Annotated in this window: 54 protein-coding genes, 2 pseudogenes and 1 riboswitch (2 of these 57 running past the window's edge); of the genes and pseudogenes, 21 read left to right on the top strand and 35 right to left on the bottom strand. The window is 63.6% G+C overall.

Going from position 1 to position 55364, the window contains the following annotated elements; all coding sequences use genetic code 11:
• Positions 1-403, bottom strand: partial view of a 1-phosphofructokinase gene (pfkB, locus tag AC5O5I_RS03840; protein WP_494512097.1) — the beginning only. The gene continues 545 nt to the left of window position 1, outside the view; only the first 403 of its 948 coding nucleotides appear in the window; its start codon is at positions 401-403; its stop codon lies beyond the left edge, outside the window.
• Complete coding sequence (gene ptsP / locus AC5O5I_RS03835) at positions 404-3256, bottom strand: phosphoenolpyruvate--protein phosphotransferase (protein ID WP_494512096.1); 2853 nt, start codon at positions 3254-3256, stop codon at positions 404-406. It lies immediately after the preceding gene.
• A gap of 284 nt (positions 3257-3540) precedes the next feature.
• On the opposite strand from ptsP, the gene cra reads away from it, so the two are divergent.
• Together cra and AC5O5I_RS03825 are read left to right on the top strand one after the other, a co-directional pair.
• Positions 3541-4536 (top strand): catabolite repressor/activator, encoded by a 996-nt coding sequence (gene cra, locus AC5O5I_RS03830; RefSeq protein ID WP_172286651.1) that lies wholly within the window; start codon positions 3541-3543, stop codon positions 4534-4536.
• A gap of 2 nt (positions 4537-4538) precedes the next feature.
• On the top strand, positions 4539-5315 hold the full coding sequence (locus AC5O5I_RS03825; RefSeq protein ID WP_172286650.1) for a TatD family hydrolase: 777 nt from the start codon (positions 4539-4541) through the stop codon (positions 5313-5315).
• Positions 5316-5325: 10 nt separating this feature from the next.
• On the opposite strand, the gene ampE is transcribed toward AC5O5I_RS03825, so the two are convergent.
• The 3 genes from ampE to AC5O5I_RS03810 form a co-directional block, all read right to left on the bottom strand.
• Complete coding sequence (gene ampE, locus AC5O5I_RS03820; protein ID WP_172286649.1) at positions 5326-6156, bottom strand: regulatory signaling modulator protein AmpE; 831 nt, start codon at positions 6154-6156, stop codon at positions 5326-5328.
• Complete coding sequence (gene ampD / locus AC5O5I_RS03815) at positions 6153-6725, bottom strand: 1,6-anhydro-N-acetylmuramyl-L-alanine amidase AmpD (RefSeq protein ID WP_494512095.1); 573 nt, start codon at positions 6723-6725, stop codon at positions 6153-6155. The genes ampE and ampD overlap by 4 nt, the downstream gene beginning before the upstream one ends.
• An 88-nt stretch (positions 6726-6813) precedes the next feature.
• Entirely contained in the window at positions 6814-8976 is a 2163-nt protein-coding gene (locus AC5O5I_RS03810; RefSeq protein ID WP_494512094.1) for a DUF1631 domain-containing protein, read from the bottom strand.
• A gap of 241 nt (positions 8977-9217) precedes the next feature.
• On the opposite strand from AC5O5I_RS03810, the gene nadC reads away from it, so the two are divergent.
• Positions 9218-10066, top strand: coding sequence for a carboxylating nicotinate-nucleotide diphosphorylase (nadC, locus tag AC5O5I_RS03805; protein WP_494512093.1), 849 nt, complete (start codon positions 9218-9220; stop codon positions 10064-10066).
• Between the two features lie 87 nt (positions 10067-10153).
• Here nadC and trxB read toward each other — a convergent pair whose 3' ends face one another.
• Positions 10154-11116, bottom strand: a complete 963-nt coding sequence (trxB, locus tag AC5O5I_RS03800) for a thioredoxin-disulfide reductase (protein WP_172286645.1) — start codon at positions 11114-11116, stop codon at positions 10154-10156.
• A gap of 329 nt (positions 11117-11445) precedes the next feature.
• Here trxB and cysZ point away from each other — a divergent pair, with 329 nt between their 5' ends.
• Positions 11446-12174, top strand: a complete 729-nt coding sequence (gene cysZ, locus AC5O5I_RS03795; protein ID WP_172286644.1) for a sulfate transporter CysZ — start codon at positions 11446-11448, stop codon at positions 12172-12174.
• Between the two features lie 112 nt (positions 12175-12286).
• Here the strand turns inward: cysZ and AC5O5I_RS03790 are convergent.
• Both AC5O5I_RS03790 and AC5O5I_RS03785 read right to left on the bottom strand, forming a co-directional pair.
• Positions 12287-12646: pseudogene (locus AC5O5I_RS03790) on the bottom strand (methyl-accepting chemotaxis protein); the annotation flags it as partial.
• Between the two features lie 228 nt (positions 12647-12874).
• Positions 12875-13474 (bottom strand): annotated as a pseudogene (locus tag AC5O5I_RS03785) (PAS domain-containing protein); the annotation flags it as partial.
• 306 nt (positions 13475-13780) lie between these two features.
• On the opposite strand from AC5O5I_RS03785, the gene AC5O5I_RS03780 reads away from it, so the two are divergent.
• Positions 13781-14971 carry a glycosyltransferase family 4 protein gene (locus AC5O5I_RS03780; RefSeq protein ID WP_172286643.1) on the top strand — a complete coding sequence of 397 codons (1191 nt, stop codon included), beginning with the start codon at positions 13781-13783 and terminating at the stop codon, positions 14969-14971.
• 78 nt (positions 14972-15049) lie between these two features.
• Here AC5O5I_RS03780 and AC5O5I_RS03775 read toward each other — a convergent pair whose 3' ends face one another.
• Complete coding sequence (locus AC5O5I_RS03775) at positions 15050-15532, bottom strand: glutathione peroxidase (protein WP_172286642.1); 483 nt, start codon at positions 15530-15532, stop codon at positions 15050-15052.
• A gap of 145 nt (positions 15533-15677) precedes the next feature.
• Positions 15678-16163 carry an FKBP-type peptidyl-prolyl cis-trans isomerase gene (locus AC5O5I_RS03770; RefSeq protein ID WP_172220015.1) on the bottom strand — a complete coding sequence of 162 codons (486 nt, stop codon included), beginning with the start codon at positions 16161-16163 and terminating at the stop codon, positions 15678-15680.
• Between AC5O5I_RS03770 and AC5O5I_RS03765 the strand changes: the two genes are divergently transcribed.
• Positions 16162-16464 carry a DUF3565 domain-containing protein gene (locus AC5O5I_RS03765; RefSeq protein ID WP_172220036.1) on the top strand — a complete coding sequence of 101 codons (303 nt, stop codon included), beginning with the start codon at positions 16162-16164 and terminating at the stop codon, positions 16462-16464. The two genes, AC5O5I_RS03770 and AC5O5I_RS03765, sit on opposite strands and share 2 nt — an antisense overlap.
• A gap of 31 nt (positions 16465-16495) precedes the next feature.
• Positions 16496-18583: a phosphate acetyltransferase gene (gene pta / locus AC5O5I_RS03760; RefSeq protein ID WP_172220012.1), complete on the top strand. Its 2088-nt coding sequence runs from the start codon at positions 16496-16498 to the stop codon at positions 18581-18583.
• 34 nt (positions 18584-18617) lie between these two features.
• On the opposite strand, the gene AC5O5I_RS03755 is transcribed toward pta, so the two are convergent.
• The 10 genes from AC5O5I_RS03755 to AC5O5I_RS03710 form a co-directional block, all read right to left on the bottom strand.
• A complete protein-coding gene (locus tag AC5O5I_RS03755) occupies positions 18618-19340 on the bottom strand; it encodes a YiaD family glycine zipper/OmpA-like lipoprotein (RefSeq protein WP_172220009.1) in 723 nt (240 codons plus the stop codon).
• 109 nt (positions 19341-19449) lie between these two features.
• Positions 19450-20094 carry an MBL fold metallo-hydrolase gene (locus AC5O5I_RS03750; RefSeq protein WP_172220006.1) on the bottom strand — a complete coding sequence of 215 codons (645 nt, stop codon included), beginning with the start codon at positions 20092-20094 and terminating at the stop codon, positions 19450-19452.
• An 18-nt stretch (positions 20095-20112) separates the two neighbouring features.
• On the bottom strand, positions 20113-20460 hold the full coding sequence (locus AC5O5I_RS03745; protein WP_172220003.1) for a type II toxin-antitoxin system ChpB family toxin: 348 nt from the start codon (positions 20458-20460) through the stop codon (positions 20113-20115).
• Positions 20457-20735, bottom strand: a complete 279-nt coding sequence (locus tag AC5O5I_RS03740; RefSeq protein WP_172287334.1) for an AbrB/MazE/SpoVT family DNA-binding domain-containing protein — start codon at positions 20733-20735, stop codon at positions 20457-20459. The genes AC5O5I_RS03745 and AC5O5I_RS03740 overlap by 4 nt, the downstream gene beginning before the upstream one ends.
• A 168-nt stretch (positions 20736-20903) precedes the next feature.
• Positions 20904-21596 carry a sensor histidine kinase gene (locus AC5O5I_RS03735; protein ID WP_172287333.1) on the bottom strand — a complete coding sequence of 231 codons (693 nt, stop codon included), beginning with the start codon at positions 21594-21596 and terminating at the stop codon, positions 20904-20906.
• On the bottom strand, positions 21593-23200 hold the full coding sequence (locus AC5O5I_RS03730; protein WP_172219994.1) for a tetratricopeptide repeat-containing response regulator: 1608 nt from the start codon (positions 23198-23200) through the stop codon (positions 21593-21595). Before AC5O5I_RS03730 ends, AC5O5I_RS03735 begins: the two co-directional genes overlap by 4 nt.
• 159 nt (positions 23201-23359) lie before the next feature.
• On the bottom strand, positions 23360-26077 hold the full coding sequence (locus tag AC5O5I_RS03725; protein WP_494512092.1) for a winged helix-turn-helix domain-containing protein: 2718 nt from the start codon (positions 26075-26077) through the stop codon (positions 23360-23362).
• Positions 26078-26311: 234 nt separating this feature from the next.
• A complete protein-coding gene (locus AC5O5I_RS03720) occupies positions 26312-27676 on the bottom strand; it encodes a DUF1329 domain-containing protein (protein WP_172219988.1) in 1365 nt (454 codons plus the stop codon).
• Positions 27677-27701: 25 nt separating this feature from the next.
• On the bottom strand, positions 27702-29588 hold the full coding sequence (locus AC5O5I_RS03715; protein ID WP_172287331.1) for a DUF1302 domain-containing protein: 1887 nt from the start codon (positions 29586-29588) through the stop codon (positions 27702-27704).
• Between the two features lie 332 nt (positions 29589-29920).
• Complete coding sequence (locus AC5O5I_RS03710; RefSeq protein ID WP_172219983.1) at positions 29921-31603, bottom strand: fatty acid--CoA ligase; 1683 nt, start codon at positions 31601-31603, stop codon at positions 29921-29923.
• A gap of 241 nt (positions 31604-31844) precedes the next feature.
• On the opposite strand from AC5O5I_RS03710, the gene AC5O5I_RS03705 reads away from it, so the two are divergent.
• From AC5O5I_RS03705 to AC5O5I_RS03695, 3 genes are all read left to right on the top strand, one after another.
• Positions 31845-32810 (top strand): 2-hydroxyacid dehydrogenase, encoded by a 966-nt coding sequence (locus tag AC5O5I_RS03705; RefSeq protein ID WP_172219979.1) that lies wholly within the window; start codon positions 31845-31847, stop codon positions 32808-32810.
• Positions 32811-32863: 53 nt separating this feature from the next.
• Entirely contained in the window at positions 32864-33862 is a 999-nt protein-coding gene (locus AC5O5I_RS03700) for a methyltransferase (RefSeq protein ID WP_494512091.1), read from the top strand.
• A gap of 39 nt (positions 33863-33901) precedes the next feature.
• A riboswitch (yybP-ykoY riboswitch) is annotated at positions 33902-34041 on the top strand.
• 90 nt (positions 34042-34131) lie between these two features.
• Positions 34132-34713, top strand: a complete 582-nt coding sequence (locus AC5O5I_RS03695) for a TMEM165/GDT1 family protein (RefSeq protein ID WP_172220033.1) — start codon at positions 34132-34134, stop codon at positions 34711-34713.
• Between the two features lie 139 nt (positions 34714-34852).
• On the opposite strand, the gene AC5O5I_RS03690 is transcribed toward AC5O5I_RS03695, so the two are convergent.
• The 4 genes from AC5O5I_RS03690 to AC5O5I_RS03675 form a co-directional block, all read right to left on the bottom strand.
• Positions 34853-35671 (bottom strand): M48 family metallopeptidase, encoded by an 819-nt coding sequence (locus tag AC5O5I_RS03690; protein WP_172219970.1) that lies wholly within the window; start codon positions 35669-35671, stop codon positions 34853-34855.
• 118 nt (positions 35672-35789) lie between these two features.
• Positions 35790-36410, bottom strand: a complete 621-nt coding sequence (locus tag AC5O5I_RS03685) for an SOS response-associated peptidase (RefSeq protein ID WP_494512090.1) — start codon at positions 36408-36410, stop codon at positions 35790-35792.
• A gap of 15 nt (positions 36411-36425) precedes the next feature.
• Positions 36426-36686 (bottom strand): putative signal transducing protein, encoded by a 261-nt coding sequence (locus AC5O5I_RS03680; protein WP_172220030.1) that lies wholly within the window; start codon positions 36684-36686, stop codon positions 36426-36428.
• On the bottom strand, positions 36686-36868 hold the full coding sequence (locus AC5O5I_RS03675; RefSeq protein WP_172219964.1) for a CPXCG motif-containing cysteine-rich protein: 183 nt from the start codon (positions 36866-36868) through the stop codon (positions 36686-36688). Before AC5O5I_RS03675 ends, AC5O5I_RS03680 begins: the two co-directional genes overlap by 1 nt.
• A 124-nt stretch (positions 36869-36992) precedes the next feature.
• Between AC5O5I_RS03675 and AC5O5I_RS03670 the strand changes: the two genes are divergently transcribed.
• Positions 36993-38159, top strand: coding sequence for a 1-acyl-sn-glycerol-3-phosphate acyltransferase (locus AC5O5I_RS03670; RefSeq protein WP_494512089.1), 1167 nt, complete (start codon positions 36993-36995; stop codon positions 38157-38159).
• A gap of 34 nt (positions 38160-38193) precedes the next feature.
• Here the strand turns inward: AC5O5I_RS03670 and AC5O5I_RS03665 are convergent, their stop codons facing one another.
• Positions 38194-38454: a hypothetical protein gene (locus tag AC5O5I_RS03665; RefSeq protein ID WP_172219958.1), complete on the bottom strand. Its 261-nt coding sequence runs from the start codon at positions 38452-38454 to the stop codon at positions 38194-38196.
• 160 nt (positions 38455-38614) lie between these two features.
• Here AC5O5I_RS03665 and AC5O5I_RS03660 point away from each other — a divergent pair, with 160 nt between their 5' ends.
• Positions 38615-38821, top strand: coding sequence for a hypothetical protein (locus AC5O5I_RS03660; protein ID WP_172219955.1), 207 nt, complete (start codon positions 38615-38617; stop codon positions 38819-38821).
• Positions 38822-38892: 71 nt separating this feature from the next.
• Here AC5O5I_RS03660 and AC5O5I_RS03655 read toward each other — a convergent pair whose 3' ends face one another.
• Positions 38893-39477 (bottom strand): YajG family lipoprotein, encoded by a 585-nt coding sequence (locus AC5O5I_RS03655; protein WP_172219952.1) that lies wholly within the window; start codon positions 39475-39477, stop codon positions 38893-38895.
• Between the two features lie 145 nt (positions 39478-39622).
• Between AC5O5I_RS03655 and AC5O5I_RS03650 the strand changes: the two genes are divergently transcribed.
• Together AC5O5I_RS03650 and mqo are read left to right on the top strand one after the other, a co-directional pair.
• Positions 39623-39856 (top strand): hypothetical protein, encoded by a 234-nt coding sequence (locus tag AC5O5I_RS03650; protein WP_172219949.1) that lies wholly within the window; start codon positions 39623-39625, stop codon positions 39854-39856.
• A 599-nt stretch (positions 39857-40455) separates the two neighbouring features.
• On the top strand, positions 40456-41964 hold the full coding sequence (gene mqo, locus AC5O5I_RS03645; RefSeq protein WP_172219946.1) for a malate dehydrogenase (quinone): 1509 nt from the start codon (positions 40456-40458) through the stop codon (positions 41962-41964).
• Positions 41965-42060: 96 nt separating this feature from the next.
• On the opposite strand, the gene AC5O5I_RS03640 is transcribed toward mqo, so the two are convergent.
• The 4 genes from AC5O5I_RS03640 to AC5O5I_RS03625 all read right to left on the bottom strand — a co-directional run bounded on the left by AC5O5I_RS03640 (position 42061) and on the right by AC5O5I_RS03625 (position 43983).
• Complete coding sequence (locus tag AC5O5I_RS03640; RefSeq protein WP_172219943.1) at positions 42061-42351, bottom strand: PA4642 family protein; 291 nt, start codon at positions 42349-42351, stop codon at positions 42061-42063.
• Positions 42352-42419: 68 nt separating this feature from the next.
• A complete protein-coding gene (locus tag AC5O5I_RS03635) occupies positions 42420-42890 on the bottom strand; it encodes a hypothetical protein (protein WP_172219940.1) in 471 nt (156 codons plus the stop codon).
• A 59-nt stretch (positions 42891-42949) separates the two neighbouring features.
• Positions 42950-43423, bottom strand: coding sequence for a WbuC family cupin fold metalloprotein (locus AC5O5I_RS03630; RefSeq protein WP_494512088.1), 474 nt, complete (start codon positions 43421-43423; stop codon positions 42950-42952).
• A 2-nt stretch (positions 43424-43425) separates the two neighbouring features.
• Positions 43426-43983: a hypoxanthine-guanine phosphoribosyltransferase gene (locus AC5O5I_RS03625; protein WP_172219934.1), complete on the bottom strand. Its 558-nt coding sequence runs from the start codon at positions 43981-43983 to the stop codon at positions 43426-43428.
• 160 nt (positions 43984-44143) lie between these two features.
• Between AC5O5I_RS03625 and upp the strand changes: the two genes are divergently transcribed.
• Together upp and AC5O5I_RS03615 are read left to right on the top strand one after the other, a co-directional pair.
• Entirely contained in the window at positions 44144-44782 is a 639-nt protein-coding gene (gene upp, locus AC5O5I_RS03620) for a uracil phosphoribosyltransferase (RefSeq protein ID WP_172286338.1), read from the top strand.
• Positions 44783-44784: 2 nt separating this feature from the next.
• Positions 44785-46059 (top strand): uracil-xanthine permease family protein, encoded by a 1275-nt coding sequence (locus AC5O5I_RS03615; RefSeq protein WP_172229005.1) that lies wholly within the window; start codon positions 44785-44787, stop codon positions 46057-46059.
• A gap of 132 nt (positions 46060-46191) precedes the next feature.
• On the opposite strand, the gene hemH is transcribed toward AC5O5I_RS03615, so the two are convergent.
• Together hemH and AC5O5I_RS03605 are read right to left on the bottom strand one after the other, a co-directional pair.
• Positions 46192-47205, bottom strand: coding sequence for a ferrochelatase (gene hemH / locus AC5O5I_RS03610; protein ID WP_172229003.1), 1014 nt, complete (start codon positions 47203-47205; stop codon positions 46192-46194).
• A 13-nt stretch (positions 47206-47218) separates the two neighbouring features.
• A complete protein-coding gene (locus AC5O5I_RS03605) occupies positions 47219-48124 on the bottom strand; it encodes a TIGR01777 family oxidoreductase (protein WP_172229001.1) in 906 nt (301 codons plus the stop codon).
• Between the two features lie 186 nt (positions 48125-48310).
• Between AC5O5I_RS03605 and AC5O5I_RS03600 the strand changes: the two genes are divergently transcribed.
• The 5 genes from AC5O5I_RS03600 to AC5O5I_RS03580 all read left to right on the top strand — a co-directional run bounded on the left by AC5O5I_RS03600 (position 48311) and on the right by AC5O5I_RS03580 (position 53384).
• Entirely contained in the window at positions 48311-49297 is a 987-nt protein-coding gene (locus tag AC5O5I_RS03600) for an NAD(P)/FAD-dependent oxidoreductase (protein WP_172228999.1), read from the top strand.
• A gap of 97 nt (positions 49298-49394) precedes the next feature.
• Positions 49395-50363, top strand: coding sequence for a YbgA family protein (locus AC5O5I_RS03595; protein WP_172228998.1), 969 nt, complete (start codon positions 49395-49397; stop codon positions 50361-50363).
• On the top strand, positions 50353-51252 hold the full coding sequence (locus AC5O5I_RS03590; RefSeq protein WP_172228996.1) for a MerR family transcriptional regulator: 900 nt from the start codon (positions 50353-50355) through the stop codon (positions 51250-51252). Before AC5O5I_RS03595 ends, AC5O5I_RS03590 begins: the two co-directional genes overlap by 11 nt.
• Positions 51243-52670 (top strand): deoxyribodipyrimidine photo-lyase, encoded by a 1428-nt coding sequence (phrB, locus tag AC5O5I_RS03585; RefSeq protein WP_172228994.1) that lies wholly within the window; start codon positions 51243-51245, stop codon positions 52668-52670. The genes AC5O5I_RS03590 and phrB overlap by 10 nt, the downstream gene beginning before the upstream one ends.
• A 12-nt stretch (positions 52671-52682) precedes the next feature.
• Positions 52683-53384, top strand: a complete 702-nt coding sequence (locus AC5O5I_RS03580) for an SDR family oxidoreductase (protein WP_494512087.1) — start codon at positions 52683-52685, stop codon at positions 53382-53384.
• Between the two features lie 59 nt (positions 53385-53443).
• On the opposite strand, the gene AC5O5I_RS03575 is transcribed toward AC5O5I_RS03580, so the two are convergent.
• The 3 genes from AC5O5I_RS03575 to AC5O5I_RS03565 all read right to left on the bottom strand — a co-directional run.
• Positions 53444-53962, bottom strand: coding sequence for an acyloxyacyl hydrolase (locus tag AC5O5I_RS03575; protein WP_172232811.1), 519 nt, complete (start codon positions 53960-53962; stop codon positions 53444-53446).
• Positions 53963-54067: 105 nt separating this feature from the next.
• Positions 54068-54865 (bottom strand): glutamate racemase, encoded by a 798-nt coding sequence (murI, locus tag AC5O5I_RS03570; RefSeq protein WP_172232808.1) that lies wholly within the window; start codon positions 54863-54865, stop codon positions 54068-54070.
• A protein-coding gene (locus tag AC5O5I_RS03565; protein ID WP_172232805.1) for a molybdopterin-synthase adenylyltransferase MoeB crosses the window boundary here: on the bottom strand, positions 54858-55364 show its 3' portion. Its footprint extends 249 nt past the window's final position; only the last 507 of its 756 coding nucleotides appear in the window; its start codon lies beyond the right edge, outside the window; the stop codon is at positions 54858-54860. Before AC5O5I_RS03565 ends, murI begins: the two co-directional genes overlap by 8 nt.

Raw genomic sequence — 55364 nt, 5'->3', positions numbered from 1 at the left:
CCACGGCATCGTGCCCAGGGGCGACCTGTTCGAGCAGGCGCAGCAAGGCGCTGCGAGCAGCCTCGTCGACCTCCGGGCCCTGGCCGTTGATGTCGGTGACGCGCCCGTCAGCCTCGACCAGCTTGATATTGCTGCGGGTTTCGCCGGGCACGCGGACGAAGCAATCGGCAAAGCCGCGCCCGTCGATCAGTGCCTCGAACGGTTGCAGGTTGTCCTGCCCGAGGAAACCGCCAACGGTAACGCTGTGCCCCAGGTCGGCCAGTACCTGGGCAACGTTCAGCCCCTTGCCGGCGGCGTCAGTCTGCTGCGCCTGGCTGCGGTTGACCTGCCCCGCGCGCAAGGTATCCAGGCCGATGGTGATGTCCAGCGCCGGGTTCAGGGTGAGGGTGAGGATCTTGGCCATTCAGTAACGCTCCACCAGCGCGCGAACCGCTGCGGCGCTGTCCTGTTGCAGGGCCTCACGCGCCAGGGCGCGGGCCGTCTGGTGATCGGCCTGGCGGACCAGGGCCTTGACTTCGGCAATGCTGCGCGCGCTGACGCTGAGCTCATCTACATCGAGGCCGAGCAGCACGGCGACGGCCTGCGGGTCGGCCGCCAGCTCACCGCACACACCCACCCACTTGCCGTGCGCATGCGCAGCACGCACGGTCATGTCGATCAGGCTGAGCACTGCCGGGTGCAGGCCGTCGGCCTGGGCCGACAGGCTAGGGTGGCCACGGTCGATGGCCAGGGTGTACTGGGTAAGGTCGTTGGTGCCGATGCTGAAGAAGTCCACCTCGCGTGCCAGTTGCGGCGCCAGCAGCGCTGCCGAAGGGACCTCGACCATGATGCCCAGTTGCAAGTCCGCTACCGGGATCTCTGTCCGCAGACGCTCGACCATGGCCCGCGCCTCACGCCACTCATGCACCTGGCCAACCATCGGGAACATGATGCGCAGCGGGCGCTGGTCGGCAGCCCGCAGCAAGGCGCGCAACTGCGCTTCCATCACCTGCGGGCGTTGCAGGGTCAGGCGCACCCCACGCACACCGAGAAACGGATTTTCCTCGGCCGCAATCGGCCAGTACGGCAGCGGTTTGTCGCCACCGACATCCAGGGTGCGTACCACCAGCGGCCGGCCATCAAGGCCATCGAGCACGCGACGGTACTCGGCCTCCTGGGTTGCCACATCCGGGAGTTGTGGGTGGGCCATGAAAATCAGTTCGGTGCGCAGCAGGCCGACGCCTTCGGCGCCCTGCTCCACCACCTTGGCAATGCCGCTGCTGTCGCCGATGTTGGCGAACACTTCGACGGCGTGGCCATCACGGGTAACGGCGGGTTCGAAGCGGTCAGCCCAGGCGGCCTGCAGGCGTTGCTCGCGCAAATCCCGCTCGGCCAGGGCACGCTGCAGCTCATCTGCCGGCGGCGCCACGCTGACCGCGCCGCGCTGGCCATCGAGCAGCAGCGGCGTGCCACTGTGCAACAGCAGTATCGAAGCACCCGCGCCGACCACTGCCGGAATGCCCAGGGCACGGGCAACGATGGCGCTGTGGGCGGTGGCGCCACCTTGAGCGGTGACGATACCGGCAACCCGCGCCGGGTCCAGCCGGGCGACATCGGACGGGCCGACCTCGGTCATCACCAGCACATAGGGTTGTTCAGGTTCGACCTGGGGCTGCACACCGCACAACTGCGCCAGCACGCGCCGGCCGATGTCGCGCAGGTCGGCGGCGCGCTCGGCCAGCAAGGCATCGTGCAACGCCTCCTGCTGGCGGGCGGCCGCCTCGATCACGGCCATCCACGCCGCTGCGGCGCTTTCGCCCTGGCCAAGGCGCTGTTCGACATCGTCGGTCAACGCCGGGTCGGCGAGCATTTCCTGATGGGTGACGAATATCTCGCCAATGGCCTTGTCGCTGCGCTGGATCAATGCCTGCAATTCACTGGACACGTTCGCCAGGGCTTCGCGCAGTTTCTGCCGCTCCTGGGCACACGACTCGCCACGCAAGGGGTAGTCGAACTCACGCTCGACACATACATGCGCCGGGCCGCTGGCAATGCCAGGGGCAGCGCCAACGCCCTGGATACGGCTGCCAGCCTGGGGGGCCTGCAGCACTTCAGCGGCGGTTTCGGCGACGGCAGCGGTGCCTGCTGGTAGCGGCTCCACCTCTTCGCCCAGGCCCTGTTCGATGGCAGCCTGCAGCACCGGCAAGGCATCGGCGGCAATGCCTGGCTCGGCCACCAGTTCCAGCACCTGACCGCGACGGGCACCGAGGCTGAGCAGCTTGCTCAGGCTCTTCACCGACACCGCCGGCTGAGTGCTGTCGGCCAGGCGCACACGGATTTCCCCTTCGAAGCCTTTGGCCAGCTGCGCCAGCACTTTGGCCGGGCGCGCATGCAGGCCATGCGGGTTGGCCAGCACGATACGCGCGCTGGGCCAGTCGGCCGGCGCTTCGCCGCCCAGCACTTGCAGCACCGCGCGGCTGCTGGTGGCCTGGTACAGCATCTGCCCGCGGCCCTCTATCAGCACCTCGCACAGGCGCTCAAGCAGGGCCTGGTGGGCAGCGCCAAGGCTGGCCAGGCAGAACAGGCCGTTGAGTGGCTGGTCGCGGTAGCGCAGCGGTTGCTGCGGGGTAATGAAGGCCAGGCCCGGCTGGCGCACCTGGCGCTCGCTGTGCAGCCACCACAGGCCCTCGCCCAGCGGCAGCGGCTCGGCCTGTTGCAGCACGGCGGCAAAGCCGCTGTCGACACAATCGGCGCGCTGCAACAGCCGGGCACCGCGCCAGGCCAGCTCGTCGAAGTCCTCGGCCGGCAGGTTCAGGCCGACCAGTTGTGCATCCAGCGCCAGTTCCTGCGGCGCACCCTGCAGCAGTTTCAGCAACGCTTCGGCGGAACTCGCCCGGCGCAAGGCTTCGGCCAGGTCGGTCTCGCCCAGCGCACGGGTCAGCAGTTGCAGCAGGCGCAGGTGTTCGTCGGAGCGGGCTGCGATACCGATGGCCAGGTAGACCGTATGGCCATCGCCCCAGTCCACGCCCTCGGGAAACTGCAGCAGGCGCACGCCGGTGGCATGCACCAGGTCACGGGTCTGCGGCGTGCCATGGGGAATGGCAATGCCCTGCCCAAGGAAGGTCGAGCCTTGCGCCTCGCGGTCCTGCAACCCCTGCAGGTAGCCCTCGGCGACCAGGCCGTCAGCGACCAGCCGCCCGGCCAGCAGGCGTAATGCCTCGGCTTTGTCGGCGGCCGTCTGGCCCATGGCTATCTGCTCCTTGACGAGCTCGAGCATGACCTTCTCCTTTTGCAGTTCCCGGTCGGGTACTGGAGTATTGTTGTGAAATTCACGTAAACGGCCAGTTCAACAGCCTTGCACGAGTGCAAGCCGAGGCAGAAAGTTCGGCAGCTGAAACGTTTAATCTGACCAGACGGCCACGTTACTCGATAATCTGCCGATGAAAAAGCCCCATCCTGTCGGACAATTGCGACAATGGTCGTCTGCGCGTGCTGCCTGTAGCGGGTCAAACTACCCGGTCAGGCCTCACAGCCAGCCCCGGTAATAACAAGGAAAATTCGGTGAAACTCAGCGATATCGCCCGTCTGGCCGGTGTGTCCGTGACCACTGCCAGCTACGTCATCAATGGCAAGGCCGAACAGCAGCGCATCAGCAGCAGCACTGTCGAGCGGGTACGCGCGGTGGTCGAGGCCCATGGCTTCACGCCCAACCCGCAGGCCGCCGGTCTGCGCAGCCGGCATACCCGTACCCTGGGCTTCATTCTCCCGGATCTGGAGAACCCCAGCTACGCCCGCATTGCCAAGCAGCTGGAGCAAGGCGCCCGCGCCCGCGGCTACCAGCTGCTGATCGCCAGCAGCGATGACCAGCCCGACAGCGAACGCCAGTTGCAGCAGCTGTTCCGTGCCCGCCGTTGCGATGCGCTGTTCGTTGCCAGTTGCCTGCCGCCAGAAGATGACAGCTACCGCGAGCTGCAGGACAAAGGCCTGCCGGTGATTGCCATCGACCGCCGCCTGGACCCCGCTCACTTCTGCTCGGTGATCAGCGACGACCGCGACGCCAGCCGCCAACTGGCCGCCAGCCTGCTGAGCGCGGCCCCACGCAGCATCGCCCTGATCGGCGCACGCCCCGAGCTGTCGGTCAGTCAGGCGCGCGCCGGTGGCTTCGACGAAGCCCTGCATGGCTATGCCGGTGAAGTGCGCCGCTATCAGGGCGAAGCGTTCAGCCGTGAGTGCGGCCAGCGCCTGATGCAGCAACTGATCGATGAGCTCGGCGGCCTGCCCGATGCACTGGTAACCACCTCGTATGTGCTGCTGCAAGGAGTGTTCGACACCCTGCAGGCACGCCCTGCCGATTCGCGGCAGCTGCAGCTTGGCACCTTCGGCGACAATCAGTTGCTCGATTTCCTGCCGCTGCCGGTCAATGCCATGGCCCAGCAGCATGGCCTGATTGCCGCCACCGCGCTGGAGCTGGCGCTAGCCGCGATCGAAGAAAAGCGCTACGAGCCTGGCGTGCATGCCGTCGGTCGCACATTCAAGCAACGCATCACTGCGGCCTGAACATGCGCCTGATCGACACCCACACCCACCTGGACTTCCCCGACTTCGACGCCGACCGCCCGCAGTTGCTGGCCAACGCGGCGGCGCGCGGGGTGGAGCGGATGGTGGTGCTGGGGGTGTACCAGGCCAACTTCCAAAGGGTATGGGACCTGGCTTGCGCCGATCAACGGCTGTTCGCGGCGCTCGGCCTGCACCCGGTCTACCTTGACCAGCACCGCCCGGAGCATCTGGCGCAGCTGCGCGAGTGGCTGGAACGCCTGCGGGGTAACCCACGGCTGTGTGCGGTGGGCGAGTTCGGCCTGGACTACTACCTCGAAGACCTGGACAAGACCCGCCAGCAGGCACTGTTCGAAGCGCAACTGCAAATGGCTTGCGACCTTGATTTGCCCGCCCTGTTGCACGTGCGCCGCAGCCATGCGCAGGTGATCGCCACGCTCAAGCGCTACAAGCCGGCGCGCGCGGGGGTGATTCATGCCTTTGCCGGCAGTTATGAAGAGGCCCGCGAGTACATCAAGCTGGGCTTCCGGCTCGGCCTGGGCGGTGCCGGCACCTGGCCCCAGGCGTTGCGGCTGCGCAAGACACTGGCGCGGCTGCCGCTGGACAGCGTTGTGCTGGAGACAGATGCGCCAGACATGGCGCCGGTGATGTACCCCGGGGTGCGCAACAGCCCGGAGCATTTGCCGGAGATTGCCGAGGCGCTGTCGCAGGTGATGGGGGTGGAAGTCGCGGAGCTGGCCGAAGCCAGCAGCCGCAATGCTTGCGAGGTATTTGGCTGGTAGCGGCCTCGGTTCAGACCAGCACCGTCCACAGCGCAAACCCTGCATACCACAACACCGCACAGCGCAGCAGCAGTTCCCACAGGCTGTCCAACCGCCCGAGCCCGCGCTGGCTGTCTTCTTCCTCGGGAATGTCATCGGCGATACGCCCCACCCGGGCCACCAGGTGCGCAGCACTGATGTGCCAGTTGAGCACCTCGTGCAACATTACCCGGGTGACCGCCAGGAAGTTGCCCACCAGCGCGAAGCTCAGGGCCAGTACGCGCACCGGCAACCAGTCCATGATGTGCCGCAGCTGCCCGGCACGTTTCTGCAGCGCCGGCTGCCTGCTGTGTTCACCGCAAAGCGCCAGCAGGCGATAAGCCAGCGCAGCACCGGGCCCCAGCAAGAAGTACCAGAAAATCACCGCGAAAAAGCCCTGATACACCTGCCACAACAGGTTGCCCTGCACACGCACCAGCAGGCTGTGCGGTTCATCGGCGGACAGGCCCAGGTCGCGCTCGGCCACATGCAACGCCGCCTGGTCATCGCCCCGCCGCCAGGCATCACGGAACGGCCCCAGCGAAGCCTTGGCATCGCCACGGCCCAGGCTGTAGATCAGCACCAGCAGGTGCACTGGCAAGGCCAGCAAGCCATACGCCACCGGCTCCAGCACATGCAGCAGCAACACCAGCAGCGCAACCGGGGCCAGCACCAGAATGGCCAGCGTCCACCAGGGGTGCACCTTGCCGCTACGCTCCAGGCGCACCAGCTCGCCAAGGAAAAACCCGTCACGCTGGACCTGATGGCGCAAGGCCGAGAACTTCTCGACCCACAGCGCCAGCAACAACACCAGAAAACTCATGCCTTGTCCTCGTTGTGCTGCAGCGCTTTGCGGTAGCGCGACCAGTCGAAGGCCTGGCCGGGATCGGTCTTGCGCTGCGGGGCGATGTCGCTGTGACCCTGGATGCGAGACAGGTCGATGGCCGGCCAGGCGCCCCGGATGTGCTGGGTAAGCTGCTCCAGCGCCGCGTACTGGGCATCGGTATAGGGCAGATCGTCGGTGCCTTCCAGCTCGATGCCGATGGAGAAATCGTTGCAGCCTTCGCGCCCGTCGAAGCACGACACACCCGCGTGCCAGGCGCGGTCAAGCAACGACACGAATTGGGTCACAGCACCATCACGCTCGACGAACAGGTGCGCGGACACGGTCAGGTGGTTGATGCTGGCGAAATAGGGGTGTTCGTTGGGGTCCAGGCGGTTCTGGAAGAACTGCTGCACCTTGCCGGTACCGAAACAGGCTGGCGGCAGGCTGATGTTGTGGATCACCAGCAGGGAAATCGCTTCGCCTTCGGGGCGGGCATTGAAGTTCGGCGAAGGGCAGTGGGTGATTCCGATTCCGTGGAACCAGCCAGTGGCACGGTCCAATTGCATGGGGCAGATCCTGAAAACGCCATGAACAGAGCAACAGTATGCCCTGCGCTCAACGCCGTTTGCATGTGAATGATTGTAATGTTGCCAGCTACTGCACCTGCCGACGCCGCAAACCGTCGAGCACTGCCTCCAGCGCTCGCTCGAACAGCAGCCCGTCATCGAGCACGCGCAAATCGCCGCGCTGAAGGGCCTGGGCCAAGCTGGCGGCGCTCCATTCGTGCACTTTCATGCCGGTGCGGTTGGCGAACACCAGCCTGTCGCTGCTGTCGATGCGCGCCACCAGCTTGCAACGCTGCGGCTCGGCCTCGTCAAGCACCTCGAACCAGGTACCGATACGCAGCCGCTGTACCTGCTGCAGCGCCGCAGCCTGCGCGTCGGCAACCTGCAACGGAGCACAGGCTGGCTCCTCGGCTATCGCCAGCACGATATCTTCGGCCACCAGCACGTCGCTCAAGCGCTGGCGCTGGCCGCCAGGCGGTAGCTCGCTGCTTGTTGCGCAGGCACGCAGGTGCAATTGCTCCAGTTGCAAGAAGAACTCGCGGGTTGCCAGGGAATCCAGGGCCACGCTGGACAATCCATCACGCAATGCCTTGAGCAGGCTCGGCACTTGCTGCAGCAGGGCTTGAGGATCCTGTGGAGGGGTAACGCTGACCAGCAGCGTGTCCATGGTCTGCAATGCCTCGCGCCAGGCCCTGGAGGCCTCGCCTTGCTTCAACCACGCCAACAGCAATACCTGGCTCCAGGTTTGCACCAGCATCTGTACTACCACCTGCGGCAACAGCCGGCCCCGCAGACGCTGATTGAGTACTTGCTGCACCTGCTGCCTGGCCTGCAATGCGCGGGCACGCCCCAGTTCTGCGTCGCGGGTGCGTTGTTCAAGCAGCTCGTTGCGCCGCCGCTCGTCCTGATTGAAGGCGACGAAGTCGTCGAGCAACTCGGCAAACAGGCTGGCATCTTCAGCAAAATCGTTGAGCAGACGCTGGACGATACGCTCAACCTTCAGGTGCAGGCTGTCGCGCAGGCCTTTGCTACCGCACTCCCAACCCATCGCCGCGGTTGCGATCTCGTTGAGCAGCCGGCGTGCCGGATGACTGGCCCGGCTGAACAGCCCCTTGTCCAGCAAGGCCACCTTGAGCAGCGGAATATGCAGGCGTGCAAGCAGCGGGCGCAGGCTGGCGGGCAAGTTGTCATCGCGCTCGATAAAGGCGAACAGCCGACCGACGAGGTTGAGCATGTCTTCGTCGGCCGAGGCGATCCGCCGGTGCGTGCCGCTGCGCACGCTGACCCGCAACAGCAGTTGCTCAAGCTGCTGGCCAAGGTCGAAATCATCAGCCTGATGGGTAGCGGGCACATAGCGCTGCAGATGCGAAAGCAGGCGCAGCAGGTCGGCGGTGCTGACTGGCTGAACGCTGTTCGCGCTGTGCAAGCGCGGCGCGAACTGACCGCGCACCGGCGCCAGAAGCGTTTGCAAGGCGTTGAAACAGGCCTGGCCTGTGGCGTCTGCGTCTGGCGCTTGGCCCTTTGTTACAGGCCCACGGCGCGCGCGCATGCGCCGGTCTTCGGCACGCCGCCGCGGCGGCAGTGGCAACTCGGCAAGCACGCCGGCCGCACGCAACAATTGGTTGGCCTGGTTGTAGATGATGTCGGCATCACGCAGCACATAGCGCTCGAACAGCTTGAGCAGCACCAGCTTGACCCGCAGGCCTACCCCCAGGTTGCGACCGGCGTCGAGAAAATAGTCGCACAACGCGGCAGGCCCCAGCGGGTTATGTTGCTCGTACAACGGGCGGTCGAGCAGCACCTGCAAGCGCAAAACCAGTTGCTGCAGGGCAATGCCATCGCGTGACAGCACCCGCCCTACCATGCCTTCGACGGCAACGGCCCGCTCTACCTGGGCCTTGCTGCGCGGCTTGCCGGCATCGGCCAGGTGCGCCAGCAGGTCAACTTGGCCGATGCGGGCGAAGGTATCGTAGAAGATGTCGAGAAAACCACGCTCGATGCTTTTACGCTTCAGGCGCAGGTCGCGCATGGCCTCGAAATAAAGGTTCTGGTCACAGCGATCCAGGGCCTTGTCGGCCATTTCGAAGAGGGTGTCGTCAGCGTTGTCGAACAAGTCCTGCAAGCCTTGGCGCAACTGCAGGGCGGCCTTGTCGCGCACTTGCAGAAGCAACACCGGAAGGCAAGGCAGAGGCATACGCCCCCCTCGGTCGATGGCTGCCGCCAAGGGCACCACCTTGCCTTCTTTCTGCATCCCGGACTCCTTGCTGGGTGACTGGCCACACGGGCCAGAGGTCGTCAAACCCATGACGCCAAATACTGGTCACCATTATCGGTAAAATTTCGCACAGCTGCCAGCATCGTTTCACTGGCTGATCAAGGACCTTGATTCGCCGTGGATGCTCACGATGCCCGACCAAAGGTCGTGACTAATGCGGCTGTACACCTAGGTCCCCTGCCCTATAATCGCGGGCATCTAGCTTTTGGAGCCGACCATGCCGAACCTACGCCTCGCCGACCTGACCGCTGAAATCGAAGCCAATGTGCGCCGCGCACTGTTGGAGGACATCGGCAGTGGCGATATAACCGCGCAGTTGATCCCGGCCGAGCGCCTGGCAAAGGCCACCATCATCACCCGCGAAGACTGTGTGATCGCCGGCACGGCCTGGGTCGATGCGGTATTCCGCCAGCTCGACCCGCGCGTGGCAGTGCACTGGCAGGTGGCTGACGGCGAACGCGCCAAGGCCAACCAGCCACTGTTCCACCTCGAAGGGCCGGCCCGTTCGCTGCTGAGCGGTGAGCGCAGTGCGCTGAACTTCTTGCAGCTGCTGTCTGGGGTGGCCACCCGTGCGCGGTTCCTGGCGGAGCTGGTGGAGGGCACCCAGGTGCGCCTGCTGGATACCCGTAAAACCCTGCCGGGCCTGCGGCTGGCGCAAAAGTACGCAGTTACCTGTGGCGGTTGCGACAACCACCGCATCGGCCTGTACGACGCCTTCCTGATCAAGGAAAACCATATCGCCGCCAGCGGCGGTGTGCCTCAAGCCGTGGCGGCGGCCCACCGCATTGCGCCGGGCAAGCCGGTGGAAATCGAGGTGGAAAGCCTGGACGAACTGCGCCAGGCACTGGACGCAGGCGCCGACATCATCATGCTTGACGAACTGAACCTGGATGAAATGCGCGAAGCAGTGGGCATTACTGCTGGCAAAGCCAAGCTCGAGGCCAGTGGCGGGGTCAACGAGACAACCCTGCGGGAGATTGCCGAGACCGGCGTGGACTACATCTCGATTGGTGCGATGACCAAGGATGTGAAGGCGGTAGACCTGTCGATGCGGTTGAGCCTGTGAGCTGATTGCAAACAACAAAAAACCGGCCATCGAGCCGGTTTTTTGTTGTTTGCAAAGGGCCGCAAAGCGACCCCCGCCCCACTTGAATCAGAACGAAGCGTTGGCCAGCCCGTCCAGGTAACGCTCGACGTCCAGCGCCGCCATGCAGCCAGCACCGGCCGAGGTAATGGCCTGGCGGTAAACGTGGTCCGCCACGTCCCCAGCGGCAAACACGCCTTCGACATTGGTGGCGGTGGCATTGCCTTCACGGCCGCCGGCAACCACCAGGTAGCCGTCCTTCAGGGTCAGCTGGCCTTCGAACAGCGAGGTGTTCGGGGTGTGGCCAATGGCGATGAATACGCCGTCGACCTTGATTTCGTCGCTGCTGCCGTCGTTGTTCTTCAGGCGCGCACCGGTCACGCCCATGTTGTCACCCAGCACTTCGTCCAGGGTGGCATTGAGCTTGAGCTCGATCTTGCCTTCGGCGACACGGGCGTTCAGCTTGTCGACCAGGATCTTCTCGGCGCGGAAAGTCTCGCGACGGTGCACCAGGGTCACCTTGCTGGCGATGTTGGCCAGGTACAGCGCCTCTTCCACCGCAGTGTTGCCGCCGCCCACTACCGCCACCGGCTTGTTGCGGTAGAAGAAGCCGTCACAGGTGGCACAGGCCGAAACACCCTTGCCCATGAACGCCTCTTCCGAAGGCAGGCCAAGGTAGCGGGCGCTGGCGCCAGTGGCGATGATCAGCGCGTCGCAGGTGTACGTGCCGCTGTCACCTTGCAGGGTGAACGGCTTGTTGGCCAGGTCGACGGCGTTGATGTGGTCGAAGACGATTTCGGTTTCAAAGCGCTCGGCGTGCTCTTGCATACGCTGCATCAGGGCCGGGCCAGTCAGGCCGTGTGGGTCGCCCGGCCAGTTGTCGACTTCGGTTGTGGTGGTCAGCTGGCCACCCGCCTGCATGCCGGTGATCAGCAGCGGCTTGAGGTTGGCACGGGCGGCATACACCGCAGCGCTGTAACCGGCAGGGCCGGAACCCAGAATGATGACGCGCGAATGACGTACTTCAGACATGTCGAACTCCTGTCGAGCGGGCCGCAGGGCCGGCATCGGTGTACCGGCTGCGCCAGCTGGAAAATTAAAAGGGGCCCACGCAGCACTTGGGGAAGGCTACAACGCACAGGCCCGGAAAGCGGAAAGTTGAGCGCACTGTAGCGAGGTCGCAAAGATTAAGGAAATATCCTTCGACAATCCACCTCATAGGCATCCTCTATGCTGTGATTTCATCGACTGCCAATGCCTGGCGCTTTTGTTACAGCCGGTTTCCCCCTGGCTGCCCGCCTTTCGTCGGCGCGGCAAACTCGGTAAGGTCAGCGCGTTTTCCTTCTTTGCGGAGTACCTCGATGCAAGCCCCTGTCCTCTCTGGCCCCCAATACCTTCGCGAAGGCCTGAAACTGGTGCTGAGCCCCAACCTGCGGTTGTTCGTGCTGCTGCCGCTGGCGGTCAACCTGTTGCTGTTCGGTGGCATGGTCTACTTCGCCGGCCACCAGTTCAGCCTGTGGCTGGATGCCCTGATGCCGACGCTGCCAGACTGGTTGAGCTTCCTCAGCTACATACTCTGGCCGCTGTTCGTTGCCTTGCTGGTGCTGATGGTGTTCTTCACCTTCACGCTGGTGGCCAACATCATTGCCGCACCGTTCAATGGCTTCCTGGCGGAAAAGGTCGAGGTGGTGGTACGTGGCGAAGACACCTTCCCGGCGTTCAGCTGGGGTGAGCTGGCGGCCATGGTGCCACGCACCTTCAGCCGCGAAATGCGCAAGCTGGGCTACTTCCTGCCACGGGCCATCGGCCTGTTCATCCTCTCGTTCATCCCGGTAGTCAACGTAATCGCCGCGCCGCTGTGGCTGATGTTCGGGGTATGGATGATGGCCATCCAGTACATCGACTACCCGGCGGACAATAACAAGATGAGCTGGCAGGACATGCTCGCCTGGCTGCGGCAAAAACGCTGGCAGTCGCTGGGCTTTGGCGGCATCACGTACCTGGCGCTGATGATTCCGGGGGTGAACGTGCTGATGATGCCGGCGGCGGTGGCCGGGGCCACGTTGTTCTGGGTGCGCGAGCGCAACTGAGTACAGCGTCCAGGCTCCCACTTGGGCCATGCAGAACTTGAGGGCTATGCCGTAAGAGTGGGAGCCCGGCTTGCCGGCGATGGGCCGCAGTGCGGCCCCCGTTACTTGGCTGCTACTGCCCCAACCGGCTGGAAAACTGCCCGACCACATCCACCACCCGCTTCGCCCCGTCCTGAATCTCGACAATCACGCTGCCGGTCTCGTCGGCCAGCGCCAGCCCCTGCTCGGCCTGGCGTTTGCTGGTATCGATGATCGATACCGCCGCCTGGGCCAGTTGCTCGTTCTGTTGCACCACCCGGGCGATTTCCTCGGTCGCGGTGCTGGTGCGCGAAGCCAGCTGGCGCACTTCGTCGGCAACCACGGCAAACCCCCGGCCCTGCTCGCCCGCGCGGGCAGCTTCGATGGCTGCGTTCAGCGCCAGCAGATTGGTCTGCCCGGCGATGTCGCTGATGGTCTTGATGATCGAACCGATCACCCGGGACTGGGTGTCCAGCGCCTGGATCCCCTCGGCCGCCTCTTGCATCGAGGCTTCCAGGCCACGCATCACGCTGACGCTCTGGGTCACCACAGCAGTGGCCTTGCGCGCACTGGCATCGGTGCCCAGCGAGGTGTTGTAGGCCACGTCTGCCGCTTCGGCCACGGCCTGCTCCTGATTGACCTGGTCAGTGATCACGGTGGCGAACTTGACCACCTTGTACAGCACATCGTGGGCGTCGAAGAGCGGGTTGTACGATGCTTCCAGCCAGATCACCCGGCCATGGGCATCGATACGCTTGAAGCGGTCGGCAACGTATTCGCCACGGCGCAGCTTGTCCCAGAACGCCTGGTAGCCGACCGAGTTGGCCTCCTCCGGCTCGCAGAACATGCGGTGGTGCTTGCCGCGGATCTGCTCCAGGCGGTAGCCGACCGCAGCCAGGAAGCGCTCGTTGGCGGTGAGGATGGTGCCGTTGAGGTCGAATTCGATCACGCCGGTAGAGCGCATCAATGCCTTGATCAGGCTTTCGTGCTCGCGGGATGTCTCGATGGTGCGGGTAAGGTCGCTGGAGTGCATGGTGAAGTACTTGATGCGCCCTTCGCTGTTCTTGACCGGCTGCAGGATCGACCGCAGCCAGGCTTCATGGCCGTTGCCGCGCAGCAGGCGGAACGCGCCATTGAGGTGTTCGCCACGGCTGATCGCGCTTTTCATGCGCTGGTAGAAGTCCAGCGACTTCACATGGGCGGGGACGATGTCCTCGATGCTGCGTCCAAGCAATTGATCGGCGCGGTAGAGCATCTCGCTCTCGAAGTTGCCATTGACCATCTCGATCCGTCCCTGGGGGTCGAGCTGCAGCACCAGCATTTCGCTGTCAAGGCTACTCTTGACCTGTTCGATGGACATCAGGTCTTCGCGCAGCTGCCGGATTTCTTGCTTGAGCTTGTTGTTGAACATCACCGCACTCCTGGAGCGCATCGGTAGTCGAATGCATCTTCATCGGCTGCCAGGGACACCTTCTTGAGTGCCATGAAAGGAAATATTCATAAGGCGCAGCGTGTTGCTGGTCAGGCGTCATCAGTACGTCACATGGCAGTCACATTCACGCAACCCCGCAGGCGGAAACTTTTTGTCATGAATACACCCGCCCTGCGTATCACCTTGGTCAGCGAAACCTTCCCGCCCGAGATCAACGGCGTGGCCAATACCCTTGGCCGCCTAAGTGAAGGGTTGCGCCAGCGTGGCCATGAAGTCGAGGTGGTGCGGCCGCGTCAGGCCGGTGAAGGGCCCGTGCACAACGACCCGCAGCTGATGCTGTGCCGTGGCTGGGGCCTGCCTGGGTACCCGGGCTTGCAGTGGGGCGAGGTGTCCATGCACAAGCTGTTGCGCCGCTGGCGGCGACAGCGCCCGGATGTGCTGTACATCGCCACCGAAGGGCCGTTGGGGCTCAGCGCGCTGCGCGCGGCCCGGCGCCTGGGGATTGCCGTGGTCAGCGGCTTTCACACCAACTTCCCGCAGTACTCCGGCCAGTACGGCCTGGGGCTGCTGGCGCGCCTGCTCACGCACTACCTGCGCTGGTTCCATCGGCGCACGGCCAGCACGTTGGTCCCTAGCCTCAGCCAACGCCTGGAACTGGAGCGCCGTGGTTTCGAACGCCTGGAACTGCTGGCCCGAGGTGTGGATGCCTGCCTGTTCAACCCGGCCCGGCGCAATCTGGCGTTGCGTGAAAGCTGGGGCCTAGGCCCGCAAGACATCGCCGTGCTGCATGTCGGCCGGCTGGCGGTGGAAAAGAACCTGGGCCTGCTGCGCCCTTGCCTGGAGGCATTGCAGAAGACTTATCCACAGAAACGCCTGCGCCTGGTCGTGGTGGGTGACGGCCCGCAGCGCGCCGCGCTTGAGCAGCAGGTGCCGGATGCGATTTTCTGCGGCGCCCAGCGCGGGGAGGTACTGGCCGAGCACTATGCCAGCGGTGACCTGTTCCTGTTCCCGAGCCTGACCGAGACCTTCGGCAATGTGGTACTCGAGGCCATGGCCTCAGGGCTGGCAGTGGTGGCGTATGACGAGGCGGCGGCAGCGCAGCATATTCGCCACGGCCACAGCGGCGCGTTGGCCATGCCGGGGGATCAGGCGGCGTTCATCGATGCAGCTTGCTGGTTGCTGGAGGAAGAGGAAACGTTGCGCCGGGTGCGGTTGAATGCCCGGCAGCATGCCAGTCGTCAGGGCTGGCCGGGGATTGTCGAGCAGTTTGAGGGGTTTTTGTTCAGTGCTTGCCGTCGAAGCGGTGTTCAGGCTGGGGGTTCGACGCAGGGTTTTCAGCGCCAGTGAAATCGAGTGGCGCTCGATCTCACAGGCACTGAAGATCCCGTGCCAGGCACCTGGCAGCCTTGATACGGAGCAGGCTTATCAGCCCAGCGCCTTCTCGATCGCCTGCACCACTGCCGGATCATCCGGCGCCGTGCGTGGCGAAAAGCGTGCCAGCACCCGCCCGTCCTTGCCCACCAGAAACTTCTCGAAGTTCCAGGTGATGTCGCCTGGGAACTCGGCGCCTTCACCCGCCAGCAGGCGATACAGCGAATGGCGGCCCTGCCCGTTCACTTCCAGCTTGGCCCCCAACGGAAAACTCACCCCGTAGTTGAGGCTGCAGAATTCCTGAATTTCCTTTTCACTGCCCGGCTCCTGGCCGGCAAACTGGTTGCACGGCAGGCCAAGCACGTTGAAGCCTTTGTCCTTGTAATCCTGGTAGAGGTTCTCAAGCGCCTTGTATTGCGGCGTCAGGCCACACTTGGAGGCAACGTTGACCACCAGCACCACTTGGCCCTTGAACGGTGCAAGGGGCAGCTCGCTACCGTCCAGCCTGTCCAGTTTCAGGTCGTGAAATGCACTCATGATGAAATCCCCTCTCAGATTCCCGGTTGCCGCGCAGGCGAATTCCGCCCACTAAAAAGGCGCCCGTCCAAACCGTCTACCTCCCGAAGGAAGGCAAATCGGTTTGCCCGAGCGCCTGGCGACTTTCTGAGCTTAGCGCAGAAAATCAGTGGTGATGGCCACCTTCACCGTGGATGTGACGGTGAGCGATTTCTTCTTCGCTGGCATCACGCACGTCAACTACCTTGACCTGGAAGGTCAGGCGCTGGCCAGCCAGTGGGTGGTTGCCGTCAACGGTGACGTCGTCGCCGTCCAGGTCACGGATGGTGACGATCTGCATCTGGCCGTCCGGCGCGGAAGCGTGGAACTGCATGCCCACTTCCAGCTCGTCGACGCCTTCGAACATGCTGCGGTTCAGGGTGCTGACCAGTTCGGCCAGGTATTCGCCGTAGGCGTCTTCCGGCTCGATGGAAACGTTCAGCTCGTCACCGGCCTGCTTGCCTTCCAGGGCTTTTTCCAGGCCCGGGATGATGTTGCCGGCACCGTGCAGGTAAACCAGCGGCGCACCACCGGCGGAGCTGTCGATGGTCTCCCCGGCGTCGTTGGTCAGGGTATAGTCGATGGAGACAGCCTTGTTGGCGGCGATCAGCATGGGGCAAGACCTTTTGCAAAAGAATGTAGAGCGGACAAGTGTAACCAAGCCATCGCCCGATTGCGAACGCGCTGCGGACGAGCAACGGCCCATCAGTCGGATCACCGGCTTCCATCAGGACGATGAAGGCCATTGGGTGGCCGAACTGTCGTGCGGCCACACCCAGCACCTGCGGCATCAGCCGCCGTGGCAGGCCAGGCCGTGGGTACTCGACCCAGTACTGCGCGCGCAGCACATCGGCCAACCTTTCGCTTGCGGCTGGTGCGCACAAGGGGCCGATAGCGCTACCCTTGGCCGTTAATTTCTTGCACCGCTTATTTCGAGAAGCACGCATGCAGACTTTTTTCATTGCGCCGACCGACTTCGGTGTCGGCCTGACTTCGATCAGCCTGGGCCTGGTGCGCACCCTGGAGCGCGCCGGCCTGAAGGTCGGCTTCTTCAAGCCGATCGCCCAACCTCACCCGGGTGACACCGGCCCAGAACGCTCCACCGAACTGATGGCCCGTACCCACGGCATCAAGCCCCCCGTGCCGCTGAGCCTGGGCCAGGTCGAGCGCATGCTCGGCGACGGCCAGCTGGACGAGTTGCTGGAAGAAATCATCCGCCTGTACCAGCAAGCCTGCGTCGGCAATGACGTGGTGGTGGTCGAGGGCATGGTGCCCACGCGGCATGCCAGCTATGCGGCGCGGGTCAACCAGCACCTGGCCAAAAGCCTGGATGCCGAAGTTATCCTGGTGTCGGCACCGGAAAACGAAGTGCTGAGCGAGCTGTCTGGCCGGGTTGAACTGCAGGCACAGCTGTTCGGCGGCCCGCGCGACCCCAAGGTGCTCGGGGTGATCCTCAACAAAGTGCGCACCGATGAAACCATGGCAGACTTCGCCACGCGCCTGCGCGAGCACTCGCCCTTGCTGCGCGGCAACGACTTCCGCCTGCTCGGCTGCATCCCCTTTCAGCCGGAACTGAACGCCCCGCGTACCCGTGACGTGGCAGACCTGCTTGGCGCCCAGGTGCTCAATGCCGGCGACTACGAGCAACGGCGCATGAGCAAGATCATCATTTGCGCGCGCACGGTGGCCAACACGGTGCCGCTGCTGACCTCGGGCACCCTGGTGGTAACCCCGGGCGACCGCGACGACATCATCCTCGCCGTCAGCCTGGCAGCAATCAATGGCGTGCCGCTGGCCGGCCTGCTGCTGACCAGTGACAGCAAGCCCGACTCGCGCATCCTCGGCCTGTGCCGCGGTGCCCTACAGGCCGGGCTGCCGATCCTGTCGGTCAGCACCGGCTCGTACGACACCGCCAACCAGCTCAACTCGCTGAACCGTGAAATCCCGGTGGACGACCGCGAGCGCGCCGAGTTCATCACCGACTTCGTCGCCAGCCACCTCGACGCGGCGTGGCTGCACCAGCGCTGCGGCACCCCGCGGGAACTGCGCCTGTCACCGGCTGTGTTCCGCTACCAGCTGATCCAGCGTGCACAACAGGCCAACAAGCGCATCGTCCTGCCCGAAGGCGCCGAGCCACTGCTGGTTCAGGCTGCCGCCATCTGTCAGGCCCGTGGTATTGCCCGCTGCGTGCTGCTGGCCAAGCCCGAAGATGTCGACGCTGTGGCCCGTGCCCAGGGCATCACCCTGCCGCCCGGCCTGGAGATCCTCGACCCTGAGCTGATTCGCGGGCGTTACGTGGAGCCGATGGTCGAGCTGCGCAAGAGCAAGAACCTGAATGCGCCGATGGCGGAGCAGCAACTGGAAGATCCGGTGGTGATCGGCACCATGATGCTGGCCCTGGACGAAGTGGACGGCCTGGTTTCCGGCCTGGTGCATTCCACCGCCAATACCATCCGCCCTGCCCTGCAGCTGATCAAGACCGCGCCGGGTTCAAGCCTGGTGTCGTCGGTGTTCTTCATGCTGTTCCCCGAGCAGGTGCTGGTGTACGGCGACTGTGTGATGAACCCGCATCCGAGCGCTGCCGAACTGGCCGAGATTGCCCGACAGAGCGCCGAATCGGCGCAGGCTTTCGGCATCGCGCCGCGGGTGGCGATGATCAGTTATTCAAGCGATTCGGCCAGCGACGAAGAGGTCGAGAAAGTGCGCGAAGCGACACGCCTGGCACAGGGCGCGACGCAAGCGCTGCTGATCGACGGGCCGTTGCAGTATGACGCGGCAGCGAACCCGGCCATTGCACGGGAAATTGCGCCGGGTAGCCCGGTGGCCGGGCGGGCCACGGTGTTCGTGTTCCCCGACCTGAATACGGGCAATACCACGCACAAGGCTGTGCAGCGCAGTGCTGACGGGGTCAGCCTGGGGCCGATGTTGCAGGGGTTGCGCAAGCCGGTGAACGACTTGCCGCGCGGGGCTCAGGTGGACGACATCGTGCACACCATTGCCCTGACGGCCATCCAGGCCAGCGTGGTGCGCTAACAAGCCGGGGCTGCGTTGCAGCCCCGCGGATCAATCAGGGGTACTGCTGAACCTGGCCTTGCTGCTGGTCATACTGCTGGCCCGGAATCGGCTTCAGGTTGACTTCCACACGGCGGTTCTGCGCGCGGCCGTTGGCGTCGGCGTTGCTGGCGATCGGCTGGTCCGGGCCCATGCCACGCACCGACAGACGCGAGGCATCCACACCCTGCGAAGTCAGGTAGGCGCTGACTGCCTGTGCACGGCGCTGGGACAGGTCCATATTGTGCTGGCGGCTGCCGGTGCTGTCGGTGAAGCCGACCACTTCGATGGTGTTCTGGTTGAACTGCTTGAACGAACCGGCCAGGTTGTTCAGCGGCTGATAGAAGCTTGGCGCGATGTTGGCCGAGTCGGTGGCGAAGGTGATATTGCCCGGCATGATCAGCTTGATCTGGTCACCCTGGCGCTGCACTTCCACACCGGTGTTGGCCATTTGCGCACGCAGTGCGGCTTCCTGCTTGTCGGCGTAGTAGCCATAGCCGGCGGCGGCGGCACCCACCGCGGCGGCGCCGATCAGTGCACCCTTGCCACGGTTGTTGTGGTCGATGGCGGCGCCGGCGACTGCACCGGCCAGCGCGCCCAGGCCGCCGTATTTGGCGGTCTTGCTCATCCCCGAGGAGCCCTGCGCCTGACCCTGGTTGTCATAAGGGTTCTGGCCGGCACAGCCGGTCATCAGGGCCGCGGCAGTTGCGACGATAATCAGGCGACGCATGGTGAACATGGACAAGCTCCTACTGAAATTCATAAATGCGGCAGATCGCAATCGGATCTATGCCAGCCTTGGAACGCTCGGGCGACGAAAAATTCCGTGAAAGCTTTTTCACCGGCCATCACGCACGCACGAAGGGATTTTCGCGCATCTCGTCACCCAGCCGGGTATCGGGCCCATGGCCGGTCACCACGATGGCTTCTTCGTCCAGCCGGTACAGCCGCTCCTTGATCGAACGAACGATAGCCCGCTGGTCGCCGCCCCACAAATCGGTGCGGCCAATGCCACGGCGGAACAGCGTGTCGCCGGCGATCAGCAGCTTGGCGTCGGCGAACCAGAAGCTCATCGAGCCCGGGGTGTGGCCTGGCGTATGCAAAGCCACGCCGCACCCGCAGGCCAGCTCCTCGTCATCAGCCAGCCAGTGGTCTGGGGCCGGTACCGGCGTGTACGGCACGCCGAACATCTGGCACTGCATCTCCAGGTTGTCCCACAGGCTCTGGTCATCCTTGTGCAGGTGCAGCGTGGCGCCGGTCAGCGCCTTGAGCTTGCCCGAGGCGAGGAAGTGATCGAAGTGCGCGTGGGTATGGATGATGCTTGCCAGCGTCAGGCCGTGTACCTGCAGGCGGGCCAGGATCTTCTCCGGGTCACCGCCCGGGTCGACGACGATGGCCTTTTTGGTCAGCGGGTCGCCGATGAGTGTGCAGTTGCACTGCAAGGGGCCTACGGGGAAGGTTTCGCGAATGAGGGCAGGCGATGGATTCTGCATGATAAATACGAAAACCGTTTAATCGAATAGGGTTTGCACGCGAGCCAATGCATCAAGGATGACAACCTCGGGTACCGACTCAATGCGTTTGGCGAGGCGGGCCTCAAGGTCCACTGTGCGTATCTGGTTGCAGAGCATCACACCCTGCGTTTGCGTTCCCGCACCGCTGAGCGTGACAGCGAAACCTGCATGCCTCGCAAAACCACCTCCTTGGGTGATAGGGATGATCACAGCCAGGCCTGCTGCATTAAAAGCTGCCGGAGTGAGCACTAGTGCAGGTCGCCCTATGCCCTGCTGCTCTCGCCCAGCTGCAGGGTCGAGGTTGACGCGAACAATATCGCCCCTTGCAAACTTGACCCGCTTCACACTTCACGCCCTACTGGGCGCATAGCGTTCCAGTCAGCCAAATCCTCTGGCTCCGGTGCGTTCAGGTCGCACTGTGCCATCAACTCTTCAAGGGTGTACTTAGGTTTTGACCTGACGGGCTTAAGCACCAGCGCCTCACCCGTTGCGTCCAGGTTCAGGGTGGAACCGACACCGAGTCGCATCTGTTTGAGCACTGCGGCGGGCAAGCGGATGGCGGCGCTGTTGCCCCACTGCTGAATCTTGATTTGCATGAGTATCTCCCAAGGTAGATACATAGTAGAAACCCTCCAGATGATTGCAAGCGAAATGTAGAGACGTAGTATCTACACTGTTATTCGGCGGCTCAGGATAAAAGCCCTGCAATCACGTGAAGGAAATGCCTTACATCACCTTGGGAAATGACTTTCCAACTGAAAACATTCGAAACACCATGTCCGTCATGTTCAAGGCAGGAACAACCTGAACAACCCGCCCCCAAGTGCTCCGCCATTGGAAATCTCGATCCGCCCGCGCACCCCGCCGCTCTCATGCAGCGCCGCAATCCGCGCCGCAAAATACAGCCCCAGCCCGGTACTGCCGCTGGTGCAGTCGATGCCCTGGATGTACTCCTCCTGGCGCTCGAGCATGCGCTGTGGATAACCTGGGCCGTCATCGTTGACGCAAATGGCCAGCTGGTTGTCTGCTTCTTCAATGGTGATCAGCAAGGCGTGGCCGGCAAAGCGGGTGGCGTTGGTGATGACGTTGGCGATTACCGAAGCCACCAGCTCGCGGTCGAAGAAGCCCAGCGGGTTGTCGGTATCGATGCGCCAGGTGGCGAGGATGTCGTTGTGCTTCAGCACTTCCTGGTGCGCGGCCAGCTGTGCTTCGATGAAGTCGTCCAGCTCGTGGTAGTCCGGGCACACCGGCAACTGGTTCACACCCAGTTTGTACAGCCCCAGCAACTGCACCAGCATGCCGTTGAGGTGGCGAAACTCGTGCTCCATGATGCCCTGCTCGGCCCCCCCGCGCAGTTCCTCGGGCAACCGTTCGACCCACTGGCTGTGGGACTGGATCAGCGCCGCCAGGGAACTCTTCAGGTCGTGCACGGTGGAGGCGATCACCGTGGAAAAATCCAGCCCCTGATTGTCTTGATTCATGCGCCGAACACTCGGATGTGCAGTTTGCGGTAACGGTCATAGCGGTTGTCGCTGCCAGGGATACCGGACACGCTGGTCAAGGCGTCGCGGCACTCCTGCATGATCGCCGGCTGAGGGTTGTCACCACCGATGCGCAGCAGCGCCTGGGCGGTGTTGAGGGCAATGCTGATGTTCTTAGGCTGCAAACCCAGCGCCTTGCGGAACAACTGCAACGCCTCGCCGAGCTGCCCTCCCTGGTAACTGCGCACACCCTGGCGATTGAGGGTTACCGCTTCGGTAATGGCGTTGAGCACGTTGGGGTCGTCGGTCAGCTTGCCCACTTTTTCCATGACCTTGGGGTCATCGCCATAACTTTCCACACAGCTTTTCAGCACGCCGATTGCGGCGGCCTCCTGCCCCATCGCCTGCAACTGCGCGGCAACGGTCAGGGCTGAATCGACCGAGAAGAACTGGTTCATCTTGTCCAGGCGCTGGATCGCCTGTTCGGTCAGTTTGCCGGCGGTTTCCGGGTCGCCGGCCTGCTGCAGGCTGGCGGCCTTCATCATCCGCGCACGCACTTGCAAGCCCTGGTCTTCGGGATTTTCCTTGGCCACCTCGCTGAGCGTGGTGTTGATTTCTACCCGGGTACGGGCGTCCAGGCCAAAGCCTGCGTTCTTGCTCATCAGCGCCTGCACCAGGCCAAGGTTGTTCTCGGCATCCTTGTAGCGCGAGCTCTGGCCTTGGTTGACGGCATGGCGGAACGCTTTCGACGCGCTCTCGAAGTCCTCGTTCTCCAGCGCCAGCTTGCCCAGCTTCGACTGCCGCCGCACCGAAAGCGGTGACAGGCGCACGGCTTCTTCAAGCAGGTTCTGCGCGCGCCTGGTTTCGCCTTGCGCCACCAGTACCTCGGCCATGCCATCGTAGAGGGCTGGCATGATCGGGAACGCCTTCAGCGCCTGCTCGTAAACCCCCTGGGCCTGGGCATTCTGGCCGCGCTTGTGCATCAGCGCGCCTAGCGCCGTGTACACCCACGGCTGCGGGCGGCTGGCCAGGATAGCCTTGAGGAATTTTTCCAGCTCGTCGAAACGGTTGAGGTTGCGCAGGGCATCGGCCCGGTAGCGCAGGCACAGCGGCGCCAGACGCGGGTCCTTCTTGCACAGTTCGGCACAGGCCGCCAGCACCTCGGCCGGGCGATTGCGGTCCAGTGCCTGCAGAATCGGCTTCAGCAGCGTTTTGCGCTGGAACAGCTTCTCGACACGCTGGGCCAGGCCAACCCGGTTGAACGGCTTGGTCAGGTAGGCATCGGGCTCGTGCTCGATGGCGCTGAGGACAATGGCCTGGCTGCTCTCGGCAGTGACCATGATGAACACGCACTCATGGCTGATGTGCTTGTCGATGATCAGGTCTTCGAGTACCTGCTGGCCGTTCTTCTTGCCGTCGCCCAGGTGGAAGTCCTGCAGGATGAAGTCATAGCGCTTTTGCGCGCACATGCGCAGCGCCTGCTCGCCGCTGTCGGCGGTGTCCACATCGCGCACGCCCAACTCGCGCAGCATGGAACGCGTCGACGTGCGGAAGTCGGTAAAGTCGTCGACGATCAGAAAGCTCTTTTGCCCGTACTGCAGCATCAACACGACCTGCCTTGGAATGATTGAAAAATCGCGCGAGGCGATGCCACCGATCGCTGTATCGGCAGCTGGTCGGGAAAGATGAGGGTAGAGCATTGCGGGCCACAAACCATGGCGCCAAGCCATCACTTTAGCGGGCAATGCCCCGCACGACCAGCCTCACACCAGCAGCCCCAGGGATTTGGCCCTGGCCACCGCCTGGGTGCGACGCTCCACCCCGAGCTTGCTGTTGATATGACTGGCATGGGTTTTCACGGTATGCAGCGAAATGAACAGCCGCTCGCTGATCTGCTGATTGGAGCAGCCCTGGGCAATCAGCTCGAGCACAGCCAGTTCACGGCCGCTGAGGGCCTCGCTGCTGCCGGGGCCCACACTTGGCAGCGGCGGCAAACGCTTGAGCAGCTCTGCCCTTACGGGACAAGCGCCAGTAACCTGCAACTGCTCCTGCAGCCACTGCGGGTGCCGCTCCAGCAGGGGCTGGAAAGGCTGCAGTACGCCCCCCTGGGCGGCCTCCAGCAACCCTGGCAACAATTGCACGGCCTGCCCTTCCCGGCCTTCGTCCAGCAACAGCACGAGCCACTGGCTGAAGGCACTGACCGTGAGCATCATGCCGCCACTGGCCTGGCCACGCTCGACCAGGGCCGCCAGACGCTGAACGGCCTCATCACGGCGTGACTGGACACGCTCGAGCAACGCCTGCTGCAATTCGATGTGCAATGGCAGCAGCGGGTGGAACTCCGGCGCCGCCGCCGGTTGCTCGCCGCCATAGGTCTGGCCCAGGCGCAGCAGCCAGGACTCGGCAAGGTCGGTGCGCCCCTGGGCCAGCCACAGCTCGCATTTGACCAGGGTGATCATGGCCAGGTAGTACACCGGCGGCACATCCCAGATGTGCATCAGCCGTTCGGCCTCGGCCAGTTCGGCAAAGGCCTCGGCAAAATGCCCCTCCCGGCCGTCAAGCGTGGCAATCACGCAGTGGCCGATGAGCACGCTGATATCCCGGCAGGCCCGCGCCTCGCCCAGCCCCGCGCGCAGGCGCGCACGGCCCTGGGCTGGCTGCAGGCGCGAGACCAGCAGATAGCCCTCGTACAGCGTCAGGCGCGCGCGCACGGCATACAGCCGCTGCGCCGACAGCCCTTGCAGGCGCTGCAAGCCTTGGCGCACTTCGTCAAGCGCGCGCAATACTTCGCCACGGGCGTGCAGCACCCGCGCGCGGTCGTAATGGGCCAGCGCCTCGAACAGCGGGTTGCCGACCCGCTGGGCCAGTTCCAAAGCCTCGCGGTTCCAGCCGCGGGCCCGCCAGAAGTCTCCATCGGCAATGGCCAGGTTGGACAGCGTCGACAGGCAGACCAGGCGTTGGCCATAACGTTTGTTCGGCAGGCTCTGCAGCGCTTCGCCGCAATAGGCCAGGGTCAGCTCGCGGTCGCCCCGCCCCCGGGCGATGACACCACTGAGCGCCAGCCACTGCGCCAGCATGGACTTTTGCGCGGTTGCCGATGGCGCGGGCAGGAAGCGGCTGAGGTAACCGGCCAGGTCCTCGGCCGCGTCCAGCTGGCAAGCCAGGCCCAGCGCCCAGCTGTACAGCACGATCAGCCGCGGCGTGCTGATCAGCAGGCTGTCGGGCAGGTCCATCTTCCAGCGCAGCAGCATACCGACATTCTGTTCGGCCAGCAGTTGCTCTTCGGACAAGCTCTGCACCAGGTCGGCGGCGACATCCAGGTGGCCGGCACGCAGTGCCTGCTCCACCGCCTCGTCCAGCAGGCCTTGGGCTTCGAACCAGCGACAGGCCCGCAGGTGCAGGCCCGACAGCGGTTCGCTGGCCTGGCGGCTGCGCAGCAGGTCGGAGAACAGGTGGTGGTAGCGAAACCAGTGGCCATGCTCGTCCAGCGGCACCAGGAACACTTGATGCGCCTGCAGGAAACGCAGCACTGCGGCACTGTCGTGACGCGCGCGCAGGGCGTCGCAAAGGGCGGCGCAGAAACGCTCCTGGCAGGCGGTTTCATACAGGAAGGCCTGGACCTCGGCAGGCAGCATGTCGATGACTTCTTCAAGCAGGTAGTCACGGATCAGGCCTTCGCCACCGTGCAGGGCCTGGGGCAATGCCTGCTCGTCAGCGTTCTCGCTGGCCGCCAGTTGCCAGAAGCGCAAACCGGCAACCCAGCCATCGCTGCGCTGGATCAGGTTGTCCAGGGCCTGGCCGCGCAAGCCGGTGGGCTGGCGGCCAATCACCGCCAGCGACTCTTCGGCAGTAAGGCGCAAGTCCTGTTCGTTGAGCTCGACCAGTTGCCGGGACAGGCGCAGGCGTGCCAGGTGCCAGTCCGGGCGCTGGCGGCTGGTGACCAGCAACACCAGGCCGGGAGGCAAGTGGTTGAGGAAGAACTGCAGGCAGCGGTCGAGCACCGGCCCCTGGGCCAGGTGGTAGTCGTCCAGCACCAGCAGCAACGGCGTATCGGCTTGCAGGTAGAGCGCGAGCTCGTCGAGCAGGCCGTCGAGCCACTCCTCGAAGGCGAACGGCTGATGCCGCTGGCGCATCTTCAGCAGGCCCATGGCCTGGCCGCCCAGCGCCGGGCAGTACTGCTGCAAGCCTTCGAGCAGGCGCTCGAGAAAGCGGCCAGGGTCGGCATCGCGCTGGCTCAGGCCCAGCCATAAGCTGCGCCAATGCTCAGGTAATGCTTCGCAAAACTCGATGGCCAGGGAGCTTTTGCCGAAACCTGCCGGGGCATTGACCAGCAGCAGTCGCCCAGCAAGGCCGGCGTGCAAGCGCTGACACAAACGCTGGCGCGGCACATGGCCGTCCGGCAGCGGCGGCCGGAAGAAACGCCCGTCCAGCAGGCCCAGGGCCTGGCTGGCGAATCCATGCGTACGGGACAGATCTGTCATGGCCTTCTCGTTCCGGTTGGAAGACTACGGCGATATGAATGCTTGCGAGACTAGCGGGTAACGCTGCGCATTTGAAGATGATGGGAACAATTGCCCTGGAAAAGACTGCGACAAAAAGCAACATGGCTGATGGACAGGGGCTGGGGCGGGGGTTTGGCGAGGTATTCAGCAGGTTTATTGCCAGACCATAAAAAAAGCCCCGGCAAGCCGGGGCGTTGTTGGGTCAGGCAGGGCTCAACGAATACCCGACTGGCGCAGCGCTGCAGGCTGGAAGTCAGCCTTGCTGGCACTGAAGCCGAAGTCGTAGGCGCGCTTCTCTTCGTTCTTCATGCCCAGGGCCAGATACCGACCCGACTGCAGGTCGTAGATGGTTTCCAGGGTGTACCATGGCACTTCCACGTTGTAGTACGGCTGGGCGTGTGCCTCGGAAACGCGCCACAGCTGGCCACGGCCGTCGTACTGGTCGATCACCGCCGCCTGCCAGGTGTCTTCGTCGATGTAGAAGTCACGCTTGGCGTAGATGTGCCGCTGGCCCGGCTTGAGGGTTGCGACCACGTGCCAGACGCGGCGCAGCTCGTAACGGGTCAGGTCCTGGTTGATGTGCCCGGCCTTGATGATGTCGGTGTACTTCAGCTTGGGGTCATCGAGCTTGAAGGCGTTGGACGCGATATACAGCTCCTTCTTGCCCTCCAGCTTCCAGTCGTAGCGGTCTGGCGCGCCGTTGAACATGTCCAGGTTGTCCGAGGTGCGCAAACCATCGGCAGCGGTGCCCGGGCCGTCATACGACACCTGCGGCGCCTGGCGCACGCGACGCTGGCCGGCGTTGTAGATCCATGCCTTGCGCGGCTCTTTTACCTGGTCGAGGGTTTCGTGCACCAGCAGCACGGTACCGGCCAGGCGCGCCGGTGCAGTCACTTCCTGCTTGAAGTAGAACAGGATGTTGCCCGGGTTGTTCGGGTCGTAGTCCTTCATCTTGTCGCGGAAGACGAACTGGTCGGAGAAGTAGACCGGGTTGAAAGAGCCGTTCTGCTGCGGCGTGGCCTGGGTCACCAGGCGGCTGACGCTGCCACCGCGGTAGCGGGTGATGTGGTTCCAGATCACCTCCAGGCCGCTTTTAGGGATCGGGAACGGCACGGCGGTGCGGAAGTCGTTCAGGCCGTTGCCGCCTTCCACCAGGGTGGCCTTGGTGGCGTTGGCCTTGATGGCGGCGAACACGTCGGCAGGCGCGGTGGAGCCGCGGTGGGTCTTGAATACCGGGATCTTGAAGGTGTCGGGGTAGCGCTTGAGCATCGCCAGCTGGCCTGGCGAGAGCTTGTCCTTGTACTGCTCGGCGTTTTGCGCGGTGATGGTGAACAGCGGTTTTTCACTGCCATACGGGTCGGACAGGAAGCCCTTGCCGTCAACACTGCCCGCAGTCTTGGACAGTGGCTCCCACGGGCCGATCGAGCCATCGGCATTGCCGGCCTTTTCCGCGCCCATCGGGGTGAGGGTGCTGCCCAGCTTGGCCGCCTCGTCGGCGGATACCGCAGCCATGACGCTGGTCGCCAGCAGGGACAGGCCCAGTACACCGGCTTGCAGCAGACTTCTGGTCTTGTTCATGTCGTGTCGTCCTGGATCTGAGTGCTTAGAAGTTCACGCCGAAGCTGAGGGCGACAAAGTCGCGGTCATCCACGGTGCTGTACTTGCCGTCGAAGAAGTTGGTGTACGACAGGGTCGCCGTGTAGGTGTTCTGGTATTCGGCATCCAGACCCAGGCTGACAGCCTTGCGGCCTTCCTCGAAGTTGGCGCCCGGGCCAGGCGAATAGCCGGACACGTCGTGCGACCAGGCCACGCTCGGCTTCAGGTTGATACCGGCGAACACGTCGTTGTAGTCCCAGATGACACGCGCGCGGTAACCCCAGGATGTGCTGGTGGTATAGCCGTCGTTCTCGCACTTGCGGTTCAGGTTGGTGGTGGAGGCACCTGCACCGGCACCGGCGATGGTGCTGGCATTGAGTGCCTGGCAGGTGTCTGCACCGCCGGTGGCTGGCAGCGGGCCGGGGCCGAATACCGGATCGCGACCGTAGCGTGTGTCGTGAGCGTTCTCCAGGCCGCCGACGTGGGTGACGCCCACCTCGCCCACCACGGTCATGCGGCTGGCGCCCATCACCTGGTCGAAGAAGTGCGTGAGGGTAGTCTGGAACTGGGTGATTTCCTTGCGGCGATAGCCGTGCAGGTCCTGGCCGGGCGTGCCCGCCAGCAGCGAAGCGTTGGTCAGTGCACCGCCCAGTGGACGAACACCGGCAAACAGGATATCGGTGGTGTTCAACTGCACCGGGGCGTTGGGCCGGTAGCTGACCTCACCGCTCCAGGCCGTGCCGGTTGGCAACGTGGTAGAGAAGCTCAAGCCGTACAGGCGGATGTCTTCGGGGTACTCGACGAAGTACTGCGAGTTGCCCGCCACGATCAGCGGCGCCAGCGCACGCAGCTGTGCCGGCAGGCCGGCGATGCCGGAGAACACCGACGCCGGGGCGCCGGTGGCGCTGAAGATCGGCGCACGGCTGTGATAGTTCATGAAGTACGCGCCAAATTCGGTGTCCAGCGGCTCGAACATGTAGCGCATGGCCACACCGAACTGGCCGCTGTCCCGCGCATCACGGTCGGCGCCACGGCGCACCATCACGCCCTCTTCGTTGATGTTCACGCCCTGGGTGGCGAGGAACTGCTGCGCCGCGCCAGGCACCGCCCGGCTGCTGTTGAGCACGCGCAGGTTGTCGGTACAGCCGTCGGCGATGATGTCTGGCTGGGAGAAGAAGGTGCCGCAGTTGTCGACGACCGTCTGGTCCCATTCGAGCTGGTAGAAGGCTTCGGCCGACAGGTTGTCGGTCAGGCTCTGCGAGATGTAGAACATGTTGACCGGGATCAGGCCTTCCTTGATCTCGGCCCCCGGGCGGCGGAACGCCGACACGTCGATGGGGTTGATCGAGTTGATGCCGCCGCCGATGAAGGTACTTTCACCCCAGCTCACCACCTGCTTGCCGAAGCGCACCGAGCCGGGTTGATCGCCGATGGCGTAGTTGTGGTAGACGAAGGCGTCGAGCAGTTCGGCGCCGGACGACTTGGCGCCCTCCTTGCGGTTGGAGTCGCTGATGTCCTTGAACTCGCGGCTTTCATCCTTGAGTTCGAAGTCGTACCAGTACTTGCCGCGCACGAACACGCCGGTGTCGCCGTACTTCAGCTCCAGGTCATGGATGCCCTTGAAGATCTTGGAAAAGGTCTCGCCTTTCTTGAAGTTCAGGTGGCCATCGTCGGATGTCTGCGACAGGCCCTTGCCGCCGTTGTTCACCCCGATCAGGTTCTTGTTGGGGTTGGCGGTCGACCAACTGGCGCCAATGGAGAGCGACGAGTCGAACTGGCCTTCGATTTCACCGATGTTGAAACTGACAGCGAAAGCAGGACTTGCGAGCGTGGAAGCAAGGCTGACGGCCAGGGGCAGCTTGGCCCGGCGCCAGAACAGGTTTGCAGATTTCATCGACGCTACTCCATGTACTTTTTTTGTTATGGCAGTGAGTCCTTTCAGAAACGGCCCGTGCGACCGGTATGCAGGCTTGCGCCCGCGGCGACATGTGTTGCGCATGCCGCCCTCCCCCTTCCTGAAAATCCCCTGGCCCCGACTATAGCCAGCAAGGCACAGGCGCTTGATCCCTCTAAAGTGTGATTTGCGCTCCGTGCCGCCAACTCGCTGTGATATTGCTGCGATCGCGCGCTGGCAGTGCTCAAGGATGGCGCATTTTTGCCATTTGGCAAGGCGCCGACCGCTCTAGCATGCGGGTCGTATTCTGACGCATACGACCCGCAGGGTGGTTACAGCGTGGAAAGGAACGCGCTGTTGCTGGCCTGCCACTGGACGATGTCCTGGCGGATGCGTTTCTTGTCCAGCTTGCCGACACTGGTCTTGGGAATTTCAGTAACAACGGCGATCTGGCTTGGAATCGCCCATTTGTTGATGTGACCTTGCTCGACAAACGGCTTGAGGTGGTCCTTGAGCGACTTGGCGTCGATAGACTGGCCGTCGCGCACCACCAGCAGGGCAAACGGGCGCTCGCCCCACTGCGGGTCGGCCACCCCCACCACCGCCACTTCACGCACCGCCGGGTGACGGCTGACCAGGTCTTCGAGGTCCAGCGAGGAAATCCATTCGCCACCGGTCTTGATCACATCCTTGATGCGATCGCGGATGTCGATGTAGCCCATGCCATCGAGCGTGGCGACATCACCGGTATGCAGCCAGCCGCCCTGCCACAGCTCCTCGCTCTTTTCCGGCTCCTTGAAGTAGCCCATGGTCAGCCAGGGTGCACGCAGCACCAGTTCGCCCTGTGTTTCGCCATCGGCGGGCAGGAAGTTGCCGTCGCCATCGACGATGGCAGCCTCCACCAGCGGCACCGGGACCCCCGCCTTGATGCGGTAAGTGACGCGCTCATCTTCGCTGCCGGCCTGCAATTCGTCGTTCAGGTGCGCGGCGGAGATCAGCGGGCAGGTTTCGGACATGCCATACGCCGCAGTCAGCTGAATGCCGCGCGCCAGGGCAGCCTGGTACAGCGAGCGATTCAGCGCGCTGCCGCCGATGATGATCTTCCAGCCGGCAAAGTCCTGGCCCTGCGCGTTCGGGCAGTTGAGCAGCATCTGCAGGATGGTCGGCACGCAATGGGAAAAGGTGACTTTTTCTTCCCGCCACAGCTTGACCAGCATGTCCGGCTCGTAGCGCCCCGGGTACACCTGCTTCATGCCGAGCATGGTGGCAGCGTAGGGAATGCCCCAGGCATGCACATGGAACATCGGAGTAATCGGCATGTACACATCGTTGCTGCCCAGCAGGCGCACGCTGTCGATGCTGCCGGTTACCGAGGCTTCGGCCAGGGTGTGCAGCACCAGTTGCCGGTGGGTGAAGTACACGCCCTTGGGGTTGCCGGTCGTGCCTGTGGTGTAGAAGGTGGTGGCCACCGAATTTTCATCGAAATCCGGGAAATCGTAATGCGGGCTGGCGGCAGCCAGCAGTTGCTCGTACTCGCCAACCAGGTTGGGCAGTTCGGCAGTCTTGTCCGCGCCATCGGTCAGCAGCAGGGTCTTGTCAACGGTGGTCAACTGCCCGGCAATGGCCTGGTAGAGGCCGACAAAGTCGCTGTTGACCAGCACCACGCGGTCTTCGGCGTGGTTCATGGTGTAGAGGATCTGCTCGGGCGACAGGCGCACGTTGATGGTATGCACCACCGCACCGATCATCGGGATGGCGAACATGCACTCCAGGTAGCGGTGGCTGTCCCAGTCCATCACCGCCACGGTGTCACCGGCCTTTACGCCGGCTTCGGTGAGCACATTGGCCAGCCGCGCGATGCGCTCGTTGAGCTGTGGATAAGTCAGCCGCAACTGGTCGCGATAGACGATTTCGCGGGTCTTCTCGTAGCGGCTGCCGGACATCAGCAGGCGCTTGATCAGCAACGGGTAGGCGTAGGCGCCTTCGGCGGGTTTGATGATGCGGGTCTGCAACATGGGTATCCCTTTTCTGAAAAGCGGGCCGGACAAGTCTGGCAACTACTGTAGTTCGCCAATGTGACGGCTAAATCAGTCGAAGGAATGATTTGCCTGACAAAGGTATGAGTGGGGGGCGTTGACGGGTGACAAGGTTGAGCTAGACACTGCGCCGGCAGCTTCAGGTTATCTGGTGGAGCTGAGGGCCTCTTCGCCGCGAATGGCCATAACCCAATCACCCGTCCTGCCACCGGAGAACTCCATGCCCAGCCCGCGTCGCGCCGTGTTTCTCGATCACCAGTCCCTGGACCTTGGCGACCTCGACCTATCGCCACTGAAGCAGCAGTTCGATGAATTCGAGCTGTTCGACGCCACCCGCCCGGAGCAAGTGGCAGAACGCCTGCAAGGGGCCGTGGCGGTGATCAGCAACAAGGTCATGCTCGACGCTGCTGCACTGGCCGCCAACCCGCAGCTCAAGCTGATTCTGGTGGCCGCCACCGGCACCAACAATGTCGACATGGCGGTGGCGCGGGCCCAGGGCATCACCGTGTGCAACTGCCAGGGCTACGGCACACCGTCGGTAGCCCAGCACACCCTCGCCCTGCTGCTGGCCCTGGCCACCCGGCTGTGCGACTACAACCAGGCGGTAGCCGAGGGCCAGTGGGCCAAGGCCAGCCAGTTCTGCCTGCTGGACTTCCCCATCGTCGAACTGGAAGGCAAAACCCTCGGCCTGCTCGGCCATGGCGAGCTGGGCGGCGCGGTCGCGCGCCTGGCCGAAGCGTTCGGCATGCGCGTGCTGAGCGGGCAGATTCCCGGCCGCCCGGAACGCGCCGACCGCCTGCCGCTGGACGAACTGCTGCCACAAGTCGATGCCCTGACCCTGCACTGCCCGCTGAACGAGCACACCCGGCACATGCTCGGCGCCCGCGAACTGGCCATGCTCAAGCCCGGTGCGCTGGTGGTCAACACCGCCCGTGGCGGCCTGATCGACGAACAGGCGCTGGCCGACGCCCTGCGCGGCGGCCACCTCGGCGGCGCCGCCACCGACGTGCTGAGCGTGGAGCCGCCGGTCAACGGCAATCCGCTGCTCGAAGCCGGTATTCCGCGGCTGATCATCACCCCGCACAGCGCCTGGGGCGCAGTGGAGTCACGCCAGCGCATCGTCGGCCAGCTCAGCGAAAACGTGCAGGCCTTCTTCGCCGGGCAGCCCCGCCGCGTGGTCAGCTGAGCCCGGCGCTCGCCTCTGCTACACTGCGCCACTTTTTCCGGGAGAGGTCGTCCATGGACCCGCGCAGTGAAGTGTTGCTCCGCCAGGCAGAGCTGTTCCAGGGGCCGCTGCTGATCGCCGGCGCCCCCGCCGACGACCTGCTCGGCCAGTTGCCGCAGGCCCAGGCCTGGACCTGGCATGCCGGCGACCAGGCCATGCTCGACAGCCGCTTCGCCGGCCGCAGCCACTATGCGGTGGAGCCGCCTGAAGTCGCGTTCGACAGCGCCGTGCTGTTCCTGCCCAAGTCCCGCGAGCTTGCCGCCTACCTGCTCAATGCCCTGGCCTCGCGCCTGGCGGGCCGGGTGCTGTACCTGGTCGGCGAGAAACGTGGCGGCATCGAAGGCGCGGCCAGGCAGCTGCAGGCCCTTGGCAAGCCACGCAAGCTCGACAGCGCCCGGCACTGCCAGTTGTGGCAGGTGACCATCGACAATGCACCGCAGGCAAAACCGCTGGAAAGCCTGGCCGAACGCTTCGAGCTGGCCCTGGAGGACGGCCCGTTGCAGGTCGTCAGCCTGCCGGGCGTGTTCAGCCATGGCCGCCTCGATCGCGGTACGGCCTTGCTGCTCAAGCACCTGGATGGCCTGCCCAACGGCCATGTGCTGGACTTTGGCTGCGGTGCCGGAATACTGGGCGCCACGGTCAAGCGCCGCTACCCGCAAAGCCGGGTGACCCTGCTGGACGTGGATGCCTTCGCAGTCGCCGCCAGCCGCCTGACCTTGGCCGCCAACGGCCTGGAGGGTGATGTGATCAGCGGTGACGGCATCGATGCGGCACCCACCGACCTCAGCCTGATCCTGAGCAACCCGCCGTTCCACACCGGGGTGCACACCCATTATCAGGCATCGGAAAACTTGCTGAAAAAATCGGCCGTTCATCTGCGAAAAGGTGGCGAAATGCGCCTTGTGGCCAACAGCTTCCTGCGCTACAAACCGTTGATCGAAGGCGCCTTGGGCAACTGCCAGGTACGTGACGAGGCCGACGGCTTCCGCATCTACCGGGCAACATCCGGATAAAAACAGCGCTTGCCGAAAGCGTTTCGGCTAGGCAGAATCCGCACCGTCCTAGGGGAGTAGTCTCCCGCGAGCACCCAGCTCGCCCGGTACGCGTCAACATACTTGGTCCACAGACCATGGCGCGTGCGACCCACCATGCCAGCCTGCATGGAAGATCCGCAAAGACGGATCCAGGGTTTGACAAGACCTATGACACGCACACCTTACCCGGGGCGGGGAGGCTGTACGTGTCATAGCCGTGTCGACCCGCCCCCGTAGGAATCCTGATGCTGGAATCTCTGCTGGTCCCCACCGCTATCGTTGCCCTCGCCGAAATCGGCGACAAGACGCAACTGCTCGCGCTCATTCTTGCCGCCCGCTTTCGCAAGCCCTGGCCGATCATCGCCGGCATCATCGCCGCTACCCTGGCCAACCATGCCGCAGCCGGTGCCGTGGGTGCGTGGGTGGGTGGTTTTTTCAGCGATTCGGCGTTGCACTGGATCCTGGCCGCAAGCTTCACCGCCACAGCGCTGTGGACATTGGTGCCGGACAAGATGGACGACGACGAAAACCCCGCACGCCGCTTCGGGCCGTTCCTGACCACACTGATCGCGTTCTTCCTGGCGGAAATCGGTGACAAGACCCAGGTTGCCACGGTGATGCTGGCCGCGCAGTACCCGCACCTGATCATGGTCATCATCGGTACCACCCTGGGCATGCTGATTGCCAACGTGCCGGTGGTACTGGCGGGTAACTTCGCGGCAGACAAACTGCCGCTGACGCTGATCCGTCGCCTGGCGGCCACGGCGTTCATCGTGCTGGCTATCGTGGCCGTGTACTCGGCGATGAAGGCCAGTGGCTGGATAGGCTGACCAGTAAAGCGGGGGCGCTTTGCGCCCCAATCGCCGGCAAGCCAGCTCCCACCTTGACCGCACCGGCTTCAAGCCATGTGCAGTACCTGTGGGAGCTGGCTTGCCGGCGATCGGGCTGCCAGGCAGCCCCCTCGCGGCCTTACTGCTTGGCCGCCGCCTGATACAGCGGCATCACCTTCGGAATCGCCGCCTGCAGCGAGGCAATGCGGCTTTCGGATGCAGGGTGAGTACTCATGAACTCCGGCGGCGCACCTTCGGAAGCCTTGCTCATCTTGTTCCACAAGGTGATCGCGGCATTGGGGTCGTAACCGGCACGCGCCGACAACTCCAGGCCGATCAGGTCGGCTTCGTTTTCGTTCGACCGGCTGTTGGGCAGGGTCATCGCGTAGTTCACCACGGTATCAGCCATGGCCATGCTGCCCTGGCCGAGGCCAAAGATGGCGCCGGCACCCTGGCGGGCCATTTCCACGCCATAGGCCTTGGACATCGCTTCGCGGCTGTGCTCACGCAGGGCGTGGGCAATCTCGTGGCCCACCACCGCAGCAATCTCGGCGTCGGTGAGCTTGAGCTGGTCGATCAGACCGGTGTAGACGATGATCTTGCCGCCCGGGCCGCAGTTGGCGTTGAGCTCGTCGCTCTTGATCACGTTGACTTCCCAGTTCCATTGCGCGGCATCCGGGCGGAACTTGGGCGCCTGGGCGATCAGCCGGTTGGCGATCACCTGCACCCGCTTGGCATCGGCGCTGGATTTGTCGAGCACACCCTTGCTAGAAGCTTCACCCAGGGTCTGCTGGTACGACTGGGCGTACATCTGGTTGACCTCATCGGTCGACAGCATGCTGAACATGTACTGCTGGCGCTCGACGCCGACAGCACCGCCGCTGGTGGTATTCACCGCCTGGCAGCCCGCTAGCAGGATGCCAGCACTCAACAGGCTGACGACAAAAGACTTACGCATGAAAACACTCCCTTTTTACATGCGCCGTATCCTAGGCCGAGTCGCCTGTGGGCCGCCATAGCCGCAGGGAAGATTTTCGTCGCCTGCACTGGCTTCTTCGCGGGTGAACCCGTCGCCATCAGGCCGGGGTCAGGCACTCCGGCGCATCCAGCTTGGGGTCATTGACGAAGTTGGCCAGGGCCCGCTCGCGCAGCTGTGCCGGCGGGGCGGCCAGCAACTCCTGCAAACGCGCCAACGGCGTACCCGGGTCCAGCCAGGCCGCCTGCCCTGCCTCATCAAGGATCAACGGCCGGCGCTGGCTCATGGCCGCCTGGGTTACTACTGCGCAACTGAGCCACACCTGGTCCTGCACCGGATACGCCTCCCACACGGCGGCGAAGTACAGTGACGCGCCCTCCCCAGGGGTCAGCCAGTAAGGGCGTTTGCGCACCTCGCCACGCCATTCGTAAAAGCCGTTGGCCGGCATCAGGCAGCGGCGCTGGCGAAATGCTTCGCGAAACATTGGCTGCTCGGCCAGGGTTTCGGCGCGGGCATGGGCCGGGGTACGTGACAAGTCGGTGAGCCAGGCCGGGGTCAACCCCCAGCGGGCGCTGGTTAACTGCTGCTGGCCGTCTGACTGGCGCTGGATCAGCACCGAGGCGCCGGGCGAAATGTTCCATTGGGCCGGCTGGCCCACGGGAAAGCCCGGCAGACTGGCGAGAGCCTGGGGCCAGCGAAACAGGGCGTAACGTCCACACATGAGCGAATTCAGAACCTAGCAGATCAAGGTACCGGGAAGACTCTCCGGCTCGTCGCCGGCAAGCGGCTGGGCACCATTGTACGCATCGATCAACTGCCGTGCGTATTCGGCCTGCTCGTCCGGCACGGCAAGCCCGAGCAAACCTTGCAGCGGCAGCTCGCCGACGCCGCCAACCAGGTCACGCCCCGCCAGGTGCACATCGATGCCCTCGCTGGCCAGCATGCCTGCCAGCATTTCGGCTTCCAGCAGGTTTTCCGGTTCGTAGATGCGCCGCATCATTCATTCTCACCGTACACATCCAGCATCCACTCCTCACCATGAACCTGCAGCACGAAGCGAATAGGCTTACAGCACACCTGGCAATCCTCTATGTACTCTTGGTCGCCTGCGGACAGGTCCACCGTGGTCTCGACTTGTTCGCCACAATAAGGGCAATCGTAGTTCGCAGTTTCCAGCATCGCGGCCTCCGGGGTGACTTATGCGTATAATTGCCGGTCTGTTACAGGGCCTGTGTGCGTCCGAGCCGTTTTTCGGAGCCCGCCCCTACCTTATTACCCTAGCCGTTTCCAACAAGAGAGCATGATGGGCGAATTCGATGCCATCCGACCGTACGACGACGCTGAGGTCCCTGCCGTGCTGGCACGCCTGCTCAGCGACCCGGCATTCCTCGATATCCTCACCCACTTCCGTTTTCCGCGTGCGGCCGGTGCGCTCGGCTGGTTGCTCAAACCCCTGATTGCCCGCCGCCTGCGCAAGGAATTCGCCGGTGTAACCTGCGTGTCTACCTTGCAGGACAAAGTCGAGTACTACGTCGACCAGACCATCGATCGCGCCACTGACGGCGTCACCTATTCGGGCGTGGAGCAGCTCAAGGCCGGCACCGCGTACCTGTTCCTGGCCAACCACCGCGACATCGTGATGGACCCGGCTTTCGTCAACTACGCGGTTTACCACGCGGGCTTGCCGACCCCACGCATCGCCATCGGCGACAACCTGCTGCAAAAGCCCTTTGTCAGCGACATGATGCGCCTCAACAAGAGCTTCATCGTGCACCGCTCGATCAGTGGCCGCCGCGAGAAGCTGGCCGCTTACCAGCTGCTGTCGGCCTACATCAACCACTCGATCTGCAACGACGCTGCGTCCATCTGGATCGCCCAGGCCGAAGGCCGGGCCAAGGACGGTGACGACCGCACCGATTCGGCGATCCTCAAGATGTTCCACATGAGCCGCAAGGACGAGCCGTTCGGCGCGGTGATCCAGAGCCTCAACCTGACCCCGGTATCGATCAGCTACGAATACGACCCCTGCGACCAGGCCAAGGCCCGCGAGTTGTACATCCGCGCCACCACCGGCACCTACAAGAAGGCGCCGGGCGAGGACGACAACAGCATTGCCAAGGGCATCACCGGCTACAAGGGCAGGGTGCATATCAACTTCGCAGCGCCAGTGACCGAGTATCACGAAGATACCAAGCAACTGGCGGTCGCCATCGATCGGCAAATCCTCGGTGGCTACCGGTTGTTCCCGGTGCATTACCTGGCTTATGCCATGTGGGAAGGCAAGGATGAGGCACTGCAAGTGCCAAGCGCCGAGCAGAAGTTCCCGGCTGAAGAGCTGGCGCGGGCCAAGGAAGAATGGCAGCGTCGCCTGGATGCCTGCCCGGTAGAGCAGCAGCCTTACCTGGTGCTGCAATATGCCACGCCGGTGCGCAACCAGTATCAGGTCAGGCAGCAGGCGCCGGTAGCCTGACCGATTGCCGGGGCTGCTTTGCAGCCCCAGGATGTCAGACCCAGGTACTGAGCCAGGACAACAGCAGCGCCATGGCCAGGCAAGCAAACCCGAGAATGTAGAAATACCTGGGCACCCGCAGGCCAAACGCGTCCACAACCCCTTCTTCCAGCGCCAGGCCCTCGCGGGTCTGCGCCTCGCGCCGCCGTGCGCTGTGCAGCAACAACCCGCCAGGGCACGTGAGCAGCAACGCCAGCAGGTTGATCAGCTTGGTGGGATGGGCGGCCAGGAACCCCCAGAACACTTGCAAGGACATCACGCAACCTCGGTGTAAGCGACGGCAAAGCCCGGCATTCTACCCAAGTCGGCCCCTGGCACCTGGCCTGGGCGACAAAGTGTCATTAAATTTCATCTGTCATCCGCTCGTCATCAGAACAGGCCACCCTGTCGGCCTTCCCATGATCCGGAGCTTGTTCATGCTGCACGCCGAAAACCAGGACCGCCTCTACCTCGTGGCTCAGAGCGATGAACAGCAGGCGCTGATCGATGGTTTTGCCATCAATGTGCAGGACCGCCATTGGCTGGTCTACTGTGCACTGGGCGGGCATGTGCATGAAGACTTGCCGGAAGTGGACGCAGGGACTGGCTACAGCCTGCTGGATTTCCACATAGCAGCAGCCTGAAACCGGCACAAACAACAAAAAACCCGCTGCCTGGCACCCAGGCAGCGGGTTTTCTTTTTACCGCTGATGCCTTACTGGCCCAGGACCTGACCGATGGTCGGGTCCTTGAACAGGCGGGTCAGCGCATCGCTCAGCACATCACTCACCAGCTGGGTGTTGGTGTCCTGGTTCGGCGCCATGCCGAAACGCTGGTCCAGCGAAGCACCGTAACGGCCGTTGTAGCTGCGCCCGCCATTGGTCACGTCGGCACGGAAGGTGGCGCCGATGGTGGCCTCGGTGACGTACAGGTTGTCTTTGGGCGACTGGTATTTCAGCTCGGCCAGGGTCACGGTCAGCTGTGGCGCGTTGCCGGCGTTCGGCGTCGGGGTAAAGCCGAGCAGGCGCACGGCGGCTTCAGCCTGGGCCTGCAGCTTGGGCACGATGTCGTTACCGCTGACGCTGATGGTGCTGGTCTCGGGGTACATGCCACCGCGCGTACCCAGCGACTGCGAAGGCCGGCCATCGACCACCCTGACCACCACCGGCTGGCCATGGCCGACCGGCGCCAGCTGGGCGGTGAGCTTGGGTTGCGGGTTGAGTTGTTGCGGGCTGTGGGCACAACCGACCAGGCTGAGGCTGGCCACGGCGATCAAACCGAACAACAGACGTTGCAACATGCGCGTTTCTCCAGAAAATGCGGCAAAGGCCCACAGTATACCCAGCCACGCATCGACCAGTCATCGGTGCGGCCCGCTTGTCACAATCGTTTCATCGCCGCGCCCTTATCCTTGCGCCAAGCCCTAATGCAAAGGACTCGCCGCCATGGCCTCGCTCTGGACCCTGCTCTTCCAACGCCCGCGCCACAATGCCTATGCTCGCCTCGACAGCGAAGGCAAATGCCTGGCCTTCAAGCAATGCAGCCAAGCGCCAAGCGGCAGCGGCTGGGTACAGGTCGACGAAATCCAGCTGGCCTGGCTGGGCCGCGAACTGCCCGCCAGCGCCCGGGTTTGCACCCGCGCAAGCCGCCGCTGGCACCAGCGCATCCTCGCGGCCTGACAAACGCTGCAATAAAAACCACGAATGGCGACATTTCTGTCCGCGACATCGCTATAATCTCCCCCCGATTATAAGGACGTCTCCTGATCGGGCCCCGCACCGCCGATTGACCCCGGCAACTTCACCGCTTCGCCCACAGAGAGCCTTCCACTCAGGTCTTGCATCGGCTGTCGTGCCTGCTTTTCCGGCCCTTCACACTGCATGAACCTGCGGGTTGCCATCGCGCAGTCCCTTTTTGAGGTTCACGTCTCCAAAAGAGCGTGAAAAAACGGTTTTCACAACTTCACAAGAGTGTGGCGAGCAAATGAACAGTCTGGCATGTGCAAAAGCGGCAGATGTGTCCCGAACAGCCCTGAACAGGCGGCAAATGCGCTCATCCCGTATGAGTGTCTGAACCGTTCCATAACGCACGCACGACACCTTGACCATAAGTCGAATTGCCGCACCTGTGGCAAACGGCGTTCAATAGCTGAACCCGAAGACTGATTGGCGGTGTCCGCGGAAGTTGCAAGAACTGCGAAAAGTCGGACATGGCGACCCTGGCGAACCCAGGTCCTATGCTGTCAATTAGGTAGCTGTAGATTGTGGAGACGCGTTAAATGGCGCAGAACGAATCGGTTGATGTAGTACTGGTAGGCGCGGGCATCATGAGTGCCACCCTGGCCGTACTGCTCAAGGAGCTTGACCCGACCCTGAAGCTTGAGGTCGTCGAGGCGATGGACTCCGGAGCCGCGGAAAGCTCCAACCCCTGGAACAACGCAGGCACCGGCCACGCCGGCCTGTGCGAGCTTAACTACACGCCACAGGCCGCCGATGGCAGCATCGACATCAAAAAGGCCGTGCACATCAACACCCAGTTCGAGGTGTCGCGCCAGTTCTGGGCCTACCTGAGCAAGAAGGGCAACTTCGGCCCGGCGCGTGCCTTCATCAACCCTGTCCCGCACCTGAGCTACGTCGAAGGTGACAAGGGTGTTTCCTTCCTCAAGAAGCGCTTCGAGCTGCTCAAGCAGCACCATGCCTTCGCCGACATGGAATACACCGAAGACAAGGCCGTGATGAGCGACTGGATGCCGCTGATGATGCCGGGCCGCCCGGCCGACCAGCACATCGCCGCAACCCGCGTGCTCAAGGGTACCGACGTCAACTTCGGCGCCCTGACCAACAAGCTGCTCAAGCTGTTGGGCGACGCGCCGGACGCGCAGGTCAAGTACAGCAAGAAAGTCGTTGGCCTGCGCCGTAACGGCAGCGGCTGGACCGTGAGCATCAAGGACGTCAACAGCGGCGGTAGCCGCGAAGTCGACGCCCGCTTCGTCTTCCTCGGCGCAGGCGGCGCTGCCCTGCCGCTGCTGCAGGCGTCCGGCATCCCGGAAAGCAAAGGCTTCGGCGGCTTCCCGGTCAGCGGCCAGTGGCTGCGTTGCGACAACCCGGAAATCGTCAAGCAGCACCAGGCCAAGGTCTACAGCCAGGCCGCAGTCGGCGCCCCGCCGATGTCGGTGCCGCACCTGGACACTCGCGTGGTCGACGGCAAGACATCCCTGCTGTTCGGGCCATACGCCGGCTTCACCACCAAGTTCCTCAAGCACGGTTCGCTGATGGACCTGCCGCTGTCGGTGCGCATGGGCAACATCGGCCCGATGCTGGCCGTGGCCCGCGACAATATGGACCTGACCAAGTACCTGGTCAGCGAAGTGATGCAGTCGATGGAGCAGCGCCTGGAGTCCCTGCGTCGCTTCTACCCGCAGGCCAAAGCCGAGGACTGGCGCCTGGAAGTGGCCGGTCAGCGCGTGCAGATCATCAAGAAAGACCCGAAAAAAGGCGGCGTGCTGCAGTTTGGTACCGAGCTGGTTTCGGCCCAGGACGGCAGCCTGGCCGCACTGCTCGGCGCATCGCCAGGTGCTTCGGTCACCGTGTCGATCATGCTGGAACTGATCGAGCGCTGCTTCCCCGAGCAGGCCAAAGGTGCCTGGGCTGCCAAGCTCAAGGAAATCTTCCCGGCCCGCGAGAAGACCCTGGCAACCGACGCAGCCCTGTACCGGAAGATCAGTGCCGACAACGATGTGGCGCTGAACCTCGAAGAAAGCAGCCCGGCGGCCAAGCATTACGCCTGAGCCTGCCAGTAACGAAAAAACGCCCCTCGGGGCGTTTTTTTGTGCCTGATTCTTCATCAACCTGTGCCCGCGAAGAGGCCGGTACAGGTTTACAAATCAGCCCCGGGCGTTATCGATGATCTCGATGTACTCCGGCGCAGTGCGCTGGTCGGCGATCAGCTCGACGAAGGTCTTGCCGTGCTCGTCCTTGCCATCCAGGTCCAGCCCCGCTTCGACGAAGAAGCCGACAAAGCGCTCGAAATCGTCGACGCGCAGTCCGCGGTAGGCCTTGACCAGCTTGTGCAGCGACGGCGAGGTCACGCCATCGGCCGGTTCGAACTGAAGGAACGACTTGATGTAGTCGTCGCTGATTTCGTCGCCGATTACCTGTTTCTTGTCTTTACGCATTGCCGACTCCAACTGGGCCATCACGGAATTTCGAAGGCCGGCAGTTTACCCCCCGCAGGCGGCGCGCCTCAACGCGTACGTACGGTACCGGTGTGCAGGTCGGCCCAGATGTGGCCGTTGGCGTAGGTGAGAAACTGCACATACAGCGTCTCGTTGCGCAGCAGGTCCATGATCACCCGGTAATCGCTGAGCGGGTAGTTCAGGCTCAGGGTGCGGGTCTTGTCGTCGTACACGGGCTTCTTCAGGCTCTTGGCGGCCTCACCGTCGAAGGTCAGCAGCACCTGGGCGATGGTCGCGCCCTTGCTCAGTGGCTTGCCCTTCAGGCGTACCTGCAGCGACGAGGTGATCGGGATAGGTTGCTGGTCGGACTGGCGCTGGGCGCCCACCACAACGGAGTAGTCGGTGACTTGCAGCAGTTGCTGGCCGGTCGGCGCTTCCTGGCGCAGGGACTGGTCGTCAGGTGGCAGGAACTGGCTGTGCAACGGTGCGGCGGCGAGTGGCAGGCTGAACGCCAGCAGGAAGGGAAGAATCGCACGCATGTGAGGCTCCTTGAATGAAGGAGCACTCTAGCATGCCGGGTCTGGCCGTACCGGCGCTATCAATCGAACTGCGCGCGCATCCAGGCCTGGTACTCGGCCACGCCGGCCTCTCCTTCACGCGGCGCCCAGTGCGCATGCTCGCCCTCACCTACAGGGCGGTACGGCCCGGCCTTGCACTCGAACAGGATGCTGTCCGGCTCCAGCACCACCAGGCCATGGTAGGTACCGGGCGCCAGGTCCACGCCCAGGCAGTCACCGCCCGCCTGCAGCACCCGCTTGCCGGTGACCGCGCCCTGCTCATCGAAAATCAGCAACCCTAGCCGCCCCTTGAGCACGATCAGGGCCTCGGCCTTGTCGTCGCTCAAGTGGCGATGCGGGGGAATGTAGGTGCTCGTCTGCAGCCCGACGGCCATGCGGTGGCAAGGCTCTTCCATCGCATGGAAGTTATGGTGCTGGCGCCCACGCGGGTTGGCAGCAGCCTTTTCGGCCAGCCCGGCGAACAGCGATTGGTCGATGAACGCAGGCTGGCGCATGCTCACAGCCCCTTGACGGCGAAGATGCCGTTGGCGTTGCGCCAGTAGCCTTTGTAGTCCATGCCGTAGCCGAAGATGTAGCGGTCGATGCAGGGCAGGCCCACGTAATTGGCCTTCAGGTCCGGGCTGGCCTTGCGGTCGTGGTCCTTGTCGATCAGCACAGCAGTGTGCACCGAGCGCGCGCCGGCATGCTTGCAGAACTCGATGATGGCGCTGAGGGTATGGCCTTCGTCGAGAATGTCGTCAACGATCAGCACATCACGGTCGATGAACGACACTTCCGGCTTGGCCTTCCAGAACAGCTCACCGCCACTGGTCTGGTTGCGGTAGCGGGTGGCGTGCAGATACGAGGCTTCCAGCGGGAACTGCAGGTGGGTCAGCAGTTTGCCCGCGAAGATCAGGCCACCGTTCATCACGCAGAACACCACCGGGTTCTTGTCGTGCAGGTCTTTGCAGATCTGCTCGCCGACTTTGGCGATGGCCGCTTCGACTTCGGCTTCGGTGTACAGGCAGTCAGCTTCACGCATGACTTGACGGATATGCTCGAGATCAGCGGACATGGCGCGCTCCGGGGGGCATTTTGGAAAAGCGGGCAAAGGTACGCATCCGCTCGTCACAGATCAAGCCTTTATGGACTAACGTGCAGAATGACCAGACGACAGCACAGGCTGAATAGATTAATCTAGCGCGGTTTTTTTGCCCGCCTTTCGGAGCCCCCCTATGCCCACTCGTGAGATCCGCCATCCGCTGATCCGCCACAAGCTCGGCCTGATGCGCCGTGCCGACATCAGCACCAAGAATTTTCGCGAACTCGCCCAGGAAGTCGGCGCGCTCCTGACTTACGAAGCCACCCAGGACCTGCCGCTCGAAACCTACGAGATCGACGGCTGGTGTGGCAAGGTGCAAGTGGAAAAAATCGCCGGCAAGAAGATCACTGTAGTACCGATCCTGCGCGCCGGCATCGGCATGCTCGACGGTGTGCTCAGCCTGATCCCGGGCGCCAAGGTCAGCGCCGTCGGCGTCGCCCGCAATGAAGAAACCCTCGAAGCCCACACCTACCTGGAAAAGCTCGCGCCGGACATCAACCAGCGCCTGGCGCTGATCATCGACCCGATGCTGGCCACCGGTGCTTCGATGGTCGCCACCATCGACCTGCTGAAAAAAGCGGGCTGCAAGGAAATCCGCGCCATGGTGCTGGTGGCCGCGCCCGAAGGCATCGAAGCGGTGGAAAAAGCCCACCCGGACGTGCAGATCTACACCGCCTCGATCGACCAGCGCCTGAACGAACACGGCTATATCGTGCCTGGCCTGGGCGATGCCGGTGACAAGATCTTCGGCACCAAGCAAAAGGACGCCTGACCATGCAGGACGGCTTCAACGACCCGCTCTGGCGCCAGGTCGTTTCGGGCGCGCAGATGCTCTTCGTGGCATTCGGCGCGCTGGTGCTGATGCCACTGATCACTGGCCTCGACCCGAACGTCGCGCTGTTCACCGCCGGCATCGGCACGCTGCTGTTCCAGCTGGTCACCGGCCGTCAGGTACCGGTATTCCTGGCTTCGAGCTTTGCCTTCATTACCCCGATCATCCTCGCCAAGGGCCAGTTCGGCCTGGCCGAGACCATGGGCGGCGTGATGGCAGCAGGCTTCGTGTACACCTTCATGGGCATGATGGTGAAAATCAAAGGCACCGGTTTCATCGACCGCATGCTGCCGCCGGTGGTGATTGGCCCGGTGATCATCTCCATCGGCCTGGCCATGGCACCGATCGCCGCCAACATGGCCATGGGCAAAGGCGGTGACGGCGCTGCGCTGATGCCCTACCAGACCGCGATGCTGATCTCCATGCCCGCGCTGCTCACCACCCTTATCGTGGCGGTATTCGGCAAGGGCATCTTCCGCCTGGTGCCGATTATCTCCGGGGTATTGGTGGGCTTTGCCCTGGCATTCGCGTTCGGCGTGGTCGACACCGCCAAGATCGCCGCCGCACCGTGGCTGGAGATCCCCAACTTCACCGCACCGGCATTCAACTGGCAGGCCATCCTGTTCATCGTCCCAGTGGCCCTTGCACCGGCCATCGAGCATATCGGCGGGGTTATCGCGGTCGGTAGTGTGACCGGCCGTGACTACCTGAAAAAGCCCGGCCTGCACCGCACCCTGCTGGGTGACGGCCTGGCCACCACGGCAGCCGGCCTGTTCGGCGGCCCGCCCAACACCACCTACGCCGAAGTGACTGGCGCGGTGATGCTGACCAAGAACTACAACCCGAAGATCATGACCTGGGCGGCGTTCTTTGCCATCACCCTGGCCTTCATCGGCAAGTTCGGCGCGCTGCTGCAGAGCATTCCGGTGCCCGTGATGGGCGGCATCCTGTGCCTGTTGTTCGGCTCGATCGCGGCGGTGGGCATGAACACCATGATCCGCCACAAGATCGACCTGGCCGAAGCGCGCAACCTGGTGATCGTATCGGTAACCCTGGTATTCGGTATCGGCGGCGTACTGATCGGCAGCGGTGACGGCCCGGATGACTGGGGCCTGAAAGGCATCGCCCTGTGTGCCATCGTGGCCATCGCCCTGAACCTGATCTTGCCGGGCAATGATGGCTGGAAGCACAAGAAGCTGGATGATCAACAGCCTTGATCCCGCTTCAGGCTGATCTGGCCCTATCGCCGGCAAGCCAGCCCCCACAGGTACCCTACAGTTTTCAAGAACTGTGAGCACATTGCGGGAGCTGGCTTGCCGGCGATAGGGCCGGTACAGGCAACCTGTAAATCAGGCCTTTTCGCACATATCAGCCAACACCCTCACCCATTCCGGGTGATCGTTCAGGCACGGCACCAGCACCAGCTCCCGCCCGCCGGCCTCGATAAATTGCTCGCTGCCGCGCATGCCAATTTCTTCCAGCGTTTCGATGCAGTCCGCGACGAACGCCGGGCACATCACCAGCAGCTTCTTCACCCCTGCCCTGGCCAGCTCGTCCAGCCGCGCCTCGGTGTAGGGCTCGATCCATTTGGCCCGCCCCAGGCGCGACTGGAACGACACCGACCACTTGCCATCGGGTATGCCCATTTTCTGCGCAAAGGCCTTGGCCGTGGCCAGGCACTGCCCGCGGTAGCACACCGCGCGCATCTCGGCGCTGGCGTCCTTGCAGCAATCGGCTGCCTGGAAGTCATGCTTGCCAGTGGGATCCAGCTTCTTCAGGTGGCGCTCCGGCAAACCGTGGAAGCTCAACAGCAGATGATCGTAATCCTGCTCCAGGTACGGCCTGGCGCTGGCAACCAGTGCCTCGATGTAATCCGGATGCTCATAAAACGGCTGCAGCACGCGCATCTGCAGCGGCAATTGGCGCTGGCTGACCGTCTGTTTTGCCAGCTCGACCACAGTGGTCACCGTACTGTCGGCGAACTGTGGATAAAGTGGCGCCAACGTCACCTTGCGCACACCTTGGGCTGCCAGGCGCTCCAGCACATCGGGCAAGGCCGGCTGGCCGTAGCGCATGGCAATTTCCACCGGGCCATGGGGCCAGTGCGCCACCATCGCCGCCTGCAGGCGACGGGTCAGCTCAACCAGTGGCGAGCCCTCCTCCCACCAGATCGAGGCGTAGGCGTGCGCCGACTGCTCCGGGCGCTTGACCAGGATCAGCGACACCAGCAAGCGTCGCACCGGCCACGGCAAGTCGATCACATACGGGTCCATGAGGAACTGGTTGAGATAGCGGCGCACATCGGCCACCGAAGTGGAAGCCGGGGAACCCAGGTTGACCAGTAGCAAGGCGTGATCGGTCATGCAGCGTCCTATGTCAGAGGCGGCTGGACAAGTTGTCCAGGGCCGATTGCAGATCGTTGAAGCGGAAGGTGAAACCTGCGCCCAGCAAACGGGCCGGGCGCGCCCGCTGGCCGCCGAGCAGCAGGATGGACAGCTCGCCCAGGCCGGCCTTGAGCAACAGTGCCGGTACCGGCAGCAGTGCCGGACGGTGCAGGGTACGGCCCAGGCGCTTGGCAAACTCGCGGTTGCGTACCGGCTCCGGAGCGCAGGCATTATAAGGACCGCTGGTATCCTTGTGCTGCAAGAGAAAATCGATCAGGGCCACCTGGTCGTCGATATGAACCCAGGGCATCCACTGCCGCCCGTCCCCCAACGGCCCGCCCAGCCCCAGCTTGAAGGGCAGGCGCAGGCGCGACAAAAAGCCGCCATCGCTGGCCAGTACCAGCCCGGTACGCACCAGTACCACGCGAATGCCCTGGGCTTGGGAACGCTGGGCCGTTTCTTCCCAAGCGATGCACAGCTGACTGGCGAAGTCTTCACGCACCGGCGATGAGGCCTCGGTAAGCTCGCGCTCGCCGCCGTCACCGTACCAGCCCACCGCCGAACCGGAAATCAGCACTTCCGGGCGCTGCTCCCGGGTGCCCAGCCAAGCCTGCAACTGCTCGGTGAGGGTGATGCGGCTGGCCCACAGCAGGTTGCGCCGCGCAGCTGTCCAGTGCCGGTCGGCAATGGGTGCACCGGCCAGGTTGACCACTGCATCCAGGTGGTCGTCCGCCTCCAGCTGCTCCAGGCGGGCAATACCACGTACGCCAGTGCCGCAGATTTTCGCTACCTGCTCCGGTCGCCGGCTCCACACCGTCAGGCGATGGCCCTGGCCGAGCCAGTACTGACAAAGGTGCTTGCCGATCAATCCAGTACCGCCTGTCAGCAATATATGCATGGCTGTGTCCTCGCAGAATGCAGCGGTGGTCTATTTTTAACATCAAGGCACTTTTTTGACCCGACGCTCTCGGATAAACATAGGCCAACCTGCCCGCCAAGCGGAATAACCTTATACAAAAGTTGTGCATTGTACAGGTTTGCCTGACAGCGTAGTCTGCTCACAGCAAGGTTTGAAGAGGCCATCATGACAGTACCTATTGCCATCATCGGAGCCGGTATCGCCGGCTTGTCAGCTGCCCAGGCCTTGCAAAAGGCCGGGCAATCCGTGCACTTGTTCGACAAAGGCCACGGTAGTGGCGGGCGCATGGCCAGCAAGCGCAGCGAAGCCGGCGCCCTCGACCTCGGCGCCCAGTACTTCACCGCCCGTGACCGGCGCTTTGTCGAGCAGGTGCAGCAATGGGTTGCAGCTGGCTGGGCCGAACAGTGGAAGCCGCAGCTGTACAACTACCACAACGGCATACTCAGCCCCTCCCCCGACGAACAGACGCGCTGGGTCGGCGTGCCCCGCATGAGCGCGATTACCCGCGGCCTGCTCAAGGACGTCACGGTCAACTTCGGCTGCCGCATCGCCGAGGTATTCCGCGGCAAGCAGTACTGGCACCTGCAGGACACCGAAGGCTGCAGCCACGGCCCCTACAGCCGCGTGGTGATCGCGGTACCGGCGCCGCAGGCCACGCCACTGCTGGCGGCTACCCCGAAACTGGCCGCCGTGGCCGCCGGGGTACAAATGGAGCCTACCTGGGCCGTTGCGCTGGGCTTCCAGGCTGCGCTGGACACGCCGATGCAAGGTTGCTTCGTACAGGACAGCCCGCTCGACTGGCTGGCCCGCAACCGCAGCAAACCGGGGCGTGACGAGCAGCTCGATACCTGGGTGCTGCATGCCACGTCGGACTGGAGCCGCCAGCACATCGACCTGGCCAAGGAAGAGGTGATCGAGCAACTGTGGGGCGAATTCGCCGAACTGGTCGGCTGCGTAGTACCGGCCCCCACCTTCGCCCTGGCCCATCGCTGGCTGTACGCCCGCCCTACCAGTAACCATGAATGGGGCGCGCTGGCCGACGCCGACCAGGGCCTGTACGCCTGTGGCGACTGGTGCCTGTCGGGGCGTGTCGAAGGCGCCTGGCTCAGCGGCCAGGAAGCGGCGCGCCGACTGCTCGAACACCTCGAGTGACAGTGCCAGGCAAAAAACTGGTTTGCATAACGTCAGGGCTGTGCTGGAATAAACCTGTACAAAGCTTTATCCATGTACAGGTTTACTGGAGGCAGCCATGCACGACCCATCCGCTCACAGCAAGCCGCGCATCGCCATTAGCGCCTGCCTGACCGGGCACAGTGTGCGCTATAACGGCGGTCACAAGTCCTCCGACCTGTGCCGCACCCAGCTGGAAGCGCACTTCGACTGGTTACCGGTATGCCCGGAAGTGGCCATCGGCCTCAGCGTCCCCCGAGACCCCATCCGCCTGGTCGGCAACCCCGAGCAGCCGAAAGTGCTGGGCACCCGAAACCCAGACCTGGACGTGACCGGCCCGCTGCGCAGTTATGGCGAACAGATGGCCGCCCAAATGGACGACATCTGCGGCTACATCTTCATGCAGAAGTCGCCGTCCTGCGGCCTGGAGCGGGTCAAGGTGTACCAGGCCGACGGCCACCCTGCCTTCAACGCCGGCCGTGGGGTCTACGCCCAGGCGTTTTGTGCGCTGCGGCCCGATCTGCCCGTGGAAGAGGAAGGGCGCCTGCATGACCCGGTGCTGCGGGAGAACTTCATCAGCCGCGTGTACGCCTACGCCGACTGGCAACGCCTGTTGGTCGCTGGCCTGAGCCGAGGTGCCTTGGTGCGCTTCCACTCGCGTTACAAGTACCTGCTGATGGCCAACAATCCCCAGGCCTATCGCACCCTCGGGCGCCTGCTCGGCAGCATGAGCAAGGACGATGACCCACAGCGCATCGGCCCGCACTACTTCAGCCAGCTGATGCACGCCCTGCGCCGCTGTGCCAGCCGCGGCACCCACTGCAACGTGCTGCAGCACCTGAGTGGTTACTTCAAGCATGCCCTGACCCAGGAGGACAAGGTCGAGCTGGAGACCATCATCGCTCAATACCAGCAGGGTGTTGTGCCATTGGTGGTGCCGCTGACGCTGCTCAAGCACCATTTGCGCAAACACCCCGACCCGTACCTGCAGCAACAGGCCTACCTGCAGCCGCACCCGGAAAGCCTGGGTTTGCGCAATGCCGTCTGAAACCCTGCTACCCATCGGCGAACTGGCCCGGCGCACCGGCGTGAACCCGGTCACCCTGCGTGCCTGGGAGCGTCGCTACGGCCTGCTCAAGCCCCAGCGCACCGCCAAGGGACACCGCCTGTATTCGCTCGACCAGGTCGAGCGGGTCGAAGCAGTCTTGGCCTGGCTGCAACGCGGCGCCTCGGTAGGCCAGGTCCGTGAATTGCTCGACAAACCGACCACCACGCCGCCGAAAGGTGACTGGCAGGCCAGGCAAGCCCAACTGATCGAAGCCATCGCCAACCTGTCGCAACGCGCCCTCGACCAACAGCTCAACCAGGCAATGGCCCTTTACCCAGCGGTCACCCTGTGTGAGCAATTGCTGTTGCCGCTGCTCGACCAGCTCGATTTGCGCTGGCGCACCTACTTCAATGCGCGGCTTGAACAGGTGTTTTTCCACAGCTGGCTGCGCAGCAAGCTCGGCGCCCGCGTCTATCACGACAACCAGCTGCTGCAAGGCCCGGCCGTATTGCTGATCGAGGACAGCGAGCGCGCCTTCAGCCCTGGTTTGTGGCTTTGCGCCTGGCTGCTTACCAGCAACGGCATGCCGGTCGAGGTGCTCGAACAACCGCTGGCCGCGGCACAACTGCAAAGTGCGGTCAGCGCGCTGAGGCCTTGGGCGATGCTCATTCACCTGGGGCCACGCATCGACGACAGGGCTTTGTTGCGCACCCTGCAAGGCTTACCAGGCACCAAGCTGCTGGGCGGCGCCACGCTGGCGCTGCATGAAGCCCGCTTGAAAGCTTGCGGGCTGCCAGATCTTTTCCTTTTCGATACCCCGCAGGCGGCATTGCGCTTGCTTCAAGCACAACACCGCCAGCCTGTAGAGATGACAACACCATGCACCTGACCTGGCTGCGCAGCGACCTGCGCGTCGATGACAACACCGCGCTCAGCGCTGCCGCTGAACGCGGCCCGACCATCGCCCTGTGGCTGGTCAGCCCCGGGCAATGGCAGGCCCACGACGATGCGGCCTGCAAGGTCGACTTCTGGCTGCGCAACCTGCGTGAGCTGCGCCAGTCGCTGGAGCAGCTGAACATCCCCCTGCTGATTCGCAAGATCGATACCTGGGAGCAGGCACCGCAAGCCGTGCTGGAGGTATGTCGCCAACACCAGGTCGCCAGCGTGCACTGGAACGAGGAGTACGGCATAAACGAACAGCAGCGCGACGACGCCACGCGGGCGCTGCTGGAACAATCGTCGATCCAGGCCCACAGTCACCTTGACCAGTTGTTGTTCCGCCCGGGGACCATCCTCACCCGCAGTGGCGGTTATTTCCAGGTGTTCAGCCAGTTCAAGAAAACCTGCCTCGAACACCTGCACCGCAGCCTGCCTGCACTGGCCCCACGGGTGAAGCGTCAGGCGCCGCTGCAGATCCATAGCGACCCTATCCCGCAACAGGTGGACGGTTTCCAACACCCTGCACGCGCCCTGCGTGAACACTGGCCGGCGGGTGAGGCCGAGGCGCAGGGTCGGCTGTCTCGCTTCCTTGACGAAACCATCGACGACTATCAGCATCTGCGTGACCTGCCGGCCAGGCCCGGCACCAGCCAGCTTTCGGCCTACCTGGCCGCCGGTGTCATCTCGCCGCGGCAATGCCTGCACGGTGCCCTGGCCAGCAACCGGGGCGAGTTCGACAGCGGTAGCAGCGGCGTGCAGACCTGGATCAACGAACTGCTGTGGCGCGAGTTCTACAAACACATCCTGACCGGTTATCCGCAGGTGTCGCGCCACCGCGCGTTTCGCGTTCACACCGAAGCCCTGCCCTGGCGCGATGCCCCGGCGGACCTCGAGGCCTGGGAACAGGGTCGCACCGGCTTCCCGATCATCGACGCGGCCATGCGCCAGCTGCTGCATACCGGCTGGATGCACAACCGCTTGCGCATGGTCGTGGCCATGTTCCTCAGCAAGAACCTGCTGATCGACTGGCGCAAGGGCGAGCGGCATTTCATGCGCCACCTGATAGACGGCGACCTTGCCGCCAATAACGGCGGCTGGCAGTGGAGCGCGTCTACCGGCACCGACGCAGTGCCCTATTTCCGCATATTCAACCCGGTTTCACAGTCGCAACGCTTCGACCCACAGGGGCGTTTCATTCGTAAATGGGTACCTGAACTGGAGGCGCTGGATGAAAAAGCCATTCATTTACCAGTGAAGTCGGCCGATCTTTTTGCTAATAATTTGTATCACAGCCCAATAGTCGAACTCAGTAGCAGTCGCTTGCGTGCACTGGAGGCTTTCAAGAGCCTGCCACGCCAGCAGCATTAGGGGAAAAACGTCTTGACTAACTCACGCAGTTTTTGGGTTACGGGCGCAAGCAATGGACTTGGCTTGGCTTTGGTGGAACGGATGCTGGAACAGGGGCATCGCGTTGCCGCAAGTGGCAAGGATGAAGAGGCACTCATGACATTGGGCGCTCGCTATGGCAGCCAGCTATTGCGCTTGCCTTGGCAGCTGCATGACGAAAAACAAGCGGCCAGCGCCGGCCAGCAGATAGGCCATGCCTGGTGCACGCTGGATGGCCTGATCCTCAATGCCGGAACCACTGACTATCTGTCGGATGATCTGGCGGACAGCGAGCTGATCGAGGCGATCGTCACCAGCAACCAGCTAGCGGGGGAGCACTGCCTGGCCAGTGCATTGCCTTTGCTGGCCAAGGGTCACTCGCCGCAGGTGATGGCGGTGTTCAACCGCTATTCGGCGCTGCAGCTGTATGCCCCAACCCAGGTGACAGCGGGTTGGAACAACATGCCGCAGTGGATGCGCGAGCAGCGTCAGGCGCTGAAGGCTCAGGGGATCGGGTTGACGGTAGTGGGGCCGCAGTCGTTGAAAACACCGGTTACGCCGGCGCCTGCGATACCAGAGGAATGGACACCGCACAGTGCGGCAGATGTTCTGCTGCAGCGCTGGCCGCAGGCTGAACCAGAGCTGGTGCTGGAAACCCTGGACCTTACTAGCTTGTGGCCCCTTTCGCGCCGATAGCGGAAATAGGCGTCGTCTCCTTCGCGGGCAAGCCCGCGAAGGAGACGATACGGGAGAAATCAGAGCGCCATGCGGTAATGCAGGCTGTAGCTCTCCACCCCATCGTTAGGTTCTTTGATACCCGCGTTGGAATAGTGAATCGCCCGAACCCCGATCTCGTGCCCCCCGGCAAAGCGCAAACCAAAGCCGATGCGGTCTTCGAACTGGAACGACGAGCCCAGCTCGTTGCTTTCCAGCTCGGTACTGGAGAACGCCGCAACACCGATCCCTGCCTCGATATAGGGCTTCACCGATTCCCCGGCAAACTCGTAGACGAACACCGGTGCGAACGACAGGCTGTGGTTGCTCGCCGTCTCGTCGCCATCCCAATAGGTGTACGCGCCATCCCAGTAGCCGGTCAGCCGACCGACGCTGGTCTGCCACCAGCTGGCATCCCAGTTCGATTGCAGCCCCAGCCGGTAAACCATGGTCGAGTCACCGGTCTGCCCCGCCGAGAACGACACATCGGCGGCCTGCGCCGATGCTGCCTGCCCCAAAACAAAAGCGGCAGCCGCCGCCAAGCCCAGCAGTTTCTTCATGAGAAACATCCTTCTTCCTGATGCTGTTATTAGTGTCCGCCTCATGTCAGGCAAGCGGTAGAAAGCAGAAGTAGAACGATAGTTCAGCTGTTTTTCACGTTTTTTTCACAACGGAAAGCTTTGCACATCGTCGGCCTTATGCCACAGCACAGGTAGGATATTTCTGAGAGATTGCGGATCGGCGCTGGTCCAGAAGCGGGTATCGCGGGCCGGGCCTTCGGCCAGCAAATCACTCGCGCCCAGCAGCCGGTGCAGCTGCCGCGCCACCGCAGCGCCGGTGTCGATGACGGCCACATCCGCAGGCACCATGCCGGCCAGCAACGGGCGCAGGAAGGGATAATGGGTGCAGCCGAGGATCAGCGTGTCGCAACCTGCAGCCAGCAGCGGCTGCACGTAGCCCAGCAGCATCTGGCGCAATGCCGGGCTGGCCAGGTCGCCGGTCTCGATCAGCTCGACCAGCCCCGGGCAAGGCTGGGTGATCACCTGCACGTCGCTGGCGAAGCGGTCGAGCAAGGCGGCGAACTTGGCGCTCTGCAGGGTGCCGGTGGTAGCCAGCACCCCCACCACGCCAGAGCGGGTGGCAGCCGCCGCAGGCTTTACCGCAGGCTCCATGCCCACCAGCGGCCACACCGGGTACAACGCGCGCAAATCGGTCACCGCCGCCACCGTGGCAGTGTTGCAGGCCAGCACCATGGCCTTGGCACCCTGCTCATGGAAGAACGCAGCAATATGCCGGCAGCGTTCACGGATATAGCCTGGCGACTTCTCGCCATAGGGGACGTGGCCGCAATCAGCCACGTACAGCAGCGTCTCGTTGGGCAGCAGGCGCTGGATCTCGGCGAGCACCGACAAGCCGCCTACCCCCGAGTCCATCACACCCACCGGCGCCGAGCGCTCAGCCATCGCGTTTGCCGCACACCGCACAGGCCGGGTCACGCTTGACCCGCAATTCGCGAATACGGGTACCGAGCGCATCGATCAGCAGCAGGCGGCCGACCAGCGGTTCACCGAAGCCGGCCAACAGCTTCATTGCCTCCAGCGCCTGCAGGCTGCCGACCAGGCCCACCAGCGGGCCGATCACGCCCGCTTCGCTACAGGTCAGTTCGTCCTCGCTGCCATGCCCGTACAGGCAGTGGTAGCACGGGCTGTAGTCACGCCGTGGGTCGAATACCGACAGCTGCCCTTCCAGGCGGATTGCTGCACCGCTGACCAGCGGTTTGCCGCCGGCCACACAGGCGGCGTTGACCGCCTCGCGGGTAGAGAAATTGTCGGAACAGTCCAGCACCAGGTCGACCGCCGCCACCGCCGCCGCCAGCGAGTCCTGGTCCAGTGCATGCCGGTGCGGAACCAGGCTGATTTCCGGGTTGATCGCCTGCAGGCGCTGCAAGGCCGAGTCGACCTT

The organism is Pseudomonas sp. 9_2_1, from assembly GCF_059295275.1.
Note: the sequence above shows the minus strand (reverse complement) of the source record. Positions and strands in the feature narration are given on the sequence as shown.

Coding starts and splice junctions, on each gene's coding strand:
- AC5O5I_RS03730 (WP_172219994.1), bottom strand. CDS start 23,200: ATGCTGCAGTACGGGCAAAAGAGCTTTCTGATCGTCGACGACTTTACC.
- AC5O5I_RS03735 (WP_172287333.1), bottom strand. CDS start 21,596: ATGAATCAAGACAATCAGGGGCTGGATTTTTCCACGGTGATCGCCTCC.
- AC5O5I_RS03595 (WP_172228998.1), top strand. CDS start 49,395: ATGCACGACCCATCCGCTCACAGCAAGCCGCGCATCGCCATTAGCGCC.
- AC5O5I_RS03740 (WP_172287334.1), bottom strand. CDS start 20,735: ATGTATCTACCTTGGGAGATACTCATGCAAATCAAGATTCAGCAGTGG.
- AC5O5I_RS03690 (WP_172219970.1), bottom strand. CDS start 35,671: ATGCGTAAGTCTTTTGTCGTCAGCCTGTTGAGTGCTGGCATCCTGCTA.
- AC5O5I_RS03575 (WP_172232811.1), bottom strand. CDS start 53,962: ATGAAGAAACTGCTGGGCTTGGCGGCGGCTGCCGCTTTTGTTTTGGGG.
- ampD (WP_494512095.1), bottom strand. CDS start 6,725: ATGCAATTGGACCGTGCCACTGGCTGGTTCCACGGAATCGGAATCACC.
- AC5O5I_RS03765 (WP_172220036.1), top strand. CDS start 16,162: ATGGGGCAAGACCTTTTGCAAAAGAATGTAGAGCGGACAAGTGTAACC.
- AC5O5I_RS03605 (WP_172229001.1), bottom strand. CDS start 48,124: ATGCATATATTGCTGACAGGCGGTACTGGATTGATCGGCAAGCACCTT.
- AC5O5I_RS03750 (WP_172220006.1), bottom strand. CDS start 20,094: ATGCAGAATCCATCGCCTGCCCTCATTCGCGAAACCTTCCCCGTAGGC.
- AC5O5I_RS03630 (WP_494512088.1), bottom strand. CDS start 43,423: ATGCGCCAGCCTGCGTTCATCGACCAATCGCTGTTCGCCGGGCTGGCC.
- trxB (WP_172286645.1), bottom strand. CDS start 11,116: ATGTCTGAAGTACGTCATTCGCGCGTCATCATTCTGGGTTCCGGCCCT.
- hemH (WP_172229003.1), bottom strand. CDS start 47,205: ATGACCGATCACGCCTTGCTACTGGTCAACCTGGGTTCCCCGGCTTCC.
- AC5O5I_RS03775 (WP_172286642.1), bottom strand. CDS start 15,532: ATGAGTGCATTTCACGACCTGAAACTGGACAGGCTGGACGGTAGCGAG.
- AC5O5I_RS03710 (WP_172219983.1), bottom strand. CDS start 31,603: ATGTTGCAGACCCGCATCATCAAACCCGCCGAAGGCGCCTACGCCTAC.
- AC5O5I_RS03640 (WP_172219943.1), bottom strand. CDS start 42,351: ATGCGTAAAGACAAGAAACAGGTAATCGGCGACGAAATCAGCGACGAC.
- AC5O5I_RS03715 (WP_172287331.1), bottom strand. CDS start 29,588: ATGAAATCTGCAAACCTGTTCTGGCGCCGGGCCAAGCTGCCCCTGGCC.
- AC5O5I_RS03650 (WP_172219949.1), top strand. CDS start 39,623: ATGGCCTCGCTCTGGACCCTGCTCTTCCAACGCCCGCGCCACAATGCC.
- AC5O5I_RS03755 (WP_172220009.1), bottom strand. CDS start 19,340: ATGTTCACCATGCGTCGCCTGATTATCGTCGCAACTGCCGCGGCCCTG.
- AC5O5I_RS03780 (WP_172286643.1), top strand. CDS start 13,781: ATGAATACACCCGCCCTGCGTATCACCTTGGTCAGCGAAACCTTCCCG.
- AC5O5I_RS03725 (WP_494512092.1), bottom strand. CDS start 26,077: ATGACAGATCTGTCCCGTACGCATGGATTCGCCAGCCAGGCCCTGGGC.
- AC5O5I_RS03720 (WP_172219988.1), bottom strand. CDS start 27,676: ATGAACAAGACCAGAAGTCTGCTGCAAGCCGGTGTACTGGGCCTGTCC.
- AC5O5I_RS03700 (WP_494512091.1), top strand. CDS start 32,864: ATGGACCCGCGCAGTGAAGTGTTGCTCCGCCAGGCAGAGCTGTTCCAG.
- nadC (WP_494512093.1), top strand. CDS start 9,218: ATGCCGAACCTACGCCTCGCCGACCTGACCGCTGAAATCGAAGCCAAT.
- cysZ (WP_172286644.1), top strand. CDS start 11,446: ATGCAAGCCCCTGTCCTCTCTGGCCCCCAATACCTTCGCGAAGGCCTG.
- AC5O5I_RS03665 (WP_172219958.1), bottom strand. CDS start 38,454: ATGTCCTTGCAAGTGTTCTGGGGGTTCCTGGCCGCCCATCCCACCAAG.
- ptsP (WP_494512096.1), bottom strand. CDS start 3,256: ATGCTCGAGCTCGTCAAGGAGCAGATAGCCATGGGCCAGACGGCCGCC.
- AC5O5I_RS03810 (WP_494512094.1), bottom strand. CDS start 8,976: ATGCAGAAAGAAGGCAAGGTGGTGCCCTTGGCGGCAGCCATCGACCGA.
- AC5O5I_RS03590 (WP_172228996.1), top strand. CDS start 50,353: ATGCCGTCTGAAACCCTGCTACCCATCGGCGAACTGGCCCGGCGCACC.
- AC5O5I_RS03705 (WP_172219979.1), top strand. CDS start 31,845: ATGCCCAGCCCGCGTCGCGCCGTGTTTCTCGATCACCAGTCCCTGGAC.
- mqo (WP_172219946.1), top strand. CDS start 40,456: ATGGCGCAGAACGAATCGGTTGATGTAGTACTGGTAGGCGCGGGCATC.
- AC5O5I_RS03660 (WP_172219955.1), top strand. CDS start 38,615: ATGCTGCACGCCGAAAACCAGGACCGCCTCTACCTCGTGGCTCAGAGC.
- AC5O5I_RS03770 (WP_172220015.1), bottom strand. CDS start 16,163: ATGCTGATCGCCGCCAACAAGGCTGTCTCCATCGACTATACCCTGACC.
- AC5O5I_RS03635 (WP_172219940.1), bottom strand. CDS start 42,890: ATGCGTGCGATTCTTCCCTTCCTGCTGGCGTTCAGCCTGCCACTCGCC.
- pta (WP_172220012.1), top strand. CDS start 16,496: ATGCAGACTTTTTTCATTGCGCCGACCGACTTCGGTGTCGGCCTGACT.
- AC5O5I_RS03685 (WP_494512090.1), bottom strand. CDS start 36,410: ATGTGTGGACGTTACGCCCTGTTTCGCTGGCCCCAGGCTCTCGCCAGT.
- phrB (WP_172228994.1), top strand. CDS start 51,243: ATGCACCTGACCTGGCTGCGCAGCGACCTGCGCGTCGATGACAACACC.
- AC5O5I_RS03675 (WP_172219964.1), bottom strand. CDS start 36,868: ATGCTGGAAACTGCGAACTACGATTGCCCTTATTGTGGCGAACAAGTC.
- AC5O5I_RS03625 (WP_172219934.1), bottom strand. CDS start 43,983: ATGTCCGCTGATCTCGAGCATATCCGTCAAGTCATGCGTGAAGCTGAC.
- upp (WP_172286338.1), top strand. CDS start 44,144: ATGCCCACTCGTGAGATCCGCCATCCGCTGATCCGCCACAAGCTCGGC.
- AC5O5I_RS03615 (WP_172229005.1), top strand. CDS start 44,785: ATGCAGGACGGCTTCAACGACCCGCTCTGGCGCCAGGTCGTTTCGGGC.
- AC5O5I_RS03670 (WP_494512089.1), top strand. CDS start 36,993: ATGGGCGAATTCGATGCCATCCGACCGTACGACGACGCTGAGGTCCCT.
- AC5O5I_RS03600 (WP_172228999.1), top strand. CDS start 48,311: ATGACAGTACCTATTGCCATCATCGGAGCCGGTATCGCCGGCTTGTCA.
- ampE (WP_172286649.1), bottom strand. CDS start 6,156: ATGAGTTTTCTGGTGTTGTTGCTGGCGCTGTGGGTCGAGAAGTTCTCG.
- murI (WP_172232808.1), bottom strand. CDS start 54,865: ATGGCTGAGCGCTCGGCGCCGGTGGGTGTGATGGACTCGGGGGTAGGC.
- AC5O5I_RS03680 (WP_172220030.1), bottom strand. CDS start 36,686: ATGCGGCGCATCTACGAACCGGAAAACCTGCTGGAAGCCGAAATGCTG.
- AC5O5I_RS03655 (WP_172219952.1), bottom strand. CDS start 39,477: ATGTTGCAACGTCTGTTGTTCGGTTTGATCGCCGTGGCCAGCCTCAGC.
- AC5O5I_RS03825 (WP_172286650.1), top strand. CDS start 4,539: ATGCGCCTGATCGACACCCACACCCACCTGGACTTCCCCGACTTCGAC.